The following is a 55,818-nucleotide window of genomic DNA, read 5'->3' as shown; positions in this document are numbered from 1 at the left end:
ATATGAAGGGGCTTAGACTCATCGAGCAAAACAACCTCGCAGCCATTCATCAGCGCTTCGCTCTCCGTAAGGAGAACAACTTCCTTCAGCAAAGACGAAACCGGGATGACGGTCGTTTGCGGCGCAGATGGCTTGGACGAATTCAGAAATTCATAAATAATGTCGTTCGCCCGGTCGATCTCGGTCAATATAATGCGGGCATACTCGTCTTTTCCGAGCTTGGTCAAATGAGGTCTCAGCAGCTGAATGAATCCACGGATGGCCGTGAGCGGGTTGCGGATTTCGTGGGCGATCGATGCCGAAATTTTGCCGAGCATCGCCAGCTTGTCGTTTCGGTAGGCGGTTTGTTCGATCTGCTTGAAATCGGATACATCCTTGACACTAAATAAAAAATCACCGTCCATTTGGTCGCCGTAGGTGACCGTAAGAAGCCACTGGCGTCCGGTTTCATCACTTAGCTCATGGTATCTTTTTCGGTGAAAAATGGTTTCGCGGTAAATACGCAATATTTTCTTCTTCTTATACCTGCTTAACTGGGGATGACGCAAAATTTGAAGCAAGGTTAGGCCAGTCAACGACTTACGGGAAATTTCCAACAACCTCGCCATTTGCACATTAATAAATGTCAAAACGCCTTCACTGTCGAAAAGGATTACCCCACTGTCCAAGTGCTCCAAAATGTTCTCGTACTTGTTCTTCACAAGCTGCGTAGATTGAAACGCCTCCAGGGACTGCAACAACGTCTCTTGGATTTCGCTCACACGATGCCCCCCCTTTATAAGGAAATGACGGAATTGGCAAATCGTTAGCAGGCAGATATTCCATCTTTTGGCCAGTAATAAAGATTAGTTTAATCATAGACAAGCTCGCCGGAAAACTCAACAAGAGATACTGTCGAAAAAAGAAAAAATGGTCCCAGCCTGAAAATGATGGCCGTCAATCGGTGCTCTTTCTTAGCCGAAAGTCCCCGCTTATGCAGAAGTTTCTCCTGTAAAAATAAGGATGTCGCCTCTTGCGAAAGCGAATCTTAAAACAAAAGCATCAGACACAAAAAATTTATTTTTGTACCTGATGCTATGTCATGACCGGGCGCTCAGCCGGGACGATTTCCGCCGATTCGACGGCAGGCCCGGGTATCCGATGAAATTTTATGATTTATGCTGAAGACGCAGCCGGCGTTGGCTCATGACCGCGAGTCTTTTCTTCAGCTCGCTCTGCCATTTCTCGTCTTGAATTTGCTTGGCGACCGTCAACAAATCAAGGGCCATGTCAATCTGGCTCTGAATGATGTCTTTCGGATCTTCCTTCTCACAGTTGACCACATTTTCAAAAATGGTCTCTTCGTCCTCGATCACATAATCCTGAAAGTCAATTTCTGCCGCCCCGTCACCATGCGCATATTCGGCCAAAATTTCGTATTCATTCTCAACCTTGTAATGAACCTCAACCCGGTGGCACACGGGACAGAACAACAGGGGAACATTATGGACTTGAGTGCGATAATGTTTAAGTGTACCTTTCGTTCCAACCATACTTGCTCCGCAGCAATAACTCATTCCAGTTCACCCTCCTCTGGATTCCACCGTATTTCTTCATAATGTATTCGATTCCAAGCTCGACAATTCCTTTTTTTCAACCCTGACGGGACCCAAGTTTTCTCATGTATGCCTGCTCTTTGGTTTTCTATATCGCCCTGTTCAAATCCTGCTAAATAGATGAGTTCATTCTATATTAATGCCAAAACAAGACGTTATGCCGCTCCCAGCCATATTTCAACTTCTCCGAGGCATTCTAAACCCAAAACCATAGTTGATGAAAAACCCCCTTGGCCTGCATCAAGCAAGGCAAAGGGGGCTTGTCCGAATATTTAAAAATTAGTTGGTTACCAGATTTTTGTCGCCTGGTTTCCAGTTCATTGCGCACAATCCGCCGGATTGAAGCGCCTGGAGGACACGAAGGGTTTCTTCAACGCTGCGGCCGATATCGTTGTGGTTAACCACTTGATATTTCAGCTCGCCTTCAGGGTCGATGATGAACAGACCGCGAAGAGCAACGCCTTCTTCTTCGATGTACACGCCGTAGTCTTTTGCAACGGATCTCGTGATGTCGGAAGCCAGCGGGAAGTTGATTTTTCCAAGACCGTTCGAGTCGCGCGGTGTGTTGATCCAAGCCTTGTGGCTGTGGATGGAGTCCGTGCTCACACCCAGAATTTCAGCGTCAAGCGCTTTGAACTGCTCGTAAGCATCGCTCAGCGCAGTGATTTCCGTAGGGCATACGAAAGTGAAATCGAGTGGATAGAAGAAAAATACGAGCCATTTACCGCGATAGTCAGTCAGGCTTGCTTTGCTGAAATCCGTGCCGTCACCTGTTACAGTTTCCATCGTAAATTCAGGAGCCGGTTTACCTACTAAACGTTCTGCCATGTCAAAAATTCCTCCTTTAATATAAAGAACAACTGCTCTGTTCTAGATTGAGTATCGTATTGCATCCCAAGTGGAATCTACATTTCAAATGGTATCATTCGACGAAATCAAAGTCAAGATTATATAGGTTATTTATTTATAATAATTATAAATAAGAAAAAATCGTGAACTTTTCAACGCATCTTCAGCAGACGGATGTGAAAAAAGGGGCCGCCGATCACCCGGCAGCACCCTTTCCAAAAAAATCCCTTCATTTATATAGCGTTAAAACGACCTCAATATTACGTTGAAAATTACTTCTTCATCGCAGCCACGATCAGGTCGCCCATCTCCCGGGTGCCGATCGCCTTGCTCTTATCCACAGCGATGTCGCCTGTGCGATGTCCGGCATTCAGCACGTCAGCCACAGCTGCTTCAATCGCGTCTGCCGCATCGCCGTATCCAAACGTGAGGCGGAACATCAGCGCCAGTGACAGAATCGTGGCGATCGGATTCGCCAGGTTTTGACCCGCTATATCCGGTGCAGAGCCGTGAACCGGCTCATACAAGCCGAACGCGCCTTCTCCCATCGAAGCGGACGACAGCATGCCGATCGACCCGGTCAGCATGGCGGCTTCGTCGCTCAAAATATCGCCAAACATGTTCTCCGTCACGATGACGTCGAAGCTGGCTGGCCGGCGCAGCAGCTGCATGGCGCAGTTGTCGACAAGCACATGCTCCAGCTCCACGTCCGGATAATCCGGAGCGACCCGATTCACCACTTCACGCCACAGGCGGGAAGTTTCGAGCACGTTCGCCTTATCGACGGAAGCGAGCTTCTTGCGGCGCTTCTGGGCGATTTCAAAGGCTTGGCGCACGATCCGTTCCACTTCCGCCACATTGTACACGCAAGTGTCCACCGCTTCTTCGCCATGCTCGCCTTGGCGTCTCAGCTTGTCACCGAAGTAAATGCCGCCGGTCAGCTCCCGTACGACCATCAGGTCCGTGCCTTCCAGCACCTCAGGCTTCAGCGTCGATGCGTCCTTCAAGCAGTCGAACACCACGGCTGGACGCAGGTTGGAGAACAATCCGAGCGCTTTGCGGATACCGAGCAGGCCAGTCTCCGGACGGAGTTCCTTCGGATTGTTGTCCCATTTCGGTCCGCCTACCGCGCCAAGCAGCACCGCGTCTGCATTTTTACATACCGCCAGCGTCTCTTCCGGAAGCGGGGTCCCCTTCTCGTCGATTGCGATTCCCCCGAACAGCGCATGCTCCGTTTCAAACGAATAGCCGAACAGCTCCTCCGTGCGCTTGAGCACTTTCTCCGCTTCTGCGACAACCTCCGGCCCGATGCCGTCCCCTGCGATTACTGCAATCTTTTTAACCTCTGCCATAATATCAGTCACTCCTCCAGGTACAGGTACCTCGTTTTCACTGTCCTAATTCTCTATATACTGTTTTAACACATGAAGGAGAGCATTGACCAAGATATAGAATCTATGACCTTAATAGTATTTTCCTATAAGCTGACCAAATGGATTAAATTATTCTATACCTGCCCTTAACATGGCACATTTCTTTTCCTGATTATTCCGGGTACAATGATATTGTTTGGATTTATACTCTTCAATCGCAAAGGAGTTGAACGGATTCATGCAGTATACGTATTTGGGAAAATCGGGTTTAAAAGTGAGCCGCTTGTGCCTGGGAACGATGAATTTCGGTCCGGCGACGGACGAGAAGGAAGCGTTCCGCATCATGGACGCGGCGCTTGACGCCGGCGTTCAGTTTTTTGATACCGCTAACATTTACGGCTGGGGCGAAAATTCCGGCTTGACCGAAACCATTATTGGCCGCTGGTTTGCCCAGGGCGGCGGCCGCCGCGAAAAGGTGGTCCTCGCCACCAAGGTTCATGGCGACATGAGCGACCCGGCGGACGGTCCGAACGGGGCGCGGGGCCTGTCCTCGTACAAAATCCGCAGACACCTGGAAGGATCGCTCCGTCGCCTGCAGACCGACCATATCGAGCTGTACCAAATGCACCATGTCGACCCGAACGTCACTTGGGACGAGCTGTGGGGCGCTTTTGAAATCGCGGCGAACCAGGGCAAAATCGGCTACGTCGGCTCCAGCAACTTTGCTGCCTGGCAGCTGGCCATCGCCCAAAGCGAAGCGAAGAACCGCCATTTCCTCGGCCTGGTGTCCGAGCAGCATAAATACAGCCTGAACTGCCGCCTTCCGGAGCTGGAAGTGCTGCCGGCTGCGCAAAGCCTCGGCCTTGGCGTGATCCCGTGGAGCCCGCTCGACGGCGGATTGCTCGGACGCAACGCGCTGAAGAAGCTGGAAGGCACGCGCAGCGGCGGAAGCGCGGAGCGCATCGAGAAGCATCGCGCCAAGCTCGAGGCGTTTGCCGAATTGTGCAATGAGCTCGGCGAGCCGCAGGATAACGTCGCGCTTGCCTGGCTGCTGAGCAATCCGGCGGTGACAGCGCCGATCATCGGGCCGCGTACATTGGAGCAGTTCGAAAGCTCCCTCGGCGCGCTCGAAATCAAGCTGGATGAGGCCGTGCTGAAGCGGCTGGACGAAATCTTCCCGGGACCGGGAGGCGCCGCTCCCGAGGCGTATGCTTGGTAAGCAGGCGTAACAAGCCATGTAATTACCCGTCTACCGGTATCTGCTATATAGACGGCGGCTGCCGCGTTGTTCGCGGAATTCGGGAAGCTTCTTATCAGCTAACATCACTGCTTTCGAAATGCAAAAGGCGGATCCCCTCTAAATCCGGGGATCCGCCTTTTTTTATTGATGGATGAGTGCCGTATGTTATTTCTTGATCCAATGCATCATTTCGCGCAGCTGACCGCCGACAACTTCGATCGGATGGTTAGCTTCGTTACGGCGCGTTGCATTCAGGAATGCACGGTTGGACTGGTTCTCAAGGATAAAGTCGCGGGCGAATTTACCTTGTTGGATGTCGGACAGCACTTCCTTCATCGCTTTCTTCGTTTCTTCCGTTACGATGCGAGGTCCAGTTACATAGTCACCGTACTCAGCCGTATTGGAGATGGAGTCACGCATGTTAGCCATGCCTCCTTCATAGATCAGGTCAACGATCAGCTTCATTTCGTGGAGGCACTCGAAGTAAGCCATTTCCGGAGCGTATCCAGCTTCAACCAGCGTTTCGAATCCGGCTTTGATCAGCGCAGTTACGCCGCCGCAAAGTACGGCTTGCTCACCGAACAAATCGGTTTCGGTTTCTTCGCGGAAGGAAGTTTCGATAACCCCTGCGCGGGTACAGCCGATACCTTTTGCATAGGCCAGTCCGATTTGCTTCGCATTGCCAGTAGCGTCCTGCTCGATGGCGATCAGGCCAGGAACCCCGAAGCCTTCGACATACGTGCGGCGAACCATGTGGCCTGGGGATTTTGGAGCAACCAGGAGCACGTCGGAATCTTTAGGAGCGACGATTTGTCCAAAATGAACGTTGAAGCCATGGGAGAACATGAGCGCAGCGCCTTTTTTCAGGTTAGGCTCGATTTCGTTTTTGTACACGGATGCTTGAGTTTCGTCTGGCATCAGGATTTGTACCACGTCCGCTTGGCTTGTTGCTTCGGCAACGGACAGAACTTCGAAACCGTCGTTTTTGGCTTTATCGAAAGATTTGCCTTCGCGAAGACCGATAACGACCTTGACACCGCTGTCACGCAGGTTTTGCGCCTGTGCGTGGCCTTGGCTTCCGTATCCGATAACGGCAACGGTTTTTCCTTTTAAAGCGCTGAGTTCTGCGTCTTGCTCGTAATAAGTTGTAACTGGCATGTGAATAAATCCTCCTTTGTTTTTAAAAAGAACCCTTCATAAAGAGCGGGTGTTTCAAAGGACCCTGCACCCGGTTTGTCCCGCTTTCGGGATACGATCCTCTCAAACCCCCGCTCTTTAGCGGGAATTTAATGAATATGTTGTTGTGTATGATTATGCATTTCCGCGAATCATGGCGGTGACTCCGGTGCGAGAGAGCTCCCGGATTCCGTACGGCTTCAAGAGCTCGATCATGGCGTCGATTTTCGAGGAATCCCCGACAACCTGAACCATGATGCTGCCGCTTCCGATATCGACGACCGAAGCGCGGAACGTTTCCACGACGCCGAGGATTTCCGGACGTTCCGCCGGCTCCGCGCTGACTTTGATCAGCGCCAGCTCCCGCGCTACCATTGGCTTGGAGCTAAGGTTGATCACCTTGATGACATCGATCAATTTGTACAGCTGCTTCTCGATTTGCTCCAGCGTCATGTCGTCACCGATCGTGACGATGACCATGCGGGAGAGCCCCGCTTCTTCCGACTGCCCGACCGTAATGCTCTCAATGTTGAAGCCGCGGCGTCCAAACAGTCCGGATACCCGCTGCAGCACGCCCGGCTGGTCATTCACTAGAACGGCAATGGTATGTCTCATGCTCATAATTATGCATCCCCCATCAACATTTGATCAATGGTCGAGCCTTGAGTTACCATCGGATACACGTTCTCACCCTTGCTGACCACAAATTCCACAACGACAGGTCCCGGTGTTTCGAGCGCTTCTTTCCAGGCTGTTCTGGCCTCTTCCTTGTTCGTCGCCCGAAGTCCCTTCACTCCGTAAGCCTCGGCCAGTTTAACGAAATCCGGGCTTCCTTCCAGGTCGATATGGCTGTAACGGTTATCGTAAATCAGTTCCTGCCACTGACGAACCATACCAAGCACCTGGTTGTTGATGATGACGACCTTCACCGGTATGTTGTTGATGGCGCAGATGGCAAGCTCCTGAGAACACATCTGCATGCCGCCGTCACCATTCACCGAAATGACGAGCCTTTCCGGATTGGCCATTTGGGCGCCGATGGCGGAAGGAAGTCCAAATCCCATCGTTCCGAGTCCGCCCGAGGTCACCCAGGAGCGCGGCTGATTGAACTTATAGTACTGTGCCGCCCACATTTGATGCTGGCCTACGTCGGTCGTGACGATCGCTTCGCCCTTCGTCGTATCGTTCAGCAGCTCGATAACCCATTGCGGCTTGAGCTCTGTATCTGAATCAGCGTAGCGGAGCGGTTGCTCCAGCTTCCACTGCTGTACCCGGGTTCTCCAGGCTTCAGCCTTGCCGGCCCGCTTCACATCGTTGTTCAGCATTTCCAGCACCGTCTTGCAGTCGCCTACGATCGGAATGTCTGTCGGCACGTTTTTGCCGATTTCCGCCGGATCGATGTCGATGTGCACGATTTTCGCTTTCGGGGCAAATCCGTTCAGTTTGCCGGTTACCCGGTCATCGAACCGTGCGCCGATATTGATCAGCAGATCCGACTCCTGAATCGCCATGTTGGAGGCGTAAGTTCCGTGCATCCCCGGCATGCCCGTCCAGAGCTCGTGCCCGCTCGGGAATGCGCCCAGACCGAGAAGCGTGGTCGTGATCGGAATTTCGGTCCGCTTCACGAATTCGTACAGCGCTTCATGTCCGCCGGAGTAGATCACGCCGCCGCCGGCAATGATCATCGGCCGCTCGCTCTCTTCGATCGCTGCAACCAGCTTGTCGAGCTGAAGCTTGTTAGGCACCAGGCGCGGGTTGTATCCGCGAAGGTTGATGCTGTTTCCCGGTTCGAACAGCGTAAGCGCCGCCGATACGTCCTTCGGAATGTCGATCAGCACCGGACCTTTGCGGCCGGTCGAAGCGATGTGGAATGCTTCGTGAATGATTCTCGGCAGATCCTTAACATCTCGGACGAGATAGCTGTGCTTCGTAATCGGCATCGTAATGCCGGTAATGTCGGCCTCCTGAAAAGCATCCGTTCCAATCAGGCTCGTTGCGACGTTACCCGTGATAACAACCAGAGGGACGGAATCCATATAAGCGGTGGCAATTCCTGTGACCAGGTTGGTCGCCCCCGGTCCCGATGTTGCTATACACACGCCGACTTTGCCGCTTGCCCGTGCGTAACCGTCTGCCGCATGGATCGCTCCCTGCTCGTGACGAGTCAGCACATGTTTGAAATCCTTAAATCCATACATCGCATCGTAAATGTAAAGCACTGCCCCGCCCGGATACCCGAAAACACACTCGACACCTTCCAGCAGAAGGCTGCGAAGCAGTATTTCCGAGCCGGAAATGACTTCCGGCTTCATCCATTTCTCACGTAATTGTTCTGTAGACCGCACTTCAGGAATTTGCGCGCTCATCAGTCATCCTCCTCTCAAGAATACGTTCATTTTTTTGTGATGGTAAACAAAAAAACCTTCCATCCCTCATCACACAATGCTCTTGTGTGAGGGACGAAAGGTTGTTCTTCCGTGGTACCACCCATATTTGCTCCGCACTTCACAGTGCACAGCCTCAGCAGGTATAGAAAATCAGGAACGGTGCCTCATCATCGATGGCTCATCCGTTTCCATACCTTGAGTCCGTAACGTGGACCTGACGATTCTCCCTAATAGGCTTTAGCGCTTTTCAGGAGAACAGCTCCGAGGTGAGCTCGTATAAAAGGGGTTTTGGCGGAGGTTGCAGCAGATCCTCTCACTCTCTGTTCAAAAGAGCCCTTTAAACTTCGTCCTCTTCATTGCCGATGACTGTATACTCGATAAAATGTTTAGACACATTATATGACCCATCGATTCTATAGTCAATACCCAGATTCGGATAAAAAAATACATGTCCGCTTTTGTCCTCCATTTTCCCGGGAACTTTCGGCACACCGCCCACCCCTATTTTCATATGATGACGTATGTCGCTCATGGATGAATTGGGCAGCAGAACGGAGGACAGACTCTATGATTAGATACCGCAGACCCAAGCAGGACGATGCTGTCATCATGCATTTAATCGAGACCCAGCTTGTCCCGCTGTCCCATATGACCAAAAGCCAATTGGAGCAGGTGCGAAAGGATCTTCCCGGGCGCATGAACCGCGGCGTGACGCTCATCGCTTCCCCCTATTACGAAGGGGATCCAGTCGGATTTGTCCATTTTATGCTTCACGGCGATCTGCTCTATATCGATATGTTGGCCGTCGCACCCGAATCACAGCGCAAAAGATGGGGAAACCTCTTGATGGCCCATGCGGAAAGATTTGCGTTGTCACGCGGGTGCAAACGGTCGAAAGTCATGGTTGATTCTGGGAATGCGAACGGTATGATATTCTATCAAAAGTTAGGATATTTCAATATCAAGTACCACGCCAAAAACCAGTGCTACGAATTGGAAAAGCGGCTTTCCTAGCCGTGCCGAGAACTTCCTGCACTCCCCTTAATAAGTGAACCGGTAATTAAAGGTTTTACCAGAATCCACCGCCGTAAGGATAAGCGCCCGGATATCCGACGGGGCCGTATCCAGGGCCGTAGCCGCCATAAGGAACCCCGCCGTAACCCCCGTAAGGGCCGTAGGCGTATGGAGCCGTTCCGATCGCCAGCAGATCAAACAAGACGAGCGGAATGATCGCTTTGGTGTGAACCTTTTTCCCTTTATCCCGCTGCAGAATCAGGCGGTTGCCCGAGATGCGCAGCAATTTTCCGGTCACCAGGCTTCCGTCTTTTTTGGCAGCTACAATATGTTTACCAACAAACTTCTGGGCGTGTTTACGAGTCACAGACTGTTGCATGTAATCCCTCCTCCAATGGTCTTCACATCAATCTATTCGAATGCCCCGCACGGCGCTTGTTCCATAGCCCGGTTCCCGGGAAGATGGGTGAAGCAGGCATCGCGGGCGCAAGCATTGGAAGCATGTACTATGCCGCCTGCCAAGCTGGCGCTTAATCAAAAAAAGCTGCACTCCAGTTGAATGGAATGCAGCCTTTTTGCGGTTCGATCGTTATCTTTTTCCCGGATCGTACGGTTCCCCCAGCGCAGCCGGCGCAGACGAGCGTCCCACGGCCGCCACCAGAACGATAACGGTCAGTACGTACGGGAGCATGTAAATAAATTCCTGCGGAATGTCATGCGCCCAATCGAAGAGCTGGAAGTAGTTTCCGATGGCCTGGGAGAAGCCGAAAAACACAGCTGCCCCGAACGCACCAAGCGGATTCCACTTCCCGAAAATCATCGCAGCGATCGCGATAAAACCTTGGCCTGAAATCGTATTATGCGAAAACGTGCTCGTCGTCGTGAGCGTAACCGTAGCTCCGCCAAGCGCCGCCAAAGCACCGCTGATCATCACCCCGATATACCGCATCCGGCGCACTTTGACGCCGACCGTGTCGGCGGCGCTTGGATGCTCTCCGACCGCGCGCAGACGAAGGCCGAAGGAGGTTTTGTACAGAATATACGAAGCAACGATAACGACAATAATAGCCAGATATGTTGTCGGGTAATTGCTGAATATGCCTTCCCCGATAATCGGAATTTTGGAAAGGAAAGGAATCTTCCATTTTTCCAGAGACTCATTTAACAACGGTGTTTCTCCCGCACCTTCAAACATCAGCTTGACCATATACAGCGTGCTTCCTGTTGCCAGGAAGTTGATCACGACGCCGCTGATCACCTGATCCGCCTTAAAGGTGATCGAGGCGACGGCATGAATCAGCGAAGCGACTAGCCCGATCACGATCGCAGCAAGCATGCCGATATAAGGGGAAGCCGCTCCCATGCCTGCATCTTCCGCATAATAGGAAGCGACGCCGGCCGCAAACGCACCGAAGGTCATCAAACCCTCAATCCCGATGTTCGTTACCCCGGAGCGTTCAGAGAAGATGCCGCCCATGGCAGCAAAAATGAGCGCTGTCGAAAAAACGAGCGTCGTATTCAGCAGCTGGCCAATTGTTGTGATCCAATCCATTTACAACACCTTCTCTTTCTTGCGCTTCAGATAGAAGGGCTTCAGAACCCAGCGCACAATGCCTTGTGCAGCAATAAAGAATATGATGGATCCGATAACGATCCGGATAATTTCCGGTGGAACGTCCGCGCCAAAGCTCATGCCCGCAGAGCCGTAAGTCAGCGTACCGAACAAGGCGGCGGACAGCAAAATACCAAACGGATGGTTCATACCGATCAGCGCCACCGCGATTCCGTCAAAGCCGACGCCCGGAGACCCCGTGAAGATCGCCTGGTAATGAAATACGCCAAGCACCTGAAAGGCACCGCCCAATCCGGCGAAAACACCGCTGATGAACATGGCTTTCACGATATTGCTTTTTACGTTCATCCCCGCATATTTCGCGGCATCCCCGTTATGTCCTACGGCCCGCAGCTCATACCCCTGCTTGCTCTTCCACATGAACACATAGAAAAACACAGCTGCTAGAATCGCAATCGCGGTTCCCCAGTGCATACGCGCATCGCTGAACATGTCGGACAGCCAGCCGATCGAAATCGATGCCGTATCCTGGATGTCCTCAGAGCGCTGCTGGCCCTTGAGAAGCAGGAAGTTTCTCACGATATAGTTACTCAAATACAGGCCGGTCCAGTTCAGCATAATCGAAATAATAACTTCGTTTACGCCCCGCTTGGCTTTGAGATAACCGGTGATGCCAGCCCAGATCCCTCCGGCCAATCCGCCGGCAATGATCGCGACAATGGCATGTACGACGATTGGCAGCCCAGTCAGCTTGATCCCGACCACAGTCGCGGCGGTCATGCCGACAATATACTGCCCCTCCGCCCCGATGTTGAACAGACCTGCCCGAAACGCAAATGCGACGGCAAGACCGGTCATGATAAGCGGGGTAATTTCGCGGATCGTTTCCCCGAAATCGTACAGGTTTCCAAATACGGTGCTGAACAGGGAGCTGTACGCCAGTATCGGATCGTACCCCCCGATCAGCATAATGATGGCCCCTACGATGAGTCCAAGCACAATCGATACGAGAGGCGTCAACAGGCTGTTGACGGTAAAAATTTTAAACAATTTATTCATTAGACCTTACCTCCCGCAACCTTGCTGCCCGCCATCATCAGACCCAGCTCCTGGTCATTCGTGTCTTCCGGCCGCACTTCACCGACGATCTGCCCTTCGTAAATGACCGCAATCCGGTCGGACACGTTAATGATCTCGTCCAGCTCGAAGGAGATCAGCAGCACGGCTTTCCCCTTGTCCCGCTGCGCAACAAGCTGCTTCTGCACAAACTCGATCGCACCGACGTCAAGTCCCCGCGTCGGCTGCGCTGCGATGAGCAGATCCGGATCTTTATCTATTTCCCGGGCTATAATCGCCTTCTGCTGATTACCGCCGGATAAAGCACGAGCCTTCGTCTCAATGCTCGGCGTTCTGACGTCAAATTGCTCGATCAGGCGTTTCGCCTGGTCGTCAATGGCGCTTTTATTCAAAAAGCCGCCTTTGGTATAAGGAGCTTTATAATACGTTTCCAGCACCATATTTTCACTCATCGAAAAATCAAGGACAAGCCCGTGTTTATGGCGGTCCTCCGGAATATGTGATACCCCGCTTTCCGAAATGAAACGCGGTGGTTTATTGGTAATATCCTTGCCGTTGATTTCGATCAGGCCGCTGTCAACCTTGCTCAGACCCGTCAGCGCTTCGATCAGCTCGCTCTGCCCGTTCCCGTCAACGCCGGCGATGCCGAGAATTTCCCCTGCACGCACCTGGAGATCAAGCCCGTTCAGAACGGGAATCCCCTCTTTGTTTTTGGACACCAGATTTTTTACATTAAGCACGGTTTGCTTCGGTACGGACGGCTGCTTGTCCACCTTAAAGGAGACGCTGCGGCCCACCATTTTCTCGGCAAGCTCGTTCGGATTCGTCAGGGATGTCTTCAAAGTGTCGATGACTTTCCCTCGTCGAATAATCGTCACCGTGTCGGAAATTTGCATAATTTCCTTGAGCTTGTGCGTAATCAAAATAATTGATTTGCCTTCGGCGACCAGCCGCTTCATAATTCCCATGAGTTCGCCGATTTCCTGCGGTGTAAGCACGGCTGTCGGCTCGTCGAAGATTAGTATGTCAGCGCCGCGGTAAAGCGTCTTCAAGATCTCGACGCGCTGCTGCATCCCGACGGATATGTCGTGAATTTTGGCATGCGGATTAACCCTCAAACCATACTGGTCGGACAGGGCCTTGATCTTGGCAACCGATGCTCTGTAGTTCAGATGCACCCCGGCAATTTTGGGCTCCATCCCCAGCACGATATTTTCGGTTACCGTAAACGGCTGAACCAATTTAAAATGCTGATGCACCATGCCGATGCCCAGCTCGATCGCTTTATTAGGACTGTCAATGATGACGGGCTTGCCGTTCACTTCGATACTGCCTTCATCAGGCTGGTACAAGCCAAACACGATATTCATCAAGGTCGACTTCCCCGCACCGTTCTCACCGAGCAGTGCATGGATTTCGCCCTTGTGCAGCTTCAAGCTGATGGAGTCGTTGGCAACGATGCCGGGAAAGCGTTTGGTAATTTGCTTCAACTCAACGACAGGGGTCGCTGCATCCATGAGATCACCCTTATCACATATTTTGCGGCCTCTGTTTGGGCCATAACGTAAGACAAGGCTAGTCATAATAACCAGCCTTGCCGTTTGGTACACATGAATTATATCAGTTCAAATTATCATTATGGGGTTATTTTGCAGGGGTTTCAGGAACTTTGATCTCGCCGTCGATGATTTTTTGCTTGAACTCATCCACTTTTTTCAGGACGTCAGCAGGGACGTTTTTGCTCGAGGTATCGGCCAGACCTACGCCGTTTTCCTTCAGACCAAGAGTTTCATGCCCGCCTTTGAACGTACCGTCAATCACTTCTTTGGTCACTTTATCAACCGCGGTGGACACGCCTTTAACCATCGAGGTCAGCGTTACATCGTCGCCGAATTTCAAAGACTGATCTTTGTCTACGCCGATAACCCAAACTTTGCTGCCACCTGCTTTATTTCTTTCAATCGCTTCGTTGAATACTCCATTACCAGTAGCACCGGCAGCATGGAAAATAATATCTACGCCATTGTTATACAAAGTAGCTGCAGCCGCTTTACCTTTGTCAGGCGCGTCAAATGCACCGGTGTAGTTGACTGTGACTTTTGCTTCTGGATTCGCTGCGGCAACGCCAGCTACGAAACCAGCCTCAAAGCGTTTGATAACCGGAATTTCGGATCCGCCAACAAAACCGATTTTGTTCGATTTCGTCATGGAGCCTGCCACGACACCAACCAAAAATGCTCCTTCATTCTCCTGGAATGTCACGGAACGAACGTTAGGTGCGTCTACTTCTGCATCAATAATTGCCATTTTGGCATCCGGGTTCTGTTGGGCCACCGTCTTCATGTCTTCCCCGAGGTCAAAGCCGATCCCCCAAGTGAGGTCGTATTTGCCTTTGACATATTTGTTCAGGTTCGGAACATAATCTTCTTTGGACTTACTTTGCAGATACTGGGCTTCGATCCCCTTGTCCTTCTTCAAAGCTTCGAGAGCTTCCCAAGCGGATTGGTTAAAGGACTGGTCATTAACCCCGCCAACGTCAGTCACGAGACCGACCTTCACGCTAGATTTTGCTGCGCCGCCTTCTTCGCTGCCGCCGGACGAGCTGCTCGTATCTTCGTTCTTTTTACCGCAGCCAGCCAGTACAACTGAAAATGTAAGCAGCATAATCAGCGACAATTTGAACATTTTCTTCATTAACTTATAGTCCCCCTAGAATGAATTATATCCTTTCACCTGTCTTCGCCCTTCAGCAATTGATCTATGGTCAATTAATTGCTTGTGAAGGCTTGTTCAAATGTCGGACATTCCACAGAACAGATTATACATTTTACCTACGCCAAAATCCAGCAAATTTACGTCAGAAAATAAAACTTTTTTAGTGAAAAATCAAGGGAAAACGCTTTATTTTGCCATAAATCACACAGCCTGTTATTTCCATGGAAGAGTAGCTGTCCATAAGCTCACCTGATGTCGATTCTCGAATGAAAAGATACGTGAAATTAACATTCATACCCATTCATGAGTGCGGCACCCGGTACCTGCGACGCTAGGTTCTGATTTATGTTAGCAAGCGGGGCTTTTTCTTGTTGGGGATATGATTCATATATCTAAAGAAACACGTCTATCGGTGTACGTTCTATGAAGCCAGACCGCTTTTAGCGGAGGTCTTTCTTGCGATATATGGTAGTTTAGTCTCTGATGTATTTTCTTTCTTATATCTTAAAAAAACCGCCGGTTAGGGCGGTTTTAATATGCATTACAAGTATATTACGCGTTGACTTTCTCTTTGGCAACCGATGCGATCGAGTTGAACGCGTTGATGTCGTTAACGGCCAGGTCAGCCAGCATTTTGCGGTTGATGTCCACGCCAGCCAGTTTCAGACCATGCATCAGTTTGTTGTAAGACAGTCCGTTCATGCGGGCTGCAGCGTTGATACGCACGATCCACAATTTGCGGAAGTTCCGTTTCGTCTGACGACGGTCACGGTATGCGTACACGAGGGATTTCATAACCTGCTCGTTAGCTGTTTTAAAAATGCGGTGTTTGGAACCGAAATAACCTTTTGCAAGTTTCAATACTTTTTTATGTCTACGACGAACGACGAATCCGCCTTTTACTCTTGCCATAATATAAACCTCCCAAAAATGTGTGATTAACTATTTCAAGTTCGCCAAGCCTTGTTTCAAGCGTCTTACGTCCCCCGGCGCCATTTCTGGGTTGCCTGCCAATACGCGTTTAGCGCGCTTGGACTTGTGGGAAAGCAAATGGTTTCTGTAAGCTTTGTAGCGAGTCACTTTACCGGAACCGGTAACTTTGAAGCGGCCTTTAAGGCTGCTGTGTGTTTTCATTTTAGGCATTGTACTTCCTCCTCAGGATCATTGGGCTTTTGGAGCCAAAATCATAATCATGCTGCGTCCTTCCAGCTTCGGCTGACGCTCAACGCTGGAGTGCTCGGCAACTTCTTCCCTTACACGCTCCAGAATCTTCTGGCCGATGCTCGCATGCGCGATTTCGCGTCCGCGGAAACGAACGGAGCATTTGACCTTGTCGCCTTCCTTCAGGAACTTGACGACATTGCGGAGCTTAGTCTGGTAGTCGTGCTCATCAATGTTTGCTCGGAACCATACTTCTTTAATATCAACGATTTTCTGATTCTTCCGGGCTTCCTTCTCTTTCTTCTGCTGCTCGTAGCGGAACTTGCCGTAATCCATGATGCGGCACACCGGCGGCTTCGCCTGCGGCGCCACGTTCACCAAATCCAGATTCAAATCCGCTGCCATCTGCAGAGCCTCACGAAGGGGCTTGATGCCAATCTGTTCGCCTTCAGCGCCTACCAAGCGAACTTCCTTCGCCCGGATCTCCTCATTGATCATATGTTCCTTACTGATAACCGTCCACCTCCAGATCTAATAGGTATTTCTGTGTGCAGAAGCAAAATAAAAAGGGATGCGGGTATCAGCACCCAGCATCCCTATGATCAACTCTTCATGAAATATCGCATTCACAAATCATTGGATCAGTAACCCGCCAACCTTCGTCGGTCAGGTGAGAAGCTGGAGCTTCTGCTTTGAATCCATTTCATATTTAAAGCACTTAAATAATTTAACACAGGGCCCGGACAATGTCAACCCGGTTCCATGCGTTTACCCCTGTTTGCTCTGCACCTCTTCCAGTCTTACCACACGGGTATGCTGGGTATGGCTCCACTGCTTGTTGTTCTGCGTGAAGAACGCATAGAACGTGATTGGATACCAGGAGATCAGATAGATCGGGAAGAGCACCAGGTACAAGTAGACCTTCTTGAAGGTGACCTTCTCCAAAATCATCGCAGCCAGGAACGTAAAGACGTTGGCACCGATCGCCACAAAGCTCAGCCACAACGGCAGATAGCCGTAGAGGTTGGCGATGTTCGGACCGTCGAAGAACGTATTGTCCACCCAGATCGTGGCCGTCATCAGGAATGTCAAGAGAACGATGTATACGTTCGCCCCGTACAGCGCCAAGTCCAGCTTGACGATGCTGCGTTCCTTGATACTTTGCCAGATCAGCGGGAAGAAATAGCGGCGCGCCACCGTAAAGTGTCCCTGCATCCAGCGCAGGCGCTGTCTTGCGGAAGCCTTGAACGTCAGCGGCTTCTCGTCGAACACCTTGGCGTCGTAGTTGAATTTTGGATAGACGCCGCGCTTCACGCTGCGCATTGTAAACTCCAAGTCTTCAACCAAGCTGGTCGCCCCCCAGCCCATTTCCTTCAGCAGGTTGGTTTCAAAACACATCCCCGTACCGCCGAGAAAGTTGGCCATGTTCATGTTATGGCGCGACAGCTGCCACAGACGGTTGATGTACCAATACGAAATCCCGTAAGCAGCCGTAATCCAGGAATCCTCGGGATTCTTGGTGTCGATGTATCCTTGAATGACGCGTGCGCCGGAGCACAAATCGTCGTTCATTTCTCTCAAGAAATTCGTATCTGCCAGGTTGTCGGCGTCAAACATGACGACCGCATCATACTGGCGGGGCATGGCCCACAATTCCTTCAGCATCCACTCGATAGCGTAGCCTTTACCACGAAGATTGTTGTTGGTGCGTACGCAGGCGTTCATGCCATGCTCGCGCACGATGCGTGCCGTACCGTCCGTGCAGTTGTCACAGATGACAAACACGTCGTACAGCTCCTTCGGATAATTCAGCTGCTTCAAGTTCTCCATCAGAGCCCCGACGACCTGCTCTTCATTGTGCGCTGCAACGAGCACAGCGAAGGACTTGGTCGGTTCAAAATGCTGCTTCCTCTTTTTCCTGTACAGTCCCAAAACGGAAAATACAAACTGGTACACACCGATCGCGGCCAGCAAAACCTGGAGCGCGATAAAAATGGCGTCTAACATGACTCTCAGAACCCCCCTTTTTTACCCCTCATAATCATGTTTCTCTCTGTAGATAGATTGAACTAAAGTTTGTTGAACTTCCTGTTATATCGGTCCAATACGGCCCTGTAATGTTCATTTCTTTAGTTCATTCTATATAGATTACGGTAAAGCCGTTACCCTTTTCTAATTCTTTATGACCCTTTTGACCTTTTACATTCTTTTACGTTTTGTTAACGCTTCGGATGACCCTATCGATTTTCCACACTTTTCAGTCATTTGTCAAAACCGTAAAACCTCGTAATCGTCTAAAAAAACGGTAATGAGGCGGTTTCCTGACGGTTCAGCCCCTTACGGGCTCCTATTCATGACTGTTAGTTCTTATTTTCATCTCTTTTCCGGGTTTTTATTTCTCAGGTCCCCCCTTTTTTTAGTCATCAGTTTCCATGATTATCGGCATACTTTATAAATAAACGAGATAAAGCCAAGAAAAGTTATACTTTAAACATCAATTCTTTATAAACGGATTGCACCCGTTTGAATCATTGTAAAGGTTCCTCCGGGGGAAGTCAAAACTGGCCAATTCCTTGCCGGGCCCCATTTTTCCGCGAAAAATGGCTTTGGACAAGATCGGCCGATTCCCGACAAAGTTCTCGGGCGGCGTCAAATAACGACCCTGAACTGGGTTATATATTATAAGAAGGGGACTTACGAAGTTATAGTTTCTGCTCCCTTCGGAAATATGATAAAATTTAGAAAAACATCGCATGAGTTGTCCATGATCTGCCATTATTTCATAGAAGATTGGCTGTACACGGAGGGATGGAATGAGACGTTTGTTCAAGAAACTTCAATTATGGGACCGGCGTCTTTTCCAATGGATCAACGGACGTCTTCATAATCGTTTTTTCAATTTTTGGCTGTATTATTTAACGCATCTCGGAGGGGCTACGTTTACGATCTGTGCCTGCCTCCTGTGCTGGGGCCTGGCCCCGCCGTCATGGAGCACCCAAGGCGCCCAGGCCGCCGTCGCTCTGGCCGTCAGCCACATTCCGGTGGCGGCAGCCAAGAAGATGTACCCCCGGGTCAGGCCGCATCTCGCCCTGCCGGGAACCCGCACCTTTCGTAAGCCGCTGGTGGACCATTCGTTTCCATCCGGGCATACGACGGCAGCATTTTCCTTGGCAGTTCCTATGATGATCGGGCATCCTGAGTGGACCGCGCTTTTTTTGGCTTTAAGCCTCGTGGTCGGATTTTCCCGGATGTATTTGGGACTTCATTACCCATCCGATGTGCTTGCGGGAGCTGTAATTGGTACTTCCGTAGCTACAGCAACAGTTGCATTGTGGCCCTAAAGTCGATATGGTGGGTATAAGGAAAAACATGCAGGAACAGGTGAATTGAGAGTGATGAAAAAAAGAGTATTGTTATTATCTGAAGGCTTCGGTGCGGGACATACTCGAGCGGCTTACGCACTCTCAAGCAGTCTGCGCAAGCTGTCGCCGAGTGTGCAAACCAAAGTGCTTGAGCTCGGAAGCTTCCTGAATCCCAAGGTCGCACCGCTCATTATTACCGCCTACAAGAAGACCGTTCTTTCGCAGCCGAGGCTGGTTGGAATGATGTACAGGCACCAGTATAAAAAGTCACTGAACCGGTTTACGACATTAGCGCTTCACCGCATTTTTTATACACATACCAAAAATATCGTCAATCAGCTGCGGCCCGACATCGTCGTCTGCACGCATCCGATTCCGAGCGCGGTCATTTCCCGCTTGAAACGGCTCGGTTCGAACATTCCGCTGTGCACGGTTATCACGGATTACGATGCCCACGGCACCTGGATCAGCCCGGAAGTAGACCGCTACCTGGTCTCCACCCAGGAAGTGAAATCGAAGATGCTGGAGCAGGGCGTCGCCGCATCCAAAATCGAGGTCACCGGTATTCCGGTGCATCCGAACTTCTGGGAGCATCCGGTCAAGGAAGAGATTCGGGAGAAGTTCGGGCTGAAGAACATGCCCACGGTGATGGTCATGGGCGGCGGCTGGGGCATTATGAATGACGAAGTCATCAACAATTACCTGACCCGCTGGAGGGACCAGATTCAAATCGTGTTCTGCCTCGGCAACAACGAGAAGGTCCTCCGCAAGCTCGAACAGGATCCGAGCTACAACCATCCCAACATCCGGCTGATCGGGTTTACCCCCGAGGTCGATAAGCTGATGGAGGTTTCCGATCTGCTCGTGACGAAGCCTGGCGGCATGACCTGTACGGAAGGTTTGGCCAAGGGCATTCCGATGCTCTTCCATCACCCGCTTCCCGGACAGGAAGAAGAGAACTGCCAGTACTTCACCGCCCAGGGCCTTGGAGAGCCGATTTCCTCTCTGGAGGTCATCACGAAGTGGATGAACAAATTGATCCACGAATACGATTCGATCCAGCAGCGCCGCGAAGAGCAGCTGAAGAGCATTGACCGCTACCGGCCGATGCAAAGCGCCCAGAGCATCATCGACATGCTGGAATCAAATAAGGTGCCTTCCTGAGGGAAGGCACCTTATTTCGTATCTATGCTCGTTCGCTGGAGGCCTCTTCCGGCTGCCCCGGCTTGTCCGGCCGCAGTCCGTATTTGTCCAGCCGCTGTTTCTGATACCGGCTCAGCGCTTCCTTGCCCACAATCACTTCGCAGCGGTGAATGTTGATGCCCTGACCTACAAATTTAGTCTCATACTCGGTCATGACATGCTCTTCGTTCGGTCCCTCTCGGTGCAGATTCAGCGAGATATTCGTCATCTGCAGACCGTAATCCGCAAAGGAATTCAGCGAAAATTCAAACAGCGTCTGCGAGTCGGTCTTCAGATGAATTTCGCCGTTATCGTTGAGCAGACCGCAGTATTTGTCGAGGAAACGGGGATGTGTCAAACGGCGGCGGGCATGTCTGGCCTTCGGCCAAGGATCGCTGAAATTCAGGAAAATCCGCTCGAGTTCTCCCGGCGCAAACACTTCCTCCGCATATTCGACATTGGCCAGCGCCAGCCGCAGATTCGGCGGATATTCGACCTCCCGCTCGGCCCAGGCGAGCTTGGCTTTCTCGCTGGCCCGGCGAATGAGTTCATCATACATATCGATGCCTATAAAATTAATGTCCGGGTTGCGATAGCTCATCTGACTGATAAACTGTCCTTTGCCCATGCCAAACTCCACGTAGATCGGCCGGTCGTTGCCAAAGAGCGATGACCATTTTCCTTTATACGACCGGGGGTCCAGAACGACGAAGCCCTGCTGTTCTTCCAGACTTTCCCGGATTCCTTTTCTTCCGCGTAAACGCATCTCATACCTCCGCTAGTTATACTTCCGTCCTGCCGCGGCACTTGCGGCTACTGCAATATTGTGCCGAACTTAAGCCGAAATGTAAAGAGGGAAAGCTTGACTCGCCCCAAAAGAAAAAGAATCCCGGTCTCTCTCATGCGAACACGAGGAATTCGGAATTCTTTTCCATTATCTATTTGGAATTGGGGTCCAACGGTTTCATTGTTGATAGTCTACCGCATCTTGATGCTGAAAATCAAATGTCTTTTCGAAGGCGTTGCGAATTTTGCGGCGGGCAGCCGCTTTCACTTCCGGATTGCCGTTAAACTCTACGCCTGTCAGGGCAAGCGCCTCATCAGGAGTCAGCTCTACAGAAATCTTGCCTTTACCTTGTGTCTCAGCAGTTGAAGAATTCATCATTATCACCTCACGGTTAATATGTTGGCCATGACGTCACGCTTTTATGAATTCTATAAAATATTTACCCCGAAAACGGGGTGCTGACGCTAATTAAAATATAACACTTCATGTAAGTTTTATCAATGGAATATTCGCCTGATTAGCGGCATAGCGGCGCTGTTTTTGAAACATTTTTTTGCAGTCTATGAACCTGAAATATCCGGGTATTTCGCTCCGATTCATGGAGAAGCTCTATATTAAATAACTGCTCAAAATCCAAGGGGAGAAAAGCCCGTAAATCTCAGCGTTTCCCACGGGCCTCCTCATACCCTTTAGGCCTGATTTTTGTTACAATAGAGCAAGCGTAAGCCGCAATGCACAATAAAGGAGTACCATCCATGAACAGCCCAACCCTTTCTTCTCCCCTGCTGTGGGGCGATAAAAGATTCCATACGTGGAATTACGAGATGCGGGAACAGTTTAACGATAAAGTGTTCAAGGTCATGCTGGATGCCGGATTCACCTGCCCCAACCGCGACGGTTCAATCGCAAGGGGCGGCTGCACCTTCTGCAGCGCCCGGGGCTCGGGCGACTTTGCCGGCAGCCGGCGCGACGACCTGATCACCCAGTTTAACAGCATCCGGGACAAACAGCATGAGAAGTGGCCGCACGCCCGATATATCGGTTATTTCCAGGCCTATACCAACACGTACGCGCCCGTCGATGTGCTGCGCGAGTACTATGAAGTCATATTGGAACAGCCGGGTGTTGTCGGCTTGTCCATCGCCACGCGGCCGGACTGCCTGCCGGACGATGTGATCGAGTATTTGGCGGAGCTGAACGAGCGGACCTATCTATGGGTCGAAATGGGGCTGCAGACCATTCACCAGGAGACGTCCGATCTGATCAACCGCGCGCATGACACCCAGTGCTTCATCGACGCCGTGGAGAAGCTGCGGAGGCATGGCATCCGGGTATGCGCGCATATCATTTACGGCCTGCCGCAGGAAACCCACGAAATGATGCTGGAGACCGGGCGCGCCGTGGCGAACATGGACGTTCAGGGCATCAAAATCCATCTGCTTCACCTGATGAAGGGCACGCCAATGGTCAGGCAGTACGAAGCGGATCTGCTCCGCTTCCTGGAACAGGATGAATATATTAAGCTGGTCGCGGACACGCTTGAATTTCTGCCGCCCGAAATGATCGTTCATCGCCTGACGGGCGACGCCCCGCGGAAGCTGCTGATCGGCCCAATGTGGTCTCAGGAGAAATGGGAAGTGCTGAACGGTATCGACGCCGAACTCGAGGCACGGGACAGCTGGCAGGGTAAGTATTGGAGGAAGGCATAGCATGGGATTTCTTTCCGTTCTTAGCTTTGCCCACAAACAAATCGCTGAGCGACTGAGTCCCGGAGATATTGCCGTGGATGCCACGATCGGTACAGGGGCTGATACGCTCTTTCTGGCCAAGGCGGCCGGACCCAAGGGGCACGTCTACGGCTTTGACGTGCAGGAGCAGGCGCTGACCCTGACCCGGCAACGGCTGGCGCAGGAAGCACCGGAGCAGATCGCTCCGGTGACGCTGTACCTGCAGAGCCATGCCGCGATGCGGGAAGCGCTGCCGGAGGGCGTGCACGGCCGGGTCGGAGCGGTGATGTTCAACCTCGGCTACCTGCCTGCCGAGGAGGCGGACAAAGCCGTCATCACCACGCCGGACAGCACGATTGAAGCGCTGGAAGCCGGCTTGTCCCTGCTGAGACGGCGGGGCATTATGACGGCCGTGCTGTATCCGGGTCATGCCGGCGGCGATCTGGAGGCCCAGGCGGTAACCGCTTGGGCCACCGCCCTGCCCCAGTCGTCGGCCCAAGCCGTCATATACAGGCAGCTGCAGCGCGCGGATGCCCCTTATGTCATTGCGCTGGAGAAAAAATAGCGCGCTGGCCGCTTATGCGGCTCATGCCGCGAGCTTCCGCCCACCAGGCGTCGCGACATGCTGAACACTTTGAACACTTTGAAACCGTTTGTGCCCGGGGCCCGGCGCCCTCTTCATCCGGATGGATTCCGGTCCAAAGGGGATCGGCCCGGCCCAAGGTATTGTTTTACATAGTAGCGGTTTATCCCAAGCGATCACACGAACCCAAGAAAGGAACGATGAAGACATGACACAACCTTATCCATTATTATTTCAGCCGGAGTTTAAAGAACGCGTATGGGGAGGCCGGGCGCTCGAGCAGTTCAGGCTGCAGATTCCAGAGGGACATATCGGCGAAGGCTGGATGATCGCCGATCATCCGAACGGCACGACTTCCGTGATTAACGGGGAGCTGAAAGGCCAAGGCCTGGACCAGGTCCGCGAACAATTCGGCAAGGAATGGTTCGGCGCCAAGGGCTTTTCCGAGAAAAACGGCCGCTTCCCGCTCCTGATCAAGCTGCTGGACTGCAATGACGACCTGTCGGTCCAAGTGCATCCGACTGACGACTATGAGGGGCTGCCGAAAGGCGAGCTCGGCAAGACGGAAATGTGGTACGTGCTGGACGCCAAGCCGGACGCCAAAATCATCTACGGCCTTAAGGAAGGCGTCACACGCGAGGCGATGAAAGAAGCGCTCGAGAACGGAACCGTCATGGACAGCCTGCAGGAAGTTTCCGTCGAAGCCGGAGACACGTTCTATATCCCTGCCGGCACGGTGCATGCGCTGTGCGCCGGTGTAGTCGTGGCTGAAATCCAGCAGAACTCCGATACGACATATCGCCTCTACGACTACAACCGTCCGGGATTGGACGGCAAGCCGCGCGAGCTGCACATTGAAGATTCGCTGAACGTCATCGCCTACGAAGGATCCGGCGCCACAACGATGAAGACCGCCGGCAGCGCTGCGGGCGAATGGCTGCAGCTGGCGAAGTCCCCTTATTTCATCGTGGAAAAGGGAATCGTGGACGGAGCCTGGAGCCTCTCCACGACGCCGGACAGCTTCACCATCTTGGTCGTATGCGACGGCAGCGGCTCCATCGCCTGGGACGGCGGCTCGCAGGACTACAAAGCCGGCCAGTGCTTCCTGCTACCGGCTAATCTCGGTCAATATGAGCTAAAAGGAAATGCTACCGTTCTTCGTTCCTACCTGCCTTAAGCCTATAAGGCACGGGGCATTTCTTCTGATTCATCTGTCATTCACGAAAGAATGAAGGAGTGACCTCCATTGCGGGAACAAACGTTTACGATGACGGATCCGCTGGGCACGCAGATCCATGTCTATGCCTGGCTTCCCGACGAGCCGGCTGGAGTGAAGGCCGTCCTGCAGATCACCCACGGCATGTGCGAAACGGCCGAACGCTACAAGCGGCTCGCCGCGCTGCTGACGCGGTTCCGCTATGCCGTATATGCCCACGACCAGCGCGGGCACGGCTTGACCGCCGGCAGTGTGGAGCGGCTCGGCCATACCGGCAAGGACGGCTTCCAGCATATGCTCCAGGATATTCAGCAGCTCGGCGGTATCGTTCGTGACCGGCACCCGGATATTCCCCATTTTCTGATGGGACACAGCATGGGGTCGTTCCTCGTGCAGCGGGTGATGGAGACGGACGGCGGACCGTATACCGGCTTTATTCTGTCCGGCACGAACGGCCCGCGGAGCATGCTGAACGCCGGCAAAGCGGTCGCCAGGCTGCAGGGTGCACTCCAGGGAGAGTCGCACCGCAGCGTCCTGCTGAACGCAATGGTCTTCGGCAGCTACAACCGCAGCTTTGCCCCGACCCGGACGCGGTTTGACTGGCTCTCCCGGGATCCGAAGGAAGTCGATAAATACATTGAAGATCCGTACTGCGGAGCCATTTGCACGACCTCATTCTTCTACGACTTCTTCAGCCTGCTGCAGGATATTCAAAATCCCGGCAGCTATGACGGCATTCCCCGTGATAAGCCGGTGTACCTCTTCAGCGGGGAACTCGATCCGGTCGGGGAACAAGGCAAGGGCGTCCGGCGGCTGGAGGACATATATCGCAGCATCGGCATCAAGGACGTGGAATGCAGGCTGTACCCGAACGGACGCCATGAAATGCTGAACGAGATGAACCGGGACGAGGTCATGACCGAGCTGCTCGATTGGCTGGAGCGGCATGTGTAGTGCCCTTCCCCTACTTCGAAGAAATACCCGCAGGTTCAAGGCCTGAATGAACAAAAGCCGCTGCACGGTGGTCATAACCCCGTGCAGCGGCTTTTCTGTGCATATTATCGACGCTCATAATTTGCCGATCTTAACGCGTTCAATTACAGCAACTCCGCCGGCTGCAGCTTCATCGTATAGAACACAGGCAGCTCGCTCTCGTTCTGCTGGTACAGTACGATCAGCACCGTCCCCCCGGAAGCCTCCGCTCCGTCGTCTCTGCCGGCCAGCAAGTCATCCAGCGCAAACGGCAGCACTTCAAGCACGGCATGCTTTTGAAGCTCCCGTTCGGACAAGCCCAGGGAAGCGAAGTTCCCCGAGACGAGCTCCGGATGCTCCGTAACCTTTCGCATCAGGCTGCTCCAATCGTCCTTGGCGAGCGGCTGCTCCCACCAAATTTTACGCGGCTTGTACTTATGGTTGAGGAAGTAATCCAGCTTCATCAGCCCCAGAATCACATCCATGCGCTTCGTCTCCCGCTGCTTCAGGAAGGCGGCCAGACGCGTGAACAGGTCCTCGAGCTGATGGCCGATCTTCTGCCAGCCCTGCCCTTCCCAATAGTCGCCGAATTCCTGGAAGAAGTCGAACGGTGACGGAAATTCATGGGTCATGAGATAGTTCAGCGTATGATCCATCCGGTGCGCATTCCAGTATTTCTCAAGCACATCCTCCAGCCGCTTAAGCCGGACGATGTCGGCAAATGGCAGCTTATGGCTGCCAAGAATTTCGTAAGGCGCCTGATCCATGTACGTGTAATCGTACTTGCCGGCATCGCGGCGCAGGCCGGTGCCCCGCAGCATTTTCAGAAAACCGAGCTGCAGTTCTTCCGGTCCCAGGGCAAACACGTCGTTAAACGTTTTGCGAAACGTTTCATAATCCTCTTCCGGCAGACCGGCGATCAGATCCAAATGCTGGTCGATTTTGCCGCTGTTTTTAATAATGCTGACGGTCCGGGACAGCTTCTCGAAATTTTGCCGCCGCTTGACGATGACGTTGGTCGGATCGTTCGTCGACTGTACGCCGATTTCGAACCGGAAAATCCCCGGGGGCGCGTTGTCGGCAAGATATTGCAGCACTTCGGGACGCATGATGTCTGCCGTAATTTCGAACTGGAACACGCAGCCGCGGTTATTTTTAATGAGAAAATCAAACATCTCCAGCGCATACTGATGGTTAATGTTAAACGTGCGGTCCAGAAACTTGATGATCTTCGCGCCGTGGTCGATCAAATACGTAATATCGGACTTCACCCGCTCGATGTCGTAATACCGGACGCCGTTCTCGATGCTGGAAAGGCAGAACTGGCACTGGAACGGACAGCCGCGGCTCGTCTCGAAGTAGACGATTCGCTTCCCCAAATTCGGGATATCTTCGGGAAAACGGTGCGGCGTGGGCAGCGTATTGAGGTCGCTCTTCGGCCGCGGCGGGTTGATGATCACTTCGTCGCCCTTCCGGTAAGCAACGCCATAGACAAAATGGAACTTGCGGTCTCCTTCGATCACCTGCAGCAAATGGTGGAAGGTCTCTTCACCGTCGCCCATGACGATGAAATCGACCGCCGGCATCCGCTCCATCCAATACTGGGTGTCATAGGAAACTTCCGGTCCGCCGAGCACGATCGTGACTTCCGGCATGACCTTCTTCACGATCTCGATCACTTTCAGCGTCTCTTCGATATTCCAAATATAGCAGGAGAACCCGATGACGTCGGGTTTCCGTTGAAACAGGTCGGACACGATGTTCATGACCGGGTCTTTGATCGTATACTCGGCCAGCTCGATATCAAATTCATGCTGGCTGTATGCCTTGAGCAGGCGGATGGCCAGGCAGGTATGGATGTATTTGGCATTCAGGGTGGATAACAGGACTTTCATCGGTTCACGACCTTCTTCTTATTCATCATATCCGCCAGCGTAGGCGTCATCGCTCTGATTTTGGAAAAAATCAAGAAACGGTCTGCCGTACTTCCGGAACTTCACCTCGCCGACGCCTTTAATATTCAGCATTTCATCTTCGGTCTGCGGGCATACCACGCTCATCTCGCGCAGCGTCGCATCGTTGAAAATAATATACGACGGCACATGCTCCTTGCCCGCGAGCTCGCGCCGGATCAGGCGCAGCTGCTCGAACACGGTCTCGTTGACCGCCGACGGCGAGACATCGCGGCTGCGGGAGCTTCGGCTGCCCGTTTGTGCCGCTGCCGGGCGTGCGGTGCGCTGCAGCACCTGCCGCTGGCCCTTCAGCACTTCGGCCGCCAGCGGCTGCAACCGCAGCACGGGGTACTGGCCTTCCGAAAGCGCCAGGTACCCTTCCGAGGCGAGCACGTTAATGATCTCGGAAATTTCCTTCTCCGTCCGGTTCGCCATCGTCCCGTAAGTGGACAGGCTGTCAAAGCCGTACTGCAGCACCTTTTTATTCTTCGAGCCCTTCAGCACCGCCGCCACCAGTGATACGCCAAAGCGTTCGCGCATCCGGTGGACGCAGGAGAAAATTTTCTGCGCATCGACCGTCATATCGACCAGCTCGCGATCATCCGTACAGGAGCTGCAAATCCCGCAGGGCTTGTCATCGTGAGATTCGCCGAAATAGTCCAGCATCGCGCTGCGCAGGCAGCGGGTCGTATAACAGTAATCGACCATTTGCTGAAGCTTGCGATATTCGTTTGATTTGCGGTCCGTTTCCTGCGGGTTCTGCTCGATCAGAAACTTCTGCGTCATAATATCCTGCGGGCTGAACAGCAGAATACATTGGCTCGGCTCGCCGTCCCGGCCGGCACGGCCGGCCTCCTGGACGTAAGCCTCCATGTTTTTCGGCATGTTGTAGTGAATGACGTACCGGACGTTGGACTTGTCGATGCCCATTCCGAACGCGTTGGTGGCAACCATCACCTGGATGTCGTCGTACAGAAAAGCCTCCTGGCTGGCGGCGCGCTCTTCATCGCTCATCCCCGCATGGTAGCGGCCTGCGGCCAAGCCCACGCTGCTCAGACGCTGGTACAAATCGTCCACGTCCTTGCGCGTCGCCGCGTAAATAATTCCCGGCTGGCTGTTATGCGCCTCGGCGTAGCTCATGACAAAATCGCGCTTGTTCTCCCCGCGCAGCACCGACATGGCCAGATTGTCCCGGCCCAGCCCGGTGACGAACACTTCCGGCTCCTGAAGCCTCAGCAGGCGGACCATGTCTTCGGTCACTTCCGGGGTAGCCGTCGCGGTGAACGCTGCCAGGATAGGCCGCTCAGGCAGCCCTTCCACGAACGGAGCTACCGACAGGTAGCTCGTCCGGAAGTCATGCCCCCACTGCGACACGCAGTGGGCCTCGTCGACGGCCACGCAGGAAATTTCCAGCTGGGCCATTTCGTCGCGGAACCAGTCGAGCTCAAGCCGCTCCGGCGCCACGTACAGGAGCTTCAGCTCCCCCCGCTTGGCCGCGCGGATCCGCTCGTTCACTTCCTTGCCGCTCAGCGTGCTGTTGATGTATGCGGCGGCGATGCCCATCGCCGTCAGCGCATCGACCTGATCCTTCATCAGGGAGATCAGCGGCGATACGACCAAGGTCAGGCCCGGCAGCATCAGCGCCGGAATCTGGTAACAGATCGACTTGCCCCCGCCCGTCGGCATAATGCCCAGCGTATCCTGATGCTTCAGGAGGCTGGATACGATATGTTTCTGGCCCTCCCGAAAGTCGGGATAGCCGTAATATTTTTGCAGCATTTCCTGTGCCCGTTCCAAAGAAGGGGTCTCCACACTCATAAATAAGAACTCCTAACGATGCAAATTCAGCGGCGGCCCATGCAGCTTCCAAGGCTGCGCCACATTTTTAAACTTAACCTTTGACTTTAGGGAATAGATACATGATGACTTTCGAAAATGACTTGATTCAGTCCAATTATAAGTTTACCGGGGTTTCCGGGAATGAGCAACCGTGGTAAAGGGATTCTGCCCGTGCTGGGAGTGCATTTCTTGTTGGTAAAACAGAATGTGCCAGCAGTGGTTGCAGCTTAAGCGGAGAATGGGATGCAACTCTTGCCGACCGGTTCTCGTCATAAAAGATACATGGGGAGGGAGTGCAATGAAAAGAGGATGGTTATCTCTGCTTATCGCTATGATGTTCCTGGCCGGGTGCTCTCAGGATTCTGATTTGGATAAAGGTAGCGCTGCACCGTCAGCAGAGATGGCAAATCAGGAGGCTGGTATGCCTGCAGACATGCCGGATGATTTTAATTTCGTTGTCCGTTTTGGTTATGGCGATGTCACTAAAAATGAGATAAACACCTTTCAAGGGACCGTAACGAAAGATTTAATTACGAAAGGAACGGCAACAGCTCATCTCAAGTTTACCCCCAATGAAATGCGGGAGATCTACGGCAAAATGAGAGAAATCCACATCATGGCACCAAAGAAATTCACGAAAAGCCAAAACTGCTCCATGTCGCCAAGCAATGAAGATGAGTGGACGGTAACCGTCGATGGTAAAACGGAGTCGTTCTCGTGGACAGACCGGAATTGCGAACTGTCCGACGATGCAATCGCGTTGTTGGAATTAAGAAATTTCATTCAATCCATCGTAAACGCCAAAGAAGCCTATCAGGCCTTGCCGGCAGCTGAAGGCGGTTATGACTAAGGGACGCTTGTTCATGGCCGAAAAAAGTCGGCAGCCCGCCAGGCGCCTCCCATGATCGATGGGTCCATATGCACCGGCGGACTGCCGCTTAGCGGCGATATTCAGCTTTTGTGGAGCTACGCCTCGTGAAAAGTTCGTTAAACATCGGATGGATCCGGCGCGGCTAATCAGGTCAGCGCTGCTTCGAGACTGCTCCTTGAGCGGTATCCCAGCGGTGGCTGTACTGCTCAAGCTTTGGATGCACAGCCTTCGGCTCCTCCGTCAGCAGCAGCCTCAGCTTGACGATCCATTCTCCGAAGGTGCTGTAGCCCGCAAACCGATTCGCCATATCCGGCGTCAACAGCAGAAAATGCGGCCCGGGATATTTTTCCGTCAGATGGCGAAGGGCGGCTTCCACTGGCGTATATTTTTTCCGGCGTCCCTCCCAGTTCTCGATGACCGTTTTCCCGTGTCCTTCAGACCTCCAGGCTTCCAGCCGTTTCTCCCGTTTGTAATACGGGCTAACCGGTTCCTTGGTCATTCTCCGCACCGTCTCCTCATGCAGCGGATACAGCACCAGCTTGGAAAAGGACAGCACGCCGGCCAGCGACTCCGCTTCATTCAGACCTTCTTCATCGGTCTCTTCAAACGTATCGTAATAAATGAGCGTACCCTTACGCTTCTGCACCGGAGGCTCGTACCCGTAGGGAACCGTCTGTACCGTATGCTTCATCCTCATCACTCCCCAGATTCATCCTATATGTAATGTACCCGGCAGCGGATGACGTGATCACTCCACTCCAGTTTGCGGAGGTTCGAAGAGCTATTCGTCGACCTCGTCCAGGTGGTCCCGGCAGAAGTTTTCGAGCAGCTCCACTTCGTCCTCCTCCAGGTCAAAATCGAGGTACTGCCCCGTCGTTTTTTCATAAATTTCGTATTTCACGATCGCGGATTGGTCTTCGTCGACCTTGTAAATGACCCGGACATATAGTCCATTCTCCGTATAAAGCTCATCGTCATCAGGCACCTCGATGTCGAGCTTGAATTCATAGCGGGTTCCCTGCAAAATGCGGAACGGGTCCTTGATCTTCTCCGCTTCGTATTCCGTTATCGTCAGCATGTTGTCATCCTTTCATTCATCCATCCTATTCTTTATTGTACCAGACCTGTCCCGGTCCATTCACGGACACGAGCCCGCCAGGCATATAATAGCCTCATAAAGGGAGGCGTTAGCCATGATTTATGCAGTCATGCAGCTCATCGGCGGATTTATTTTGGCGTTCGGCTGGATTCCGCAAATTGTTCAGGTCATCCGGACCAAATCGGTCGCGGATCTGAGTCTGAAAACGTTTGGTTCGCTCGTAGCCGGCATCGGCCTGATGGAGGTCTATGCCATTCATATCGCACAGGGCGGTGTAGGCATTCCGTTTCTGATCACCAATACGCTGTCGCTGGTACTGATGCTGATTATGATCGGCTGCATTTTAAAATACCGCAAGCGGCCGTAGCGCAATACTGACGCATACTTTCTGCCCCATCAACCCAGCCATCCGATCATCAGCGGCAGCAGCACAAAGGAAGCGAGCGTCGTCCATAATATGCACCGGGTCACAACTTTGGGGGCCGCATCAAACTGCTCGGCCAATATGACCGCGTTCACTGCGGCCGGCATGGAACTGAGCACCAGCATAACGTTGAACAATACGCCCTGAATGCCGAGCAGGTACAGGAGCAGCGCGGACGCCACCGGCGAGATCACCAGGCGCATCGCCAAACCGGCGTAGAAAGCTTTGTTCATCGCTGCCGTATAAGCTGACTTCCCGCTCCTGACACTGACCATCTGCGCCCCCAAAATAAACAGAGCCACCGAGGAATACGCGCCCGAAATCATCGATATTCCTTGATTCAGCTCCTGCGGCAGCTCCACATGCGCTGTCCGGCAAATCACGGCAAGCACAGCCGCGTAGATCGACGGCAATTTGAAGATCGACAGCGCCGCCTGCTTTACGGAAAACTGCGAACGTGCGGCAAAATACACGCCCAGCGTATTGACGATGATGATCTGTAGAATAACGTACACTGATGCCTTATCCAGCCCCGCTTGCCCAAAGGCCAGCAGCACCAGCGGCAGACCATAATTGACGCAGTTCGTAAACAGCGCCGTCAGCGTGAGGCCTGACCGTTCGGCGGCCGGGAGCGACCACGCTTTTCCAATCCCTACGGCAATTCCCCACAGCAGCAGCATATTAAGGACCGTGAACAGAACCGTATCCGTAATCTCACCGTAGCTGATGTCGGCCCCGATCAGCGTTTCGAAAATAAGAGCCGGACTCAGCAGGTACAGGGACAGCGTGGAGATCGGCTTAGTATCGATCGGCTTAAAATACTTGATCAGCGCCCCTCCGATTACCGGCAGCGATATCGGGAGAAACACCTGGTACACTGTAGTCACAAACGTCTGCAGCATATGTAATCCTTTCCTGTCTTTGTGCTATGTTTAATCCCAGACGGGGGCCTTCTCCGGATGCCGCATCAATTCAAACATCAGCCTGATCTGCTCATCCGTATTACGTATTTGCGACAGGGCGGGAAGGTCGTCCTCTGCAAAAAACTGAACGCCGCTCGTCTCTACCCCCTCAGTCGCTTCGCCGCCGGTGATTTCGCAGGCGATGAATATTTTATACACATGATACGGGCCCGGCGGATTATGCTTCAGGTTGTCGAGCACGGCCAGGAGCCGGGTCGGTTTAACCACAAATCCGGACTCCTCCCGTACTTCCTTCACGGCAATTTCGGAAGGCGACAGCCCGATATCTGCCCAACCGCCTGGCAGCGACCATTCCCCTTCGGCCTTTTCGCGGACAAGCAAAATTTGATTTTCCTGAAAAATCACCCCCCGCACATCCACCTTCGGTGTGGCGTATCCGTCTTCCCCGGCAAAAAGTGCCGTCAACAGTTCGGTCTCAACATTGGTGTACTCCCGCATAATCTCTACGCTCAGTGCCCGAAGCTGTTCAAAGCGTTCCAGGTCATATACGTCCCGCGAGTATGCCAATCCTGTCTGGGCCACGGCTTGAATCTGTTTGGCCCACTCCAGCCATTTCAACGGTTTGTTCATCGGCAGGTCTCCTCCTCTGAATCGAATTCAACATTTTTTCATAAAAATTAGTGAGAAAGATTATCATTGAGAATGAATGTGTGATACAATGATCTCGAGTTTATCATTCATTAACATATCATAAGGAGTCGACGACCATGGTGAAAGCCCCTGATCAAAAATACGCTTCCTTGCGGGTTGACGATTATCTTGACCTTTTAAACCTGGCGAAGCAGTTGCAAGACACCCGGTGGCAGAAGGAAATTATCCGCAAGCTCGAACGCCTCAACAATACATCGATCCATCCATTGTCCTGTTAACATAGAAGACCGCGGGGCGCGTATTTTGATAGTACCATGCCTTCGGGGGAATCTGAACATATTTTCCAAAAGTATACCTTGAGCGTATTTGATATTACAGCAGGGGTGCCCGGAGGGTGCTTCTGCTTTATTTGTGTTGGTCACCCTGCGACTTCAGCCAATTTTCCCACCGGCGGGTCATGGACAGGCGTGCCTCAGTGCTTCGCTCGGAATAGGTGCCTTGTCCTTCCCTCCACTCCGGTATGGGTGGAAATTGTGCCCCTGTAATCTGTTCTAGTGCACTGCAGCGCTCGCCAAAGGTGGAAGCCCGTTGATGATTCGCTTCCTCAGCTAATCCCGCGATCAAGGGCCGGACAAACAGTGGATCGTTGATGTTTGCTGCGAGACGGACAGCCCAATACCGAATATCTAAGCTCGGGTCCCCAAGCAAAGGAACGAGTTCCTCTGTGATTTCATCCCACCATTCTGGGTGCCTCTGGATCGCATACACCCCAGCCATGCGAACATGGGGACTTGGGTCCCGCAGCACCTCCCGTACCAATTCGGTCGTATACCACTCCGGATGTTCCGACAGCAGCAGGGCGGATACGCAGCGAACTTTTTCATCGGGATGCTGAAGCCATGTATACAGTGGTTGTTTCAGTTCGATTAGGGCGGCATCGGAGTAAAAGGAGAGCAGCGACTTCATCACTATATCGGTGTCACCACTCTGCAACGCTTGCAGCCTGTCGGCCAATCCTTTTCTTTTCCACCGTTGCCAACAAGCGTAAGCCCCCTCCCCCTGTATTTGCTCGATTCCATGATCAAAGTTCACAGCTGCATAGACATCAACAACGCCTGCCTGGAGTTCGTTCCATATCGGGAGCGAGGCTCGGCTGGTCGCCAGTAGAGCAGACTTCACCTGCCGGGAAGACCAGTTTGGTCTAGCCTCCCAGATGCAAGCGGCAGCTCCCAAGATCATCGGGGCCGCAAAGGAGGTTCCTTCTGTCCTGGCATAGCCCCAAGGCAAAGAATCGGATGAGGCAGTGAAATGATTCAGAAATTCCTCTCTGGACTGGAACGGAGTGGGCAGCACGATATTAGCGGCAGGGGCCAAAATTTCCGGAGTCCACTTATTTTCAAACGTCACGCCTCTGCTATTGGGATACGGGAGCGCATGCTCCGCCTTCCCATCTATCGGAATGATCACACCGCCTACCGACAAAACCGACGGGGCAGCTGCGGGTGCGTTGCTAATCAGCTCACGGGTATTCCCGCATGCCGAGACCAACAGCAGCCCTTCGCCGGCCAGCTCCTCGCATAATCTGCGAACGGGATCAGCCTGCCAAGGCAGCAGCCCGGTGTCTCTGGAAGCGCTCACGGTCAAAACAGCCCCGCGAATGCGGTATTGGCGCCAGTTCGCTTTTAGCCAGAGGAGTGCCCCTCCAATTTTCTCTTCAAGATCCTTGGGAGTGTGTAGCGGTCCTGCTTCGAGCAAAAATAAATGGGCTTCAGGTGCTGCCCCAGCGTACTTTCCTTCCGAAAGCTCACCGGATCCGGCAGCTGCGGCTGCGCTCATTAATCCGTGATGCCCTCATCCCAAGGCCCTTGGTCAGCAGCTAGAAGTTCAGGCACTGCCTGGAAGTCTGATGTGCGGACCAGATATGTGTCCCTCCGTTTGTTTGATGCAATGTCAGGATGGTGCGGGAAAATGCCGTCAATGACGGCGATATTGACGTTCTTCCCCGTTAAATGGTCTGGAATAGCCAGAAATGATCGAATCGATGGCCACATGCTAATTTCCTCCCTCATTTTGGTATGAAATGCTTCCTGCTGCCTCTCCTCAAACGCACGAAAAAACGGACTGCCTGCAGGCAGTCCGTTTCGTTGTATACGTTCAGGTAAAATATGATATTAACCTTCGAGCAGCAGAGATTCCGGATCTTCCAGCATCTCTTTGATCGTCACCAGGAAGCGTACGGCATCAGCGCCGTCGACGATCCGGTGGTCATAGGACAGGGCGATATACATCATTGGACGGTTCTCCATCCGCTCGGCGTCGATGGCCACAGGGCGAAGCTGGATGTTGTGCATGCCCAGGATACCAACCTGTGGTGCGTTCAGGATCGGCGTGGACAGCAGGGAACCGAAAGTTCCGCCGTTCGTGATCGTGAACGTTCCGCCTTGGAGCTCGGACAGCGCCAGCGTATTGCTGCGCGCCTTGCCGGCCAGCGTGGCGATCTCTCTTTCGATGTCGGCAAAGCTGAGGCGGTCGGCATCACGGACGACAGGCACGACGAGGCCTTCTTTGGCCGATACGGCGATACCGATATCGTAGTATTTCTTCACGATAATGTCTTCCCCGTCGATCTCCGCATTCAGGTGAGGGAACTTCTTCAGCGCACCCACCACCGCTTTGGTGAAGAAGGACATGAAGCCGAGGCCGATCTCATGCTTCTCTTTGAAAGCATCTTTGCGGCGCTTGCGGATGTCCATGATCGCCGTCATGTCCACCTCGTTGAAGGTCGTCAGCATGGCGGCCGTTCTTTGCGCTTCCACCAGGCGTTTGGCGATCGTCGCGCGGCGGCGGGACATGCGTGTACGTTCCGCCGGTTTGCCCGGCTGGGATACTGCTGCTGGAGCGGCTGCCTGCGGCGCCGGTGCAGCAGCCTGTGGCGCTGCCGGAGCTTCTGCATGGTTCTTCACGTTGTCCGGATAAATGCGGCCTTTCGGATCCCGGCTCGATACCTGATCCAGGTCGATGCCCTGTTCGCGGGCCATCTTGCGTGCCGCCGGCGACGCGGCGAGGTAACCTTCGCCTTCGCCGGAACGTGCAGGCTCGGCTGCTGCCGGCGCTGCCGGTTGGGCTGGTGCCGCAGCCGGTGCAGAAGGCTGCTGAGCCTTCGGCGCCTCTTCCTTCGCTGCCGGTGCGGATGCCGGTTTGGCGTCGCCGCCGGTGCCCATACGTCCGATCACTTCACCGATTTGAACCGTATCCCCGTCTTTTCTCAGAATCTTCTCCACCACGCCGTCTTCTTCGGCACTGATTTCCAAATTGACCTTATCCGTTTCAAGTTCGAGGAGGACGTCGCCCTGGCTGACTGCCTGGCCTTCCTCCACATGCCATTTAAAAATCGTTCCTTCTGTGATGGATTCTCCCATTGCCGGTACTGTAATATCGCTCACTGCCGCTACCTCCCCAGAGTGATGTTATGTTTAATGGATTTTTGATTTAATGCTGCCGCAACGATTTGCTGCTGCTCGAAGGCGTGTACTTGTTGGAAGCCGCTCGCCGTACTGGAGCGTTCCGGACGGCCGTTGTAGTTCACCGGCGTATCCTTCGGCGCCACCTTGCGGAGCTTGGACTCGATGTAGCGCCATGCTCCCATGTTCTCAGGCTCTTCCTGTACCCACAAAATTTCCTTCACGTTCGTAAAGCGGGCCAGAATGCCGGCGACTTCCTTCTCAGGGAACGGATACAGCTGCTCCACACGGAGGATGTGCAGCCATTCGTTCGCCTCGCCGCTCTTCTCCAGTGCCTCTTCCAGCTCAACGGCAATCTTGCCGCTGCACAGGACGATGCGCTCAACGCGCTCCGGACGTCCGCCCAGACCCGGCTGTTCCAGCACAGGCTTGAAGGTGCCTTCGGCGAATTCGGCCGGGCTGGAAGCCACGCGGGCATTCCGGATCAGGCTCTTCGGCGACATCAAGATCAGCGGACGCGCATCTTCGCTTTCGGTCAGTGCCGCTTGACGGCGCAGCAAGTGGAAGTACTGGGCTGCCGTCGTAACGTTCGCTACCGTAAAGTTCTCTTCCCCGCCGAGCTGCAGGAACCGTTCCAGACGGGCACTGGAGTGCTCCGGTCCGGCGCCTTCGTAGCCGTGAGGCAGGAGCATCACAAGGCTCGATTTCTGTCCCCATTTAGAGCGGCCGGCCGAAATGAACTGGTCGGTGATCACCTGAGCCACGTTGGAGAAGTCACCGTACTGGGCTTCCCAAATGACCAAGGTCTCCGGCGAGTACACGTTGTAGCCGTATTCGAATCCGAGCACCGCTGCTTCGGACAGCGGGCTGTTGTAAATTGCAAAGGATGCTTTGGCGTCCGGCAGATGATGAATCGGGCAGTAAGTCGAGCCGTTCTTCGTATCATGCAGCACCAGGTTGCGGTGTGCAAAAGTGGCCCGCTCGGCGTCCTGACCCGTCAGCCGGATCGGCTTGCCGTCCGCGACGATCGAGGCGAAAGCCAGCGTCTCTGCAAGACCCCAATCCACCTTCTCCCCTTCGTTCAGCGCGGTTTCCCGGCGCTCCAGAATACGCTGCAGCTTAGGATAGACGTTGAAGTCATCCGGACGGCTCAGCAGATCCTTATTGATCTTGCGCAGCTTGCCAATCGGCACGGCCGTCTTGATCTTGGCGATCCGCTCTTCGGCTGGCGTCTGGTGATACGAGTTGGCCGGATCCTGTTCCTTGTCCTTAATCCGGTCGTATGCCGCCTTCAGACGCTCCTGAACCTGCTGGATGATCTGCGCGGATTCTTCCTTGCTGATCACGCCTTCCTTGATCAGGATATCCGCATAAATGGCGGCAACCCGCGGATGAGTCTTCACTTTCTGGTATACGAGCGGCTGGGTCGTATCCGGATCGTCCGTTTCGTTGTGGCCGTAGCGGCGGTAGCCGACCAAGTCAATCAGGAAGTCCTTCTTGAACTTGTTGCGGTATTCGCTGGCCAGGCGCATCGCGTTGATGCACGCTTCGGGATCGTCGGCGTTCACGTGAACGATCGGAATTTCATAACCTTTCGCCAGGTCACTTGCGTAATGCGTCGAACGGGAGTCTTTACTCTCCGTTGTAAAGCCGATGTTGTTGTTCGCAATAATATGAATCGTTCCGCCGTTCTGGAAGCCCGGCAGCTTGTTGAAGTTCAAGGTCTCGGCCACGATGCCTTCGCCCGGGAATGCGGAATCCCCATGAATCAGCACCGTCGCGGCTTTGTTTACGTCCTGCTGCGGATATCCCGGCTCGGTGCGGTCCTCCTGGGCGGCGCGGGCAAAGCCCTCGACCACCGGATTAACGTACTCCAGATGGCTCGGGTTGTTCGCGAGCGTGATCTTGGCTTTGACGTCGCCGCCTTCAACGGTGCGGTTCGCACCCAGATGGTATTTCACGTCTCCGGTCCAGCCGAAATTGATGCCCATCGATCCTTCTGAAGGGAACATCTTCTTGTTCGGGGAGTGATGGAATTCCGCGAAAATTTTATCGTAAGGCTTGCCGAGCACGTGAGCCAGCACGTTCAGACGGCCCCTGTGAGCCATGCCCATCAAAATATGCTCCGCGCCTTCGTCCACCATGTGGCGGACAAGCTCATCCAGCATCGGAACCATCGTGTCGGTTCCTTCGATGGAGAAGCGCTTCTGCCCGACAAAAGTTTTGTGAAGGAACTCTTCGAATTGATCTACTTCCACCAGTCTTTCGAGCAGCGCCTTTTTCTGCTCTGCGTTCAAAGGAACCACAGACTGGTTCTCGACCTGGCGGTTAAGCCATACGCGCTCCTCCACTTCATGGACGTGGCTGAATTCATAAGCAATCGTGCCTGTATATGTTTGACGCAGTTTCTGGATGGCTTCCCAGCCAGTTCTCACGTTATCGGGAGCTCCGTCCCAGATCAATGAAGCCGGAAATGCTTCCAGGTCGGATTGGCTCAGCCCGTACTGCTCTGGCTCAAGCACCCGTGTGTCGGCTTTGGTGAGAATGCCCAGCGGATCAATGTCTGCCGCCAGGTGTCCATAAGTGCGGATGTTCCACACCAGCTTGCCTGCGTCAACGCCCTTCTTCAGCAGGTTGCCATCCAAAGCGACGGATTTCGGTGCCGCAGCCGGCTCCAGCTCGGCAGACGCCATCGGCGGCGCTCCCCACAGCTGGAACACTTTACGGTACGTTTCGTCCACCGATTCCGGATCATTTACATAACGTTCGTACTGTTCCTGGACGTACCCCAGATTGGGCCCGTAATACGATTCCCAAGCCCCCTGCGCTTGCTCGTCTCTCTTATTGGTTATCATCGTTAACGTGATACCTCCGCCTTGATTTTTTAATAGTCATATAGAATGAATAAACCGCTTCATTGTTCAATCTATATTTGGACGGAAATCTGAACAATCAATGCAATGTAAGCCATTTCACGATAATGTAAGCGGCTCAATTTCTATTATAAACAAATCGGAGCCAGACCTGAAATAACCATTTAATATAGTTATCATCTAAAAAACAGATGGATCAAGTTTGTCACCCATTCTCGTATATGACAATATTTACAGCTCCCCTTCGCCAAAAAGCGACAGCTGTCCCGGAGGCTTCTCCGGGGTCTTCATGCCGAGCATGTCCATCAGCTGAATTGCATTGTCCGCCGCATCCCCGCCCGAATTGTTGTTAAAAATGACCCAGCATTCCCGGGTTTTCTCCAGCAGCTTCCCGATATGCTCCTTCCATTCCTCAAGCTCCTTGTCGCTGTACCTGTATAAATACCGGACCTCCCGCCAATTGGGCTGACCGCTGAAATGCCATCCCGCCGTATTGCGGCCATGCAGCCGCACAAGCGACACGTCTTCACGGGTCGCTTCCAGAACGAGCGGCACCGATCCCTCTCCGGCCTGAGGCTCGTCGCAGACGGTATGAATCCATCCTTCTTCCTTCATAAAGGCCAGCGTCTTCTCCCTCATCTCCCCGGCAAACCAGCTCTGATGACGGAATTCCAACGCCAGCGGAAATCCGTCCATCCACTCGCGGGTCCGGCGCAGAATGTCCACATGCTTGCGCTCACAGTCGAACCACGGCGGATACTGAAACAGCACGGCGCTCAGCTTGCCGGCCTGGCGCAGCACCTCCACAGACTCCCGGAACGCTTGAAACATCGTCCTGGAATCGGGATAAGGGCTTTTACCCCGGGCGTGTCCGGTCATTCCCTGATAGGCTTTCACCACAAAACCGAAGGAATCCGGCGTTTGGGCAGCCCATTTCTCCATACGCTCCGGCGAGGGAGTCGCATAGAAGGAGTTGTCCATCTCCACGATGGGGAACACGTTGCCGTACATCCCCAGCTTCTCTCCCGCCTTGGTTCCCTTTTCGTAAATGTCGTCATGATCCCCCCAGCCGGAAAGTCCGATTCGAACCCGCTCGGCGGGGGTTATCGTCTCATCCATAGCCATCGACTCCATCCATAGTATTGACCAACAATAATTTTCCAAGTATAAATCCGCTTACCATACCTATACCCGATTGAAGGAGACGTCCTTCAGATCTTGCGATATTCCAGAAAGTGGATATGATAAGAGATATGCGTCAGCTTTACGATCTTTAGTAGCAAAGGAGCATGAATGTATGAGCCATTCGTTCGTCATGTTTTCCGGCCCGCACCTTGCTGCGCTGACGGTCTTCGTGCTCGCCTGCATCCTGCTGTTCCTGGGCAGAATCCGCCTTCAGGACAGCGTGCCGGCCAGACTGGCGGTCCGTTACTTGATCATCGCCTGTCTGATCGCCTCCGAAATCGCACTCGACATATGGAACATAACAGAAGGCTACTGGAACATCAAGTCCACGCTGCCGCTCGAGCTGTGCAGCATTACGCTGCTGCTCTCGGTCGTCATGCTGGCCGTCCGCAGCCGCTTCCTCTATCAAATCCTATTCTTCGCCGGGATCGGCGGCGCCCTTCAGGCCCTCATCACCCCAAGCCTGGATTTTGCCTACCCTCATTTCCGGTTCTTTCAATTCTTCGCAGCCCATATGCTTATCATCCTGGCATCCCTGTACATGACCTGGGTCGAAAAGCTTCAGCCCACCTGGAGATCTATCGGCTGGACAATGATTTTTCTGAACGTTCTTGCACTTGGAGTTGGCGTCATCAACTGGATGCTGGGGTCCAACTACATGTTTCTGATGCACAAGCCGCCGACCGCTTCGATTCTGGACTTTCTCGGTCCGCACCCCTTATATTTGCTGGCGGAGGAAGGAATCGCCCTGCTGATTTTCGCATTGATGCAGCTGCTGTTCTTTGTCCTGCCCGCGAAAATATCCAAAGCGTCCGCGGCAGCCAAAGCCAGGGACAAAAGCGTTCATTAAGCCGGCCATAAAGCCTTTCACGCTGCCCTCGCCGGTATCCCCTTCCGCTGCATCTACGTTGTGATCTCCCTGCCGAAGTTCTATAATGAACGGAAAGCTTAGAAGCTGTGAACCGGCTGATGAACTGACAAGGAGATGGACCCCATGACTGAACCGAAAGTTGTGCAAAATATTACCGAGCTCATCGGCGATACCCCGGCGGTCAAGCTCCGCCGTTTGGCGGGAGAACAGGATGCCGACGTGTACGTGAAGCTCGAATACTTCAACCCTAGCGGAAGCGTCAAGGACCGGGCCGCTTATAATTTGATCGCGCAGGCGGAGCAGGACGGCCTGCTGAAGCCGGGCTCGACTATTATCGAGCCGACGAGCGGAAACACCGGCATCGGGCTGGCGATGAACGCGGCGGCCAAAGGATACCGCGCTATTATGGTGATGCCCGACAACATGACCAAGGAGCGGATCAATCTGCTGAAGGCCTATGGAGCCGAAGTGGTGCTGACGCCAGCAGCGGAGCGGATGCCAGGAGCCATTCGCAAGGCGCAGGAGCTGCACCGGGAAATTGAAGGCAGCTTCATTCCCCAGCAGTTCGAGAACCGGGCTAACCCGGATATCCACCGCCGTACGACGGCGCTGGAAATTCTGGAGCAGATGGAAGGGCGGCTGGATGCCTTCGTCGCAACGGCGGGCACCGGCGGAACCATTACCGGCACGGGCGAAGTGCTGAAGGAGAGACTCCCCGGCATCGGCATCTATGTCGCCGAGCCGAAAGGCTCGCCCGTGCTATCCGGAGGCCAGCCGGGACCGCATAAGCTGGTGGGCACCAGCCCCGGATTCATCCCGCCGATCCTGAACACGGACGTCTACGACGAAATTTTTCAGGTCAGCGACGAAGATGCCATCGGAACGACGCGCAGGCTTGCCGCCGAAGAAGGCATCCTGGTCGGCCCCTCCTCCGGCGCTTCCGTCTGGACCGCGCTGCAGGTAGCCCGGCGTCTGGGACCCGGCAAACGGGTGCTGTGCATTGCGCCGGATACCGGAGAACGGTATCTGAGCATGGGCATCTTTTAGTCGTGCGTAAATCATCGAAAGGCATCAACCGGTTTGTATACCCGGCTGATGCTTTTTTTGTGTTGTTCATCGGACGGGACGGGCATATGCCCGAATGGGAGAGCAACATCTCAAAATCCCTCTCATGCTATAAATGACTCAAGCAGGTCACAGCCCTGTTAAACCGATGAGGAGTTGACAATGAATGAATAGATTGACTGGAAAAACGGCACTGATTACCGGAGCGAGCCGCGGCATTGGCCGGGCCATCGCGCTGCGCCTGGCCGCCGAAGGAGCGCTGGTGGTTCTCCATTATGGACAAAACCGCTCCGCCGCCGAGGCGGTCGCCCGCGAGATCGAACAGCAGGGCGGAACGGCGCTGCTCCTCGGGGCGGACTTCAGATCCGTTCGCGGCATCCCGGAGATGTATGAAGCCCTGGATGGCCTTTTGCAGAATCAAACAGGCAGCCCCGGCCTGGACATCCTTGTGAACAATGCGGGCATCGGACTTTCCCTTCCCATCGAGGCGACAACGGAGGAAGCCTTCGATGAGGTGATGAACGTGAACGTCAAAGCACCGTTTTTCGTTATTCAGCAAGCACTGCCGCGGCTGCGGGACGGCGGGCGGATCATCAACATCTCCTCCGCGACGACCCGGATCTCGCTGCCGGTGATTCCCGCCTACAGCATGTCCAAAGGGGCGATCAATACGCTGACCCTGAATCTCTCGACTCAGCTTGGCTCCCGCGGCATTACGATCAACGCGATCATGCCGGGATTCGTGGAGACCGAGATGAATGCCGAGACGCTGCAGACGCCGGAAGGCCGCGAGTTTGGCGCGAACTTCTCGATCTTCAAGCGGTGGGGACAGCCGGAAGATGTCGCCGATATCGCCGCCTTTCTGGCTTCGGACGACAGCCGCTGGATCACGGGCCAGCTATTGGACGCCAGCGGCGGAACGCATCTGTAACGGGGCTTGCCGTGCCTCGCGTCCGGCTGCCCTGCAGACTGCCATTACAAGCAAAAAATCCAGTGCCCTCGGCGGCACTGGATTTTCTTTTACCCGAGATTTATGGAATATACTGCTGCACCACTTTGACGACTTTGCCGTCCTTCACCGTCAAATGAAACGGAAAAGAGCGGATGTCCAGCAGCTTGTCGTTATGGTAAATCGCCAAAAATTTGTTCAAGCTGACCGGTTCGTTCCACTGAATGTTCATTCCTTCATAGGTTCCGTCGTGATCATACAGCTGCATCAGCACTTCAGCATCCGGAGCGATTTCGTACGTCTCCAGCGTCTCATCGTCGTTGACGATGTAATACCCGTCAGGAGCGCCGCCCAGTTCTTCGGCATCCGGCTCCCGTTCAAGGAACTTCTTGTCCGCCGCCGCGCCCTCGTACCATTCGATCGGATCCACCGTCACGTAGAGGTGGCCGTTCTTGTTCCCGATGGTCGACAGCATCGCCGTCACCGTGTCCTCGGTTTGCGGAACCGGCTTATATTCGTTATCAGACCCGACTGCACTCGTTGAAGTCACTACCAGCCCCAGCAGAAAAACGATCATCAGGGAAGCGAATACGGTCATCTTTTTTTTCATTTGAAAATATCTCCTTTATGGAATCATGATTTCTATCCATATCAACCATTACCCTGCGGGATTGTTTTCAAACGCTGCGAGAGGGCTCTGTGATGTAACTTTATTGTAAGCCACAGCCGGGACCCAAATCGTCACAAATTCGTTACAGCCGAGTCAAATTGTTGTAAATTCTTCAAGCGCTTTCGTGAATGGCAGACCCGACAAGCCCGGTCAGCCCTTCATCTCCAAAATGTCCTTGATCTCCGCCAGATCGTGGATCTCATAAGTCGGGACGATGCCGGTTTCGTTGGGCAGGCGGTTCGGATTGTACCAGCACGTATTGATGCCGATATTGTTGCCGCCCTGAATGTCAGAGGTGAGGGAATCGCCGACCATCAGCATTTTATCCTTGCGGTCCTCCTGAATCACCCGGAAGGCATGCTCGAAAATGCCCGCCTGCGGCTTCTGGAATCCCGTATCCTCGGAGACGATGACCGCCTCGAAAAAGTCCTTCAGGTCGGAGCGGCCGATCCGTCCGAACTGCACCTCTTTAATGCCGTTCGTGATGATGGCCATTTTGTAACCGTGCTCCTTAAGATAGAGACAGATATCCAGCGCACCCGCCAAAATAAACGCGCCTTCGGCGAGCGATCCCAGGTAACGTCTGCTCAATTCCTCGGCGTCGTCGCTCAGCCCCTGCTCGCGGCCGAATCGGCGAAAGCGCTCGACCCGGAGCTCCGCCGAGCTGATCCGTCCCTGCTCAAATTCGTGCCAGAGCTCCTCATTGATCCTTTTATAGCAGCCCGTTATTTCCGTATCATTCGCGTCCAAGCTGCAGCTGGTGAGCAGCTGGTTCAGCGCGTGGCTCTCTGACATTTTAAAATCGAACAGCGTTTCATCGGCATCAAACAAAATCCATTCGTAAGACAAGATGTACCCTTCTTTCAGTAAAGTGATATAAACGGCGTCAGCGTGCCTCAATCAAAGTCATGCAAAGGCATCACTCGGTTGGTTTGTGCGTTTCTATTGTACCATGCCGCCAAAAACGCCTGCTTGTGTCCATGTCCGCGACCCAAACCAAAACGAATGAGTGATTCGCTTTCGGCATCAGCCGCCATCTGGCTCTTGGAGAGCCTTATCCCAGGCAGACGCGAAGTCGGCCACAGAGGCGTACCGCCCGGCCCGATCGGCATGTACCGCCTTAAGCGCAATGTCATACAGGGACCTGCCGGCATCCCATTGGTCATAGGAACGGTCCAGCTCCCCGCCAAAGATGAAAAAGGCTGTCGCCCCCATATTATACACATTAGTCACGCCGTCAATCGCAGCGCCGTATCGAAACTCCTCGGGGGACATAAAGCGGGACGATCCCCACAACCTGCCCATCCGGTTCTCAAAAGGAGCTTTCTGGTACAGGTCGATATCGCAGATTTTCGTCGTGTCAGTGGCAAAATCGTAAAGAACGCTTCCGTCATAGAAATCAACCGCTATGTACCCTTTTTCCTCGACGTGGACATGAAAATCAAGAATAGCTCTGTAGGACGCCAGCCGCTTCTTCAGCGGCAGTCTGCGGTATCGATAAAAAGGAGACCTCGGGTCTTCATATTTAGCCGGAGGCGGAAATGACCAATGAGGATGCAGCGACTCCCCGTCAAACCATTCGAATACGGCGGCGTAGCCGGTTCCGGCTTCAAAATGGCTCAGCAGCCGCACCAAGCTGGGATGATCTAAATCTTCGTAAACTTGAACAGCCTGCTTCAAACGCAGGATGGCGTCCGCCGGTTCCCCCTCGAACTCCGTGGTAGCCGCTCCGGCGTACTTGATGAACCGTCTGACCCCATCCTTTTCCACGCCAAACGAAAGGTTGCCGGAGTCCTGCTTGTCAAACACCGCAAACACTTTGCCCCAGGCGGGCAGCCATTCCAGCGGATGCGGCTTTTTCAATTGAAATGTTACTTCATCGATCTTGATCGTAAGCGGTTGATTCATCCGTTCAACTCCTTTTTATGGTTGTCTGGGCTAATCGTCCTTGGCGTCATGCCCGTTATTCCTCCCTCTGGGTAGGATTGCGTCCCTTTTCCGCTTCTTCCGCACTGCCAGGTTCCTCGGCCAGCTCCCGTTCGAGCTCCGCTTCAATGTCCTCGTCGCTCATCTGGTAATCATCCTCTTCCGACACGCCCAGCTTCCTTTCCAAAAAGCTCACCCTTGCCCTCAAGTCTTCCACCATGCCGTACAAATAGCTCAGCAGGCCGACCATAACCAGAAGGGTCAGAACGGTCCCCCAAGGGCCCAACACCCAGGTTGCGATCAGCCCCCCGGCAAGAAACACGACGATTCCCATGATAAAATAAACCATTGCCCACTCCCTTCTACCGCCGGTTCAGTATGCGTCACCTTGGGGCTGCTAACTGCCGCTGCGGCAAGCTTCTAACGGGCGCCCAATCCTTCCAATACCATATTCAAAAAGTAATCCCGATTCTCAGGATGACAAGCGATCAGGTAAGGCTCTTCCGTCATGGCGTCAAATGGTTTTCCTTCAAAGTCCATGACCAGCATCCCCGCTTCCTTCGCGATCAGAACGCCGGAATAGAGATCCTCCCCTTCGGAGTTATACAAAATGATGGCATCGATGTTCCCTCTCGCCAGCATGCACCACTGCAAGGTCGGCGCCCACAGCCGCATCATCCGCTTCGTATGCAGGTCGATATGGTTTCTTAGCCGAGTGGCGCGGTCATCGCTGCCTACCACATGCCCCTGAATCCAGGCGACCGTTGCTTTATTGAACGCTGGTGCAGGCCCGTTCGTTACGGGCAGTCCATTGCAGGTAGTTCCACCGTTACGGGTGGACACGAACAGCCGGTCAATCATCGGTTCGTAAACCACCGCCACGACCGGCTTCCCTTGGTGCATCAGTGTAATCGAGCAGGAGAACGCAGGCAGGCCGATCGCATAGTTGTTCGTTCCGTCCAAAGGGTCTACCAGCCACAGCCAGTCGCTGCGCTGGCCATGATCTCCCGATTCCTCGGCCCGGATCCGGTGATCCGGGAAATTGCTGCGGATATGCTCCAGGATCCGCTCCTCGGCCAAATGGTCCACCACCGTGACGAGGTCGCCGTTATCCCCTTTTTGGTCAACCTTTTCCAGCTTGTCAAAATACGCCTTCGCGATTGCTCCCGCTTCCTTGGCTGCGGCGACCGCCAGCTGCTTCGCCTCTTCAATGATCCGTTGATCCATATGTACCATCCACTCCTTTTGCCTAGTGTTCATATTGCTGCGCCCGCCTTCGCACCTTCAAGAAAGAAAAAACCCTGTGCGTCAGGGTTTAATGTCAAGCATTATACTTTCCGTTTGAAAATGGCGATGACGTCCCGCGACTGTCCCTGGGATACGCTCGTGTCAAAGCACGATACCAGCTCCCAGCCCTCGTAGCCATAGCTGTTCAGCAAATCCTCAAATTCCTCCTCGTCCACCTTGCCCCCCAAAAAGCCTCCTGTCTTATACTTCACTGTCTTGTAAGACCATTGTTCCATCATTTTACGCTTCCTTTCATCGTATCGTTTGGCCGCTCACAACATGCCAATGCATATGTTTGGATTCCTGGTAGTCTCCTAAGTTAGTTACGACCTTGGCTGCTCCCGTCTGCCGCACCATGTCCGAGGCGACCTTCTTAATTACCCTTAAAACCTCGATCAGCAGCTGTTCGGTATTCTCCTCTTCTCCGGATATCAGCGATCCTACATGAATCTTCGGGATTACCACAACATGATGCTCATAATAAGGGCGCGTATGATGATAAGCGAGCACCCGATCCGTCTCATACACGCGGTTGACCTGCGTTTTGCCGTTTAGCACCTCGTCGCAATAAAAATCGTTCGACACGCCGCTCACCCTTTCCTTATCGCAGCTGCTTCAGCAGCTGCGAAACTTCCTCCATCCAGCAGCCTTCGGGATCCGCGATTACCGTATGCCAGCCCAATGCCTTGGCAGGGATCAAATTTTTCTCCTGATCGTCTACATAAATGCTGGGTCCTCCCCCATCGTCGAGCTGCTCGCATACGAGCTGATAAATGCGGGGATCCGGCTTGCAATACCCTGCTCTGCTGGATATGGTAAGGCTCTTCACCTGCTCCTTGACGGGTGTCAGCAGCCCGCTCAGCCATTCCTCCCGGTGGTTGCTCAGCAGGTGGATATCCGCGTCCCTGCTCCATGTGGCAATACGCCCCAAAGCGGGGAGGGGTTGTAAATACCTCATTGCCAGCGCGCTAAGCCGTTCCATGCTCAGATCTGGTCCATGCCCGGCAAGCCAGTCCCTAAACTGCTCAATGGTGATGCCGCCTGTCCAGAACGACTCGCGAATTTCCCGACTGAAGCTGTCTTTTAACTGACGATAGGTCGTGCTTCCGGCCATGGCAGCAGCCTCTTCCCAAAATCCAGGCGAGAGGTTCGTTGCAATGACACCTGCGACATCCAAAATAAGCTGGGGTCTGTTCATCGGCTCCTCCCCTTCCAAGCTTCCAGTCATCATCAGCCGGGATTGGTGCTGCGCAAACATTCGTCTACCCATTCATAACAGCGCTGCAGATCCTCATGGCTGACCAGGTCGGAGCGGTGCTCGAACTGAATTTTGACCTGCGGGTTTTCCTCGCGGATAACGGTTAAATAATCTACGATCGGGGCCCATCCGTCCTCCGGACGCTGTTCCGGCAGCACCGGGTAGCGCAGCTTGACGGACGATTTCGTGTACTGAAGATTCCACAGGTGGATAACCTCCGCATACTTCGCATATTTGCGGATGACCGGCAGGGCTTGAAAAGAAGGGTCCACGTTCTGCTGCAAAAACAGCCTTCCCGTATCCAGGCACAGCCGGATGTCCGGGTACTTCTTCAGCAGCGCTTCCAGCACGTCATGCTCATAAATATAAGAATTCAGCGCATCGAATTCCAAAACCGGCGTGAAGCCGTATTCTCGGGAAGCGGCGCTAAGCCAGGCAAAAAGCTGATCGCTGCGCTCCGCAAACAATTCAAGCGAATAATCGCTATCATAGACATACTCCGTTCTATCGGAAAAATGCCATTTGTCCCAGTTCACCCGGTCATCCAGGATAACGGGCTTCGGATAATGGAACAACACGTAATCCGGCCGTACGTTCCTTAAATAGTCGAGCTCGTTTCGGATCAGCCGGAGCGCTTCATCACGGACATGTTTGTCCGCATCCAAAAATAAGGCGTCCCGAAGCAGCGACTTCCCCGCACGAAGGGGAAAATGAACGCCGATGCGGAAGTCCCGCACTCTGGAGGCGCTCAAGAGCTTCTGCGTGTCCGATTCATTTTCAAACAGACAGGCCTCGATTCCGTAAAAGCCGTCTCTGAAATCGCACTCCATCTTTTGCTCGTCAAACGAGCCGTATTGCCCGATCAAAAATCGCTTCATCGTCATCCCTCCGGCAGCGGGGTGTGAACCATTCATATGAAAATTTAACCATTACTTCCACGTTCCGTCCAGTATTCATTGAAAACCGGCCTGCAAGAAAGCCTATGAATCTATCAATAACAAATTGAAATGGATGATGGGAGCAAGTGCGTAAATGTGCCCACGATCGGATGATCAGGGACGAATCCCCTCCTCCGTCATCCGCTGCTTAATCGCGTTCAGCATATCCCGGGCAAAAGCCTGAAGCATCCGGGGTTCCACGCTCACTTCATCCGTCTGTCCTCCATACTGTAGAAGACACTGGCGCAGGAGCGGCTCATACGCAGGCGGAAGGGCCGCGAGCCCCCATTCGCCGCCTTCCTTTTTGGAGGAAACTTTGCCTTCCCGCAAAAATTGCAAAATTCTGCACAGATTAAGCGTGTAATACACCGGCGCCTCGGCGATCTGCTCCACGGCATGCTCCACATCAGACCAGATCGACCGGATGTACATCTCTTTCTCCGGCCTGAACACGGACTGTGCGGGCTCCCCATACAGCGTTATCCCACGGTGGTAAATGACCATCATATGGGCCGCAAGATCAGGGTCTTCATAACCGCCGCATACATACTGCGCATCAGACTCATACCGTTCCCGGTGCGCCTCCGAATAATGGAATTCAAACGGTGTTGGGTGCAGCGGCTCCCCGGCGTACTGCCTGAGGATGACGCTGACTTCCATCCCGCGGTGCCCCGGCATCTGCCCGTGAAGCTCAAGAAGGCCTCGGGCGAGCCGAGTCCAAACCTCGGAGTCGAGCTTCTCTTCAATGACCGCCAGGAGATCGATATCGCTCCGGTCTTCACGGTAACACCCCATCGCCAGCGAACCGTGCAGATATAAGCCGGTCAACGGTGCTCCGAGCTCGGTAATAAAAAGCTGTGTCAAACGATCCAGCACCTGCTGCGTATTCATAACTATCCTCCAATATAGAAAAATGGCTGCCCCCTTACCGGGAACAGCTGTCATTTCGGCACTATGACCCCTTTTTGCCTGATCCGAAAGCAATCGCATACCGATCCGGATCGACCAGCACGAAGTCTTTCCAGTCCCCCCATCCCTGATGTTCCAGCACCGGCTCCTGAATGAACTGCGCTCCTCTAGCTTTGAAATGCTCATACAATTGATCCAGTTCTTCATGCGTTTCGACATATGCGTAAGTGTCCCATGGAACCTTCTTGTTGTTCCCGGAAGGGTTGGGACGGACATCTTCCGCCTTTGCCGCCTGAATCAATTTGAAGCCGAGGGCAAAATCATCCCTTACCGCCCAAACGTCCGACACGTCACAGCCGAGCACATCCGCATAATAGCGCTTGGACCTCTCTAAATCCGAAACCAATCGAACCTGAACCGAAAAGTGAACTTTACTCAAATGAACATCATCCTCCGAATGGTCGATTCTCCTTCGTACGCTCAACCTCTTCCTGGATTGGCCGCAAGGCCAATGGATGAGCTCGAAGGGTTGCCCTATGAAACTGGAAGATACAGCGCTTTCAGTCTATCACAAATTTTAACAATGATACATATGATTTCCTACTCTTTCCACATCCTCGTCACCTGCCGCAGGGTCTCTCCCTCCCATTCCGTCTTGTAAATATCCGGCATGGAAGTGGATTCCCAGAAGGCGTAATCGAACCGCGGGTCAAATTCGCCCAGCATCAACGTCATAATATCGCCGTGAGTCCCAATGACAATCCGCTTTCCGGCATGCTCATCCAGCAGTTTCCGGACCACCTGGGCCGCTCTATGCCGCGCCTCCATGCTCGACTCTCCCCCCGGAAAAGCAAAAGCGGTATCGCCGTATACCTTTTGCTTCGCTTCTTGAAACGATAGGCGCCCGATCTGCCCGATTTCCCGTTCCCTCAAATCTTCTTCTATGATGATTTCCCTGCCCGCGGAGTCGGCCGCATCCCGAATCGTTCGCACGGCTCGCTCGTAGGGACTGGAAATGTACAGGTCAATGCCTTCGCCCAGCAGTCTGTCCTTGACCGCAAGCGCGTCTGCCAGCCCCTGACGGGACAGTCCCCGTGTTCGTTCCCTGCCTTCCTCATAAGGCGATTCGGCATGCCGGACAAAATAAAGAAACGTGCTCCGCTTCAGGTGATGTACTGAATTCGCAGTCATGAACCAGCAACCTTTCCATTTTATTGGGTTAAAAGAGAAAAGCACCCGCTTCAACTCCATCATACCAGCGATCCTGCCGCTGACATATCTGAAAGTTTCACGGGTGCTTATATGAAGATAATAACGGTTCAAGCTCTTCTCGCCAGCTCGTATGGCAGACACAGCGGGACTCCCGTCCGGGGGTCGACGAGGATGTCGGCTTCAATAGCGAAGACCTCCCGCAGCACTTCCCGGGTCATGACTTCACCGGGTGTTCCCTCCGCCACGACTGTGCCTGATTTGATCGCCACCATATGCTGCGCATACCGTGTGGCATGGTTCAGGTCGTGAACGACCATGACGATCGTGCGGCCCTCTTCCTCATTCAGCTTCTGCAGCAGCTGAAGCACTTCCAGCTGATGCGCCATATCCAGGAAGGTCGTAGGCTCGTCGAGGAACAGAATATCCGTCTGCTGGGCCAGCGCCATGGCGATCCATGCACGCTGACGCTGTCCGCCGGACAACTGGTCGATCGCCCGGTCTCTGAAGGCCCCAAGCCCCGTAACGTCAATGGCCCACTCGATAACCTCACGGTCCTGCGCGCTGATGCTGCCAAATCCCCGCTGATGCGGCGAACGGCCGAAGCCGATCAGCTCGGTTACGGTCAGCCCATCCGGGGCCGTGGGGGTTTGCGGCAGGATCGCGAGCTGCTTCGCTACGTCCTTGGTCGGCTGGCTGTGAATCGATTTGCCGTCGAGCAGCACCGCTCCGGAGGATGGCTTCATCAAGCGGGCCATCGTTTTGAGAATCGTCGATTTGCCGGAGCCGTTGGAGCCGACCAAAGCCGTAATTTTACCCGCCGGAATGCTCAGGTTCAAATTGTTGACAATGAGCGTATCGGCGTATCCGATGTTCAGCTGCTCGGTGCCGAGCCTCGACTGGAGCTGCGCTTTATCCTCCGTGGCGATCTCTTGCTCCGGCCAAGCCAATGTGTTTTGTACCATACCGTATCATCCTTTTTTAGGGATTGTATTTCGCGGCGGGTTCGCCGCTCCGCATGCAGGGTGCCTTATGCTATGTTCAACGTTGTCGAAAATGCCGTATCGTCTAACGCATGATTGCCTTTGTTGACACATTATGCGTGGAAAAGTTCAATTTATGTGTATGTATACACACTTATTATGATAATGATTCTCAATTTCATTGTAAAGTGTTTTTTCCCTTTTCTCCGTCTGATCTCACGAAAAAAAGACAATGGAACTCATGGTCCCATTGTCCAAATATTGCGTCCTGCTTAACTACTCAAAATGTCCGCCAGCTCCATTAAGTCGTTGATCGAATAATCCGTCTCACAGCTCGTGTCTCCGGCAGCCGCCTTCATCCATACCGCCTTCATCCCGACCTTCCGGCTGGCCTCGACATCGTTAACAGGATGATCCCCGATAAACACAGCCTCCTCCGGCTGGAGCTCCAGCCTGTCCAAAGCCCTACGGAAAATAGCCGGGTCCGGCTTGCGGAGCCCTTCCAGCTCGGAAATGAGAATGGCGTCAAAATCATCACCAATGCCGAGCCCTTGAATGCTGCCCCATTGAAACTCGCCGAAGCCGTTGGAAATGATCCCGAGCTTCATTCCTTGGCGCTTGAGAGCAGTCAGCATTTCCCGAAGATGCGGATAACCTATGCAGTGAAGGCGAAAACCCGCGATATAGTCCTCCAGAAGGCGCTCCCAGGACAACTCCAAGTCCATTTCCCGCACAAGCTGTTCATAAACTTTGTCCTTCCAGACGTACCCCCGCGCATCCAGCTCTACAAAACGGCGGATATATTGATCCCGGTCCACACGTTGAAGCTCCGGAAACCGTTCATATTGATCCTCCGTAAAGCGCAGCAGCGAGGTATCCCGGTCCAGCAGTGTGCCGTCCAGGTCAAACAGCACGCCCTTGATCATGCCCCGCTCCTTTCCGCCAGCTGTTCCTGCTTTACAGCCGTGACCCGGGTCGTCTTCTTGTCAAAAGAGACGTTGACCTCCTCCACGAGCTCAACCTGCCCCTCCGCGAACGTTAGGATTAGCGTGACCCTATAGGGTGTCTCGATGTACATCACGGTTAGCTCGAGCTGCAGATCCTCGGTCAACCTGGCCGAAATGACGGCTTCCTGCCGATGCATGGCCAGATCCTTCCGGAAGATGTCTTTGGTGCTTACCCTCTTCGTCAAATCAAAGGGAAGTTCGCGCCGGCTGCCATCGGCATAACGGATCCGAAGCTCGGACCGCTCATCTAGGCTGCACACCGTAATCTCGGCAACGCCGCCTGGCTCTGGAGCCTGGACACGGTAGTGCCCTGCCCAATCATCCGGCATAGGAGACAAAGCAGAAGGTACCCGGTGCTCAGCGTCTTCCTGCATTCGCGCGATCCGCCGCAGAAGCAGCGGGTACGCTTCGGAGCTGACTTGTTGCGATCGGTCTACCCGGTCCACAATATGCTCATAGATAAGGTCCAGCAGCAGCGGCAGCTGCTTTTTCATATGGCTCATGCCGGAAGAGGCTGCAATGACAATGCCGTGCTTCGGAGCAACAAAGCAGAGCTGCCCGAACCCGCCGTTTCCCATATAACATCCCTGCCGGCACCGGAAAAATTGGTAGCCATACCCTTCCGAAAAATCGGCCCTCGTCTCATTGCGGCGGTTATCGCTCTGCTCCGTGGTGGCTAACCGGATGTATTCCGCCGATACGATTCTCCGGCCGCCATACACGCCCTCGTTCAGCAGCATCTGACCGAACTTCGCCACGCCATCGATGGGAATGCTCAGCCCCATGCCGCCTGCGGCCACTCCCATCGGGCAGGTCTCCCAATCCACCAAGCCAATTCCAAGCGGCTCGAACAATCTCGGTTTTACATATTCGACGAGGCTCATGCCGGTCGCTCTTTCCAGAATGGCGGCAACCATATAGGTCGCATGGGTGTTGTACACGTAATGGCTTCCCGGCGGATGCTCCGGCGCCAAGGATAAGAACGTTTGGGCCCAGTCTGGCCCGGATTCCATCACCCGGCCGTAGATGTTGTCATGATGTCCTGTATTCATCGAAAGCAGATGGTGGATGGTCATCTGGGATAAGTAGGACGGGACGTCACCGGCAAGCTTATCGGGAAAATACGAAACGACCGGATCCGTCAGCCGGATATATCCTTCGTCCCTGGCAATTCCCGCCGCAATGGAAGTGAAGCTCTTGCTGAGCGAAAATAATAACGTGGGTGCCTCTTCCCGATACGGCTGACGGTTGAAACGGGCCGTAACTTTTCCATTCTGAAGCAGCATCAAACGGTTGACCTGAAGCTCCAGTTCCTCGATCCGTTCTAAGAACCGAAGTACATCCCCGGACGACAGGCCATGGCTTTCCGGCTGTGAGGTTTCCAGTTCCAATCCCAATCGTACACCTCCAACATTCTTATTTATTGAAGTTCCTTAATGAAAAAGAGATTCAGATCATCGTCCACCCGGACCATCTCGC

General features: G+C 53.6%; 59 protein-coding genes (2 of these 59 cut by a window edge). 14 read left to right on the top strand and 45 right to left on the bottom strand.

Features of this window, described 5'->3' with window-relative positions; translation table 11 throughout:
- The 4 genes from ABID47_RS31000 to leuB form a co-directional block, all read right to left on the bottom strand.
- Positions 1-761, bottom strand: the 5' portion of a protein-coding gene (locus ABID47_RS31000; protein WP_354502730.1) for an ATP-binding protein. 349 nt of this gene lie to the left of the window's left edge; 761 of the gene's 1,110 nt are visible here — the first part of the coding sequence; its start codon is at positions 759-761; its stop codon lies off the left edge, out of view.
- 387 nt (positions 762-1,148) lie between these two features.
- A complete protein-coding gene (locus tag ABID47_RS30995; RefSeq protein ID WP_076173231.1) occupies positions 1,149-1,556 on the bottom strand; it encodes a hypothetical protein in 408 nt (135 codons plus the stop codon).
- Positions 1,557-1,874: 318 nt separating this feature from the next.
- Positions 1,875-2,423, bottom strand: a complete 549-nt coding sequence (locus ABID47_RS30990) for a peroxiredoxin (RefSeq protein WP_116232142.1) — start codon at positions 2,421-2,423, stop codon at positions 1,875-1,877.
- A 293-nt stretch (positions 2,424-2,716) separates the two neighbouring features.
- Positions 2,717-3,796, bottom strand: coding sequence for a 3-isopropylmalate dehydrogenase (leuB, locus tag ABID47_RS30985; RefSeq protein ID WP_076173233.1), 1,080 nt, complete (start codon positions 3,794-3,796; stop codon positions 2,717-2,719).
- 259 nt (positions 3,797-4,055) lie between these two features.
- Here leuB and ABID47_RS30980 point away from each other — a divergent pair, with 259 nt between their 5' ends.
- Positions 4,056-5,036, top strand: coding sequence for an aldo/keto reductase (locus tag ABID47_RS30980; protein ID WP_116232141.1), 981 nt, complete (start codon positions 4,056-4,058; stop codon positions 5,034-5,036).
- 186 nt (positions 5,037-5,222) lie between these two features.
- On the opposite strand, the gene ilvC is transcribed toward ABID47_RS30980, so the two are convergent.
- From ilvC to ilvB, 3 genes are all read right to left on the bottom strand, one after another.
- Positions 5,223-6,215 carry a ketol-acid reductoisomerase gene (gene ilvC / locus ABID47_RS30975; protein WP_076173235.1) on the bottom strand — a complete coding sequence of 331 codons (993 nt, stop codon included), beginning with the start codon at positions 6,213-6,215 and terminating at the stop codon, positions 5,223-5,225.
- Between the two features lie 153 nt (positions 6,216-6,368).
- Entirely contained in the window at positions 6,369-6,854 is a 486-nt protein-coding gene (gene ilvN / locus ABID47_RS30970) for an acetolactate synthase small subunit (RefSeq protein ID WP_076173236.1), read from the bottom strand.
- A gap of 2 nt (positions 6,855-6,856) precedes the next feature.
- Positions 6,857-8,599, bottom strand: coding sequence for a biosynthetic-type acetolactate synthase large subunit (ilvB, locus tag ABID47_RS30965; RefSeq protein WP_354502726.1), 1,743 nt, complete (start codon positions 8,597-8,599; stop codon positions 6,857-6,859).
- Positions 8,600-9,187: 588 nt separating this feature from the next.
- Here ilvB and ABID47_RS30960 point away from each other — a divergent pair.
- A complete protein-coding gene (locus ABID47_RS30960) occupies positions 9,188-9,634 on the top strand; it encodes a GNAT family N-acetyltransferase (protein WP_354502724.1) in 447 nt (148 codons plus the stop codon).
- Positions 9,635-9,689: 55 nt separating this feature from the next.
- Here ABID47_RS30960 and ABID47_RS30955 read toward each other — a convergent pair whose 3' ends face one another.
- The 9 genes from ABID47_RS30955 to ABID47_RS30915 form a co-directional block, all read right to left on the bottom strand.
- Entirely contained in the window at positions 9,690-10,013 is a 324-nt protein-coding gene (locus ABID47_RS30955; protein ID WP_076173239.1) for a hypothetical protein, read from the bottom strand.
- A gap of 210 nt (positions 10,014-10,223) precedes the next feature.
- On the bottom strand, positions 10,224-11,186 hold the full coding sequence (locus tag ABID47_RS30950) for an ABC transporter permease (protein ID WP_116232138.1): 963 nt from the start codon (positions 11,184-11,186) through the stop codon (positions 10,224-10,226).
- Entirely contained in the window at positions 11,187-12,266 is a 1,080-nt protein-coding gene (locus tag ABID47_RS30945; RefSeq protein WP_354502721.1) for an ABC transporter permease, read from the bottom strand. It abuts the gene before it with no gap.
- Positions 12,266-13,801: an ABC transporter ATP-binding protein gene (locus tag ABID47_RS30940; RefSeq protein WP_116232136.1), complete on the bottom strand. Its 1,536-nt coding sequence runs from the start codon at positions 13,799-13,801 to the stop codon at positions 12,266-12,268. Before ABID47_RS30940 ends, ABID47_RS30945 begins: the two co-directional genes overlap by 1 nt.
- Before the next feature lie 127 nt (positions 13,802-13,928).
- Positions 13,929-14,978, bottom strand: a complete 1,050-nt coding sequence (locus ABID47_RS30935; protein ID WP_354502718.1) for a BMP family lipoprotein — start codon at positions 14,976-14,978, stop codon at positions 13,929-13,931.
- A gap of 573 nt (positions 14,979-15,551) precedes the next feature.
- Positions 15,552-15,911 (bottom strand): 50S ribosomal protein L20, encoded by a 360-nt coding sequence (rplT, locus tag ABID47_RS30930; RefSeq protein WP_076173244.1) that lies wholly within the window; start codon positions 15,909-15,911, stop codon positions 15,552-15,554.
- Positions 15,912-15,941: 30 nt separating this feature from the next.
- Positions 15,942-16,142, bottom strand: a complete 201-nt coding sequence (rpmI, locus tag ABID47_RS30925; protein WP_076173245.1) for a 50S ribosomal protein L35 — start codon at positions 16,140-16,142, stop codon at positions 15,942-15,944.
- Between the two features lie 18 nt (positions 16,143-16,160).
- Positions 16,161-16,658 (bottom strand): translation initiation factor IF-3, encoded by a 498-nt coding sequence (gene infC, locus ABID47_RS30920; RefSeq protein WP_076173246.1) that lies wholly within the window; start codon positions 16,656-16,658, stop codon positions 16,161-16,163.
- A gap of 270 nt (positions 16,659-16,928) precedes the next feature.
- Positions 16,929-18,167, bottom strand: coding sequence for a glycosyltransferase family 2 protein (locus tag ABID47_RS30915; RefSeq protein ID WP_105445856.1), 1,239 nt, complete (start codon positions 18,165-18,167; stop codon positions 16,929-16,931).
- 806 nt (positions 18,168-18,973) lie between these two features.
- Between ABID47_RS30915 and ABID47_RS30910 the strand changes: the two genes are divergently transcribed.
- Together ABID47_RS30910 and ABID47_RS30905 are read left to right on the top strand one after the other, a co-directional pair.
- The gene (locus ABID47_RS30910; RefSeq protein WP_076173248.1) at positions 18,974-19,501 is read left to right on the top strand and encodes a phosphatase PAP2 family protein; all 528 of its coding nucleotides are present in this window, start codon (positions 18,974-18,976) and stop codon (positions 19,499-19,501) included.
- A 51-nt stretch (positions 19,502-19,552) separates the two neighbouring features.
- Positions 19,553-20,686 carry an MGDG synthase family glycosyltransferase gene (locus tag ABID47_RS30905; protein ID WP_116232134.1) on the top strand — a complete coding sequence of 378 codons (1,134 nt, stop codon included), beginning with the start codon at positions 19,553-19,555 and terminating at the stop codon, positions 20,684-20,686.
- A gap of 22 nt (positions 20,687-20,708) precedes the next feature.
- Here ABID47_RS30905 and trmB read toward each other — a convergent pair whose 3' ends face one another.
- A complete protein-coding gene (trmB, locus tag ABID47_RS30900) occupies positions 20,709-21,470 on the bottom strand; it encodes a tRNA (guanosine(46)-N7)-methyltransferase TrmB (protein ID WP_354502714.1) in 762 nt (253 codons plus the stop codon).
- A 198-nt stretch (positions 21,471-21,668) separates the two neighbouring features.
- A complete protein-coding gene (locus tag ABID47_RS30895; protein ID WP_076173251.1) occupies positions 21,669-21,866 on the bottom strand; it encodes a hypothetical protein in 198 nt (65 codons plus the stop codon).
- 380 nt (positions 21,867-22,246) lie between these two features.
- Here ABID47_RS30895 and ABID47_RS30890 point away from each other — a divergent pair, with 380 nt between their 5' ends.
- From ABID47_RS30890 to ABID47_RS30875, 4 genes are all read left to right on the top strand, one after another.
- Complete coding sequence (locus tag ABID47_RS30890) at positions 22,247-23,200, top strand: TIGR01212 family radical SAM protein (RefSeq protein ID WP_163878793.1); 954 nt, start codon at positions 22,247-22,249, stop codon at positions 23,198-23,200.
- 1 nt (position 23,201) lies between these two features.
- The gene (locus ABID47_RS30885) at positions 23,202-23,783 is read left to right on the top strand and encodes a tRNA (mnm(5)s(2)U34)-methyltransferase (protein ID WP_212970812.1); all 582 of its coding nucleotides are present in this window, start codon (positions 23,202-23,204) and stop codon (positions 23,781-23,783) included.
- Positions 23,784-24,009: 226 nt separating this feature from the next.
- Positions 24,010-24,978: a type I phosphomannose isomerase catalytic subunit gene (locus tag ABID47_RS30880; protein ID WP_354502711.1), complete on the top strand. Its 969-nt coding sequence runs from the start codon at positions 24,010-24,012 to the stop codon at positions 24,976-24,978.
- Between the two features lie 69 nt (positions 24,979-25,047).
- Positions 25,048-25,971, top strand: a complete 924-nt coding sequence (locus ABID47_RS30875) for an alpha/beta hydrolase (protein WP_354502709.1) — start codon at positions 25,048-25,050, stop codon at positions 25,969-25,971.
- Positions 25,972-26,114: 143 nt separating this feature from the next.
- On the opposite strand, the gene ABID47_RS30870 is transcribed toward ABID47_RS30875, so the two are convergent.
- On the bottom strand, positions 26,115-27,884 hold the full coding sequence (locus ABID47_RS30870) for a B12-binding domain-containing radical SAM protein (protein WP_116232130.1): 1,770 nt from the start codon (positions 27,882-27,884) through the stop codon (positions 26,115-26,117).
- 18 nt (positions 27,885-27,902) lie between these two features.
- Positions 27,903-29,759: a DNA helicase RecQ gene (gene recQ, locus ABID47_RS30865; RefSeq protein ID WP_354502707.1), complete on the bottom strand. Its 1,857-nt coding sequence runs from the start codon at positions 29,757-29,759 to the stop codon at positions 27,903-27,905.
- A 319-nt stretch (positions 29,760-30,078) separates the two neighbouring features.
- On the opposite strand from recQ, the gene ABID47_RS30860 reads away from it, so the two are divergent.
- Positions 30,079-30,630 carry a hypothetical protein gene (locus tag ABID47_RS30860; RefSeq protein ID WP_354502705.1) on the top strand — a complete coding sequence of 184 codons (552 nt, stop codon included), beginning with the start codon at positions 30,079-30,081 and terminating at the stop codon, positions 30,628-30,630.
- A 172-nt stretch (positions 30,631-30,802) separates the two neighbouring features.
- On the opposite strand, the gene ABID47_RS30855 is transcribed toward ABID47_RS30860, so the two are convergent.
- Both ABID47_RS30855 and ABID47_RS30850 read right to left on the bottom strand, forming a co-directional pair.
- A complete protein-coding gene (locus ABID47_RS30855; RefSeq protein WP_354502703.1) occupies positions 30,803-31,342 on the bottom strand; it encodes a hypothetical protein in 540 nt (179 codons plus the stop codon).
- 90 nt (positions 31,343-31,432) lie between these two features.
- A complete protein-coding gene (locus ABID47_RS30850) occupies positions 31,433-31,729 on the bottom strand; it encodes a DUF6509 family protein (protein ID WP_116232126.1) in 297 nt (98 codons plus the stop codon).
- A gap of 115 nt (positions 31,730-31,844) precedes the next feature.
- Between ABID47_RS30850 and ABID47_RS30845 the strand changes: the two genes are divergently transcribed.
- Complete coding sequence (locus ABID47_RS30845) at positions 31,845-32,117, top strand: SemiSWEET family sugar transporter (RefSeq protein ID WP_354502701.1); 273 nt, start codon at positions 31,845-31,847, stop codon at positions 32,115-32,117.
- Positions 32,118-32,146: 29 nt separating this feature from the next.
- Here the strand turns inward: ABID47_RS30845 and ABID47_RS30840 are convergent, their stop codons facing one another.
- The gene (locus ABID47_RS30840; protein WP_354502699.1) at positions 32,147-33,076 is read right to left on the bottom strand and encodes an AEC family transporter; all 930 of its coding nucleotides are present in this window, start codon (positions 33,074-33,076) and stop codon (positions 32,147-32,149) included.
- 30 nt (positions 33,077-33,106) lie between these two features.
- Positions 33,107-33,727 carry an NUDIX hydrolase gene (locus ABID47_RS30835; RefSeq protein ID WP_354502697.1) on the bottom strand — a complete coding sequence of 207 codons (621 nt, stop codon included), beginning with the start codon at positions 33,725-33,727 and terminating at the stop codon, positions 33,107-33,109.
- Between the two features lie 137 nt (positions 33,728-33,864).
- Here ABID47_RS30835 and ABID47_RS30830 point away from each other — a divergent pair, with 137 nt between their 5' ends.
- Positions 33,865-34,026, top strand: a complete 162-nt coding sequence (locus tag ABID47_RS30830) for a hypothetical protein (RefSeq protein ID WP_163878816.1) — start codon at positions 33,865-33,867, stop codon at positions 34,024-34,026.
- A 127-nt stretch (positions 34,027-34,153) separates the two neighbouring features.
- On the opposite strand, the gene ABID47_RS30825 is transcribed toward ABID47_RS30830, so the two are convergent.
- The 5 genes from ABID47_RS30825 to ABID47_RS30805 all read right to left on the bottom strand — a co-directional run bounded on the left by ABID47_RS30825 (position 34,154) and on the right by ABID47_RS30805 (position 41,201).
- A complete protein-coding gene (locus ABID47_RS30825; protein ID WP_354502695.1) occupies positions 34,154-35,584 on the bottom strand; it encodes a S8 family serine peptidase in 1,431 nt (476 codons plus the stop codon).
- Complete coding sequence (locus ABID47_RS30820) at positions 35,584-35,799, bottom strand: hypothetical protein (protein ID WP_354502693.1); 216 nt, start codon at positions 35,797-35,799, stop codon at positions 35,584-35,586. Before ABID47_RS30820 ends, ABID47_RS30825 begins: the two co-directional genes overlap by 1 nt.
- Before the next feature lie 120 nt (positions 35,800-35,919).
- The gene (gene odhB / locus ABID47_RS30815) at positions 35,920-37,191 is read right to left on the bottom strand and encodes a 2-oxoglutarate dehydrogenase complex dihydrolipoyllysine-residue succinyltransferase (protein ID WP_354502692.1); all 1,272 of its coding nucleotides are present in this window, start codon (positions 37,189-37,191) and stop codon (positions 35,920-35,922) included.
- A 5-nt stretch (positions 37,192-37,196) separates the two neighbouring features.
- Positions 37,197-40,064 carry a 2-oxoglutarate dehydrogenase E1 component gene (locus ABID47_RS30810; RefSeq protein ID WP_354502690.1) on the bottom strand — a complete coding sequence of 956 codons (2,868 nt, stop codon included), beginning with the start codon at positions 40,062-40,064 and terminating at the stop codon, positions 37,197-37,199.
- Positions 40,065-40,313: 249 nt separating this feature from the next.
- The gene (locus ABID47_RS30805; protein ID WP_354502688.1) at positions 40,314-41,201 is read right to left on the bottom strand and encodes a DUF72 domain-containing protein; all 888 of its coding nucleotides are present in this window, start codon (positions 41,199-41,201) and stop codon (positions 40,314-40,316) included.
- A 178-nt stretch (positions 41,202-41,379) separates the two neighbouring features.
- Between ABID47_RS30805 and ABID47_RS30800 the strand changes: the two genes are divergently transcribed.
- The 3 genes from ABID47_RS30800 to ABID47_RS30790 all read left to right on the top strand — a co-directional run bounded on the left by ABID47_RS30800 (position 41,380) and on the right by ABID47_RS30790 (position 44,134).
- Positions 41,380-42,117, top strand: a complete 738-nt coding sequence (locus ABID47_RS30800) for a YwaF family protein (RefSeq protein ID WP_354502686.1) — start codon at positions 41,380-41,382, stop codon at positions 42,115-42,117.
- Between the two features lie 144 nt (positions 42,118-42,261).
- Positions 42,262-43,185, top strand: coding sequence for a cysteine synthase A (cysK, locus tag ABID47_RS30795; protein ID WP_354502684.1), 924 nt, complete (start codon positions 42,262-42,264; stop codon positions 43,183-43,185).
- 184 nt (positions 43,186-43,369) lie between these two features.
- Complete coding sequence (locus tag ABID47_RS30790; protein WP_354502682.1) at positions 43,370-44,134, top strand: SDR family oxidoreductase; 765 nt, start codon at positions 43,370-43,372, stop codon at positions 44,132-44,134.
- Between the two features lie 100 nt (positions 44,135-44,234).
- Here ABID47_RS30790 and ABID47_RS30785 read toward each other — a convergent pair whose 3' ends face one another.
- From ABID47_RS30785 to ABID47_RS30710, 16 genes are all read right to left on the bottom strand, one after another.
- A complete protein-coding gene (locus tag ABID47_RS30785) occupies positions 44,235-44,762 on the bottom strand; it encodes a hypothetical protein (protein WP_089545691.1) in 528 nt (175 codons plus the stop codon).
- A 210-nt stretch (positions 44,763-44,972) separates the two neighbouring features.
- The gene (locus ABID47_RS30780) at positions 44,973-45,671 is read right to left on the bottom strand and encodes a YjjG family noncanonical pyrimidine nucleotidase (protein ID WP_354502680.1); all 699 of its coding nucleotides are present in this window, start codon (positions 45,669-45,671) and stop codon (positions 44,973-44,975) included.
- A 177-nt stretch (positions 45,672-45,848) separates the two neighbouring features.
- Positions 45,849-46,730, bottom strand: a complete 882-nt coding sequence (locus ABID47_RS30775; protein ID WP_354502678.1) for a serine/threonine-protein kinase — start codon at positions 46,728-46,730, stop codon at positions 45,849-45,851.
- 55 nt (positions 46,731-46,785) lie between these two features.
- A complete protein-coding gene (locus ABID47_RS30770) occupies positions 46,786-47,097 on the bottom strand; it encodes a hypothetical protein (protein WP_354502676.1) in 312 nt (103 codons plus the stop codon).
- 71 nt (positions 47,098-47,168) lie between these two features.
- Positions 47,169-48,008: an inositol monophosphatase family protein gene (locus ABID47_RS30765; RefSeq protein ID WP_354502674.1), complete on the bottom strand. Its 840-nt coding sequence runs from the start codon at positions 48,006-48,008 to the stop codon at positions 47,169-47,171.
- A 68-nt stretch (positions 48,009-48,076) separates the two neighbouring features.
- Positions 48,077-48,271, bottom strand: a complete 195-nt coding sequence (locus ABID47_RS30760) for a DUF4177 domain-containing protein (RefSeq protein ID WP_076173494.1) — start codon at positions 48,269-48,271, stop codon at positions 48,077-48,079.
- A 16-nt stretch (positions 48,272-48,287) separates the two neighbouring features.
- Entirely contained in the window at positions 48,288-48,620 is a 333-nt protein-coding gene (locus ABID47_RS30755) for an HIT family protein (protein WP_354502672.1), read from the bottom strand.
- A gap of 16 nt (positions 48,621-48,636) precedes the next feature.
- Positions 48,637-49,233 (bottom strand): HAD family hydrolase, encoded by a 597-nt coding sequence (locus ABID47_RS30750; protein WP_354502670.1) that lies wholly within the window; start codon positions 49,231-49,233, stop codon positions 48,637-48,639.
- A gap of 32 nt (positions 49,234-49,265) precedes the next feature.
- Positions 49,266-50,171 carry a sugar phosphate isomerase/epimerase gene (locus ABID47_RS30745; protein ID WP_354502668.1) on the bottom strand — a complete coding sequence of 302 codons (906 nt, stop codon included), beginning with the start codon at positions 50,169-50,171 and terminating at the stop codon, positions 49,266-49,268.
- Between the two features lie 174 nt (positions 50,172-50,345).
- On the bottom strand, positions 50,346-51,122 hold the full coding sequence (locus ABID47_RS30740; protein ID WP_354502666.1) for an aminoglycoside adenylyltransferase domain-containing protein: 777 nt from the start codon (positions 51,120-51,122) through the stop codon (positions 50,346-50,348).
- A 61-nt stretch (positions 51,123-51,183) separates the two neighbouring features.
- The gene (locus tag ABID47_RS30735) at positions 51,184-51,579 is read right to left on the bottom strand and encodes a VOC family protein (RefSeq protein ID WP_354502664.1); all 396 of its coding nucleotides are present in this window, start codon (positions 51,577-51,579) and stop codon (positions 51,184-51,186) included.
- A 161-nt stretch (positions 51,580-51,740) separates the two neighbouring features.
- The gene (locus ABID47_RS30730) at positions 51,741-52,331 is read right to left on the bottom strand and encodes a histidine phosphatase family protein (protein WP_354502662.1); all 591 of its coding nucleotides are present in this window, start codon (positions 52,329-52,331) and stop codon (positions 51,741-51,743) included.
- 128 nt (positions 52,332-52,459) lie between these two features.
- Positions 52,460-53,314, bottom strand: coding sequence for an ABC transporter ATP-binding protein (locus tag ABID47_RS30725; RefSeq protein WP_354502660.1), 855 nt, complete (start codon positions 53,312-53,314; stop codon positions 52,460-52,462).
- Positions 53,315-53,604: 290 nt separating this feature from the next.
- The gene (locus ABID47_RS30720) at positions 53,605-54,258 is read right to left on the bottom strand and encodes an HAD family hydrolase (protein ID WP_354502658.1); all 654 of its coding nucleotides are present in this window, start codon (positions 54,256-54,258) and stop codon (positions 53,605-53,607) included.
- Positions 54,255-55,736 (bottom strand): serine hydrolase domain-containing protein, encoded by a 1,482-nt coding sequence (locus tag ABID47_RS30715; RefSeq protein WP_354502656.1) that lies wholly within the window; start codon positions 55,734-55,736, stop codon positions 54,255-54,257. The genes ABID47_RS30720 and ABID47_RS30715 overlap by 4 nt, the downstream gene beginning before the upstream one ends.
- A 23-nt stretch (positions 55,737-55,759) precedes the next feature.
- A protein-coding gene (locus ABID47_RS30710) for a GNAT family N-acetyltransferase (RefSeq protein ID WP_354502655.1) crosses the window boundary here: on the bottom strand, positions 55,760-55,818 show its end. It continues 451 nt past the right edge of the window; the window shows 59 of its 510 coding nt (coding positions 452-510); its start codon lies off the right edge, out of view; its stop codon occupies positions 55,760-55,762.

It is taken from the genome of Paenibacillus favisporus, from assembly GCF_040545415.1.
Taxonomy (GTDB): Bacteria; Bacillota; Bacilli; order Paenibacillales; family Paenibacillaceae; genus Paenibacillus_AQ; species Paenibacillus_AQ favisporus.
Note: the sequence above shows the minus strand (reverse complement) of the source record. Positions and strands in the feature narration are given on the sequence as shown.

What these genes read in the sequence shown, in the direction of transcription:
- ABID47_RS30845 (WP_354502701.1), top strand. Translation starts at nt 31,845, where the DNA reads ATGATTTATGCAGTCATGCAGCTCATCGGCGGATTTATTTTGGCGTTC.
- ABID47_RS30785 (WP_089545691.1), bottom strand. Translation starts at nt 44,762, where the DNA reads ATGAAAAAAAAGATGACCGTATTCGCTTCCCTGATGATCGTTTTTCTG.
- ABID47_RS30915 (WP_105445856.1), bottom strand. Translation starts at nt 18,167, where the DNA reads ATGTTAGACGCCATTTTTATCGCGCTCCAGGTTTTGCTGGCCGCGATC.
- ABID47_RS30955 (WP_076173239.1), bottom strand. Translation starts at nt 10,013, where the DNA reads ATGCAACAGTCTGTGACTCGTAAACACGCCCAGAAGTTTGTTGGTAAA.
- cysK (WP_354502684.1), top strand. Translation starts at nt 42,262, where the DNA reads ATGACTGAACCGAAAGTTGTGCAAAATATTACCGAGCTCATCGGCGAT.
- trmB (WP_354502714.1), bottom strand. Translation starts at nt 21,470, where the DNA reads ATGCGTTTACGCGGAAGAAAAGGAATCCGGGAAAGTCTGGAAGAACAG.
- ABID47_RS30910 (WP_076173248.1), top strand. Translation starts at nt 18,974, where the DNA reads ATGAGACGTTTGTTCAAGAAACTTCAATTATGGGACCGGCGTCTTTTC.
- rpmI (WP_076173245.1), bottom strand. Translation starts at nt 16,142, where the DNA reads ATGCCTAAAATGAAAACACACAGCAGCCTTAAAGGCCGCTTCAAAGTT.
- ABID47_RS30890 (WP_163878793.1), top strand. Translation starts at nt 22,247, where the DNA reads ATGAACAGCCCAACCCTTTCTTCTCCCCTGCTGTGGGGCGATAAAAGA.
- ilvB (WP_354502726.1), bottom strand. Translation starts at nt 8,599, where the DNA reads ATGAGCGCGCAAATTCCTGAAGTGCGGTCTACAGAACAATTACGTGAG.
- ABID47_RS30730 (WP_354502662.1), bottom strand. Translation starts at nt 52,331, where the DNA reads ATGACTGCGAATTCAGTACATCACCTGAAGCGGAGCACGTTTCTTTAT.
- ABID47_RS30895 (WP_076173251.1), bottom strand. Translation starts at nt 21,866, where the DNA reads ATGAATTCTTCAACTGCTGAGACACAAGGTAAAGGCAAGATTTCTGTA.
- ABID47_RS30800 (WP_354502686.1), top strand. Translation starts at nt 41,380, where the DNA reads ATGAGCCATTCGTTCGTCATGTTTTCCGGCCCGCACCTTGCTGCGCTG.
- ABID47_RS30835 (WP_354502697.1), bottom strand. Translation starts at nt 33,727, where the DNA reads ATGAACAAACCGTTGAAATGGCTGGAGTGGGCCAAACAGATTCAAGCC.
- recQ (WP_354502707.1), bottom strand. Translation starts at nt 29,759, where the DNA reads ATGAGTGTGGAGACCCCTTCTTTGGAACGGGCACAGGAAATGCTGCAA.
- ABID47_RS30980 (WP_116232141.1), top strand. Translation starts at nt 4,056, where the DNA reads ATGCAGTATACGTATTTGGGAAAATCGGGTTTAAAAGTGAGCCGCTTG.
- rplT (WP_076173244.1), bottom strand. Translation starts at nt 15,911, where the DNA reads ATGGCAAGAGTAAAAGGCGGATTCGTCGTTCGTCGTAGACATAAAAAA.
- ABID47_RS30830 (WP_163878816.1), top strand. Translation starts at nt 33,865, where the DNA reads ATGGTGAAAGCCCCTGATCAAAAATACGCTTCCTTGCGGGTTGACGAT.
- ABID47_RS30770 (WP_354502676.1), bottom strand. Translation starts at nt 47,097, where the DNA reads ATGGTTTATTTTATCATGGGAATCGTCGTGTTTCTTGCCGGGGGGCTG.
- ABID47_RS30885 (WP_212970812.1), top strand. Translation starts at nt 23,202, where the DNA reads ATGGGATTTCTTTCCGTTCTTAGCTTTGCCCACAAACAAATCGCTGAG.
- ABID47_RS30855 (WP_354502703.1), bottom strand. Translation starts at nt 31,342, where the DNA reads ATGAAGCATACGGTACAGACGGTTCCCTACGGGTACGAGCCTCCGGTG.
- ABID47_RS30750 (WP_354502670.1), bottom strand. Translation starts at nt 49,233, where the DNA reads ATGAACAGACCCCAGCTTATTTTGGATGTCGCAGGTGTCATTGCAACG.
- ABID47_RS30805 (WP_354502688.1), bottom strand. Translation starts at nt 41,201, where the DNA reads ATGGATGAGACGATAACCCCCGCCGAGCGGGTTCGAATCGGACTTTCC.
- ABID47_RS30960 (WP_354502724.1), top strand. Translation starts at nt 9,188, where the DNA reads ATGATTAGATACCGCAGACCCAAGCAGGACGATGCTGTCATCATGCAT.
- ABID47_RS30775 (WP_354502678.1), bottom strand. Translation starts at nt 46,730, where the DNA reads ATGAATCAACCGCTTACGATCAAGATCGATGAAGTAACATTTCAATTG.
- ABID47_RS30820 (WP_354502693.1), bottom strand. Translation starts at nt 35,799, where the DNA reads ATGTGGCCATCGATTCGATCATTTCTGGCTATTCCAGACCATTTAACG.
- ilvN (WP_076173236.1), bottom strand. Translation starts at nt 6,854, where the DNA reads ATGAGCATGAGACATACCATTGCCGTTCTAGTGAATGACCAGCCGGGC.
- ABID47_RS30825 (WP_354502695.1), bottom strand. Translation starts at nt 35,584, where the DNA reads ATGAGCGCAGCCGCAGCTGCCGGATCCGGTGAGCTTTCGGAAGGAAAG.
- ABID47_RS30880 (WP_354502711.1), top strand. Translation starts at nt 24,010, where the DNA reads ATGACACAACCTTATCCATTATTATTTCAGCCGGAGTTTAAAGAACGC.
- ilvC (WP_076173235.1), bottom strand. Translation starts at nt 6,215, where the DNA reads ATGCCAGTTACAACTTATTACGAGCAAGACGCAGAACTCAGCGCTTTA.
- leuB (WP_076173233.1), bottom strand. Translation starts at nt 3,796, where the DNA reads ATGGCAGAGGTTAAAAAGATTGCAGTAATCGCAGGGGACGGCATCGGG.
- ABID47_RS30995 (WP_076173231.1), bottom strand. Translation starts at nt 1,556, where the DNA reads ATGAGTTATTGCTGCGGAGCAAGTATGGTTGGAACGAAAGGTACACTT.
- ABID47_RS30860 (WP_354502705.1), top strand. Translation starts at nt 30,079, where the DNA reads ATGAAAAGAGGATGGTTATCTCTGCTTATCGCTATGATGTTCCTGGCC.
- ABID47_RS30850 (WP_116232126.1), bottom strand. Translation starts at nt 31,729, where the DNA reads ATGCTGACGATAACGGAATACGAAGCGGAGAAGATCAAGGACCCGTTC.
- ABID47_RS30725 (WP_354502660.1), bottom strand. Translation starts at nt 53,314, where the DNA reads ATGGTACAAAACACATTGGCTTGGCCGGAGCAAGAGATCGCCACGGAG.
- ABID47_RS30935 (WP_354502718.1), bottom strand. Translation starts at nt 14,978, where the DNA reads ATGAAGAAAATGTTCAAATTGTCGCTGATTATGCTGCTTACATTTTCA.
- ABID47_RS30945 (WP_354502721.1), bottom strand. Translation starts at nt 12,266, where the DNA reads ATGAATAAATTGTTTAAAATTTTTACCGTCAACAGCCTGTTGACGCCT.
- ABID47_RS30740 (WP_354502666.1), bottom strand. Translation starts at nt 51,122, where the DNA reads ATGAATACGCAGCAGGTGCTGGATCGTTTGACACAGCTTTTTATTACC.
- ABID47_RS30990 (WP_116232142.1), bottom strand. Translation starts at nt 2,423, where the DNA reads ATGGCAGAACGTTTAGTAGGTAAACCGGCTCCTGAATTTACGATGGAA.
- ABID47_RS30760 (WP_076173494.1), bottom strand. Translation starts at nt 48,271, where the DNA reads ATGGAACAATGGTCTTACAAGACAGTGAAGTATAAGACAGGAGGCTTT.
- ABID47_RS30790 (WP_354502682.1), top strand. Translation starts at nt 43,370, where the DNA reads ATGAATAGATTGACTGGAAAAACGGCACTGATTACCGGAGCGAGCCGC.
- ABID47_RS30765 (WP_354502674.1), bottom strand. Translation starts at nt 48,008, where the DNA reads ATGAACACTAGGCAAAAGGAGTGGATGGTACATATGGATCAACGGATC.
- ABID47_RS30950 (WP_116232138.1), bottom strand. Translation starts at nt 11,186, where the DNA reads ATGGATTGGATCACAACAATTGGCCAGCTGCTGAATACGACGCTCGTT.
- ABID47_RS30720 (WP_354502658.1), bottom strand. Translation starts at nt 54,258, where the DNA reads ATGATCAAGGGCGTGCTGTTTGACCTGGACGGCACACTGCTGGACCGG.
- ABID47_RS30810 (WP_354502690.1), bottom strand. Translation starts at nt 40,064, where the DNA reads ATGATAACCAATAAGAGAGACGAGCAAGCGCAGGGGGCTTGGGAATCG.
- ABID47_RS30940 (WP_116232136.1), bottom strand. Translation starts at nt 13,801, where the DNA reads ATGGATGCAGCGACCCCTGTCGTTGAGTTGAAGCAAATTACCAAACGC.
- ABID47_RS30745 (WP_354502668.1), bottom strand. Translation starts at nt 50,171, where the DNA reads ATGAAGCGATTTTTGATCGGGCAATACGGCTCGTTTGACGAGCAAAAG.
- ABID47_RS30840 (WP_354502699.1), bottom strand. Translation starts at nt 33,076, where the DNA reads ATGCTGCAGACGTTTGTGACTACAGTGTACCAGGTGTTTCTCCCGATA.
- ABID47_RS30870 (WP_116232130.1), bottom strand. Translation starts at nt 27,884, where the DNA reads ATGAAAGTCCTGTTATCCACCCTGAATGCCAAATACATCCATACCTGC.
- infC (WP_076173246.1), bottom strand. Translation starts at nt 16,658, where the DNA reads ATGATCAATGAGGAGATCCGGGCGAAGGAAGTTCGCTTGGTAGGCGCT.